This window comes from Stenotrophomonas sp. YJH_SMC_82 (assembly GCF_059368875.1).
The window spans coordinates 221,575-279,052 of sequence record NZ_JCAFSE010000005.1 but is presented as its reverse complement, the minus strand read 5'-3'; the positions used below and the strand labels follow the sequence as shown (position 1 = coordinate 279,052).

Below are 57,478 nucleotides of genomic sequence, written 5' to 3'. Positions count from 1 at the left end.
ACCAGTTCCAGCAGGTCACGCAGTGCCGAGGGCGGGCGCGCATGCACCGCATCGCAGTACTGCTGCCAGGCACGCGGATCGCCGCTGCGCGCCGCGCGCTGCAGGGTGGTGACCACGTCCGGGTTGTACATGTGGTACTCGCCGCCGTGCACGTACTTCAGCAGGCCGCCGACATCCACGTCCTGCTGCGCGTCCCACGCCTGCGCGCACAGCTCGCGCGCGTCGGCATCCAGGCGCGCGAAACCCGCGCCACCGATGCGCGAAGCGGTATCCGGGAAGCACAGATCGACGACCTCCGGTTCCAGGCCGATGATCTCGAACAGCTGCGCGCCGCGGTAGCTGGCCACGGTACAGATGCCCATCTTCGAGATGATCTTCGACAGCCCCTTGTAGACGCCCTTGCGGTAGCGGCGGCCGATCTGCGACTGCTCACCGCCCTTGCTGAGCTTGAGGATGCCGCGGCGGCCCAGGTCGAACAGGGTCTGGTAGGCCAGGTACGGATACACCGCCGTGGCGCCGAAGCCGAGCAGGCAGGCCATGTGGTGCGGGTCGCGCGCGGTGCCGGTCTCGACGATGAGATTCACGTCGCAGCGCAGGCCCAGCCGCGAGAGGTGGTGGTGGATGGCGCTGGTGGCCAGCAGCGCATGCACCATCGGCCGCCCGGCCACCGGGTAGCGGTCGGACAGCAGCAGCATCACCATGCCTTCGCGCGCGGCCTGTTCGGCCTCGGCGCAGATGCGCTCGATGCCGGCACGCAGGCCCTCGTCTTCGCTGTAGGACAGGTCGAGCAGACGGTTGGCCTGCGCGTACTGGTCCATCTTCAGCAGCTGGCGCAGCTTGCGCTGGCTGAGCACCGGCGAATTGAGGATGACGTGGTTCACCGTCTCCGGACCGGCATGGAAGATGTTGGTCTCCTTGCCGAGCTGGGTGGACAGGGACATCGCGCAGTCTTCGCGCAGCGGATCGATCGGCGGGTTGGTGACCTGCGCGAAGGCCTGGCGGAAATAGTCGTACAGCGGGCGGCTGCGCTGGCTCAGCACCGCCATCGGCGTGTCGTCGCCCATCGAGCCGGTGGCTTCCTGCTCGGTCTCGGCCAGCGGCCGCAGCACCTGCTCCACTTCCTCGCTGCTGAGCTGGTACAGCTTGTGGTAGCTGCGCAGGGTGGCTTCGTCGAACGGCTCTTCCACCAGCGACGGGTCGATCAGTTCGGTCTGCAGGTAGGTCACGCCCTGCTGCAGCCACTGCTTGTAGGGCGCGCGGCCGCGGTTGATGCGGTCGACCGCATCGGAGTCGAGCAGGTCGCCGCGCTTGAGGTCGATCGCGATCATTTCGCCGGGGCCGAGCTTGCCCTTGCGCACCACCCGCTCGGTGGGCACTTCCCACACGCCCGCTTCAGAGGCAACCAGGAAGTGGCGGTCGGCGGTCAGCATCCAGCGTGCCGGGCGCAGGCCGTTGCGGTCGAGGGTGCAGACGGCGTAGCGGCTGTCGCAGGCAACGATGCCGGCCGGGCCATCCCACGGCTCGCTGTTCAGGCCGTGGAACTCGTAGAACGCGGCCAGGTCCGGGTCCTTGAACTCCAGCGACTGGGTGGCCGGCGGCACCAGGATGCGCAGCGCCTGGATCAGCTCCATGCCACCGGCGACCATCAGTTCCAGCATGTTGTCCAGGCTCTGCGAGTCCGAGCCGTGCATGGAGATCACCGGGTCGAATTCGGCGATGTCGAAGCGCGGCGTCTTCCACACCTTGCTGCGCGCCTGGGCCCAGCGGCGGTTGCCTTCGATGGTGTTGATCTCGCCATTGTGGGCGAGCATCCGGAACGGGTGGGCAAGCGGCCAGCGCGGCAGCGTGTTGGTCGAGAAGCGCTGGTGGAACACGATCGCGCTGGAGGCCAGTTCGCGCCGCTGCAGGTCGGGATAGAAGCGGCTGAGCTTGTCCGGCAGCACCATGCCCTTGTAGCTGATCGCATCGGGGGTGAGGGTGGTGACGTAGAAATCAGCGTGATCGCGCAGCTGCTGCTCGCTGCGGCGACGGGCCAGGAACAGCGCCAGCGCGAAGCCGGCATCGTCCTGGCCGACACCGGCATCGACGAACACCTGTTCGATGCGCGGCAGGGTATCGCGCGCCAGCTGGCCGCAGACGCTGTCATCGGTGGGTACCTCGCGCCAGCCGGCGACCTTGCAGCCGACCGCTTCCACCTGCGCCTGCAGCTGGGTACGGCAGGCGTCGGCGGCCTCGGTGTCGTGCGGCAGGAACACCAGGCCGGCAGCGAAGCGCGCGGCGGTGGTGATGCCGGCTTCGCTGGCCAGCAGTTTCAGGAATGCATCGGGGCGGCGCAGCAGCAGGCCACAGCCATCGCCGGTCAGGCCATCGGCGGCGACGCCGCCACGGTGGGTCATGCGCGAAAGCGCGGCGATGGCGGTATCAACCAACAGGCGCGAAGGTTGATCGTCGAGCTGGGCGACCATGCCAAATCCACAGGCATCGCGCTCGGAGCGCGGGTCGTAAAGCCCTTGGCGGTTGCGGGGGGCCATCTCTACCTCGATGCGTATAGGGTTGGCGGCGACACTCGTCCCCGCTCATTCCCTGGAGCGCATCGTGAGGCCACCGGATGCCTCGACTAGATCACAGGTTGCTGCAGCGCCGCAATACACGGTTGCAGGTGCAACAGAACGCGCCGGCAACCCCGTGCCGGCGCGGGGTCGGCCTCAGCCGCAGCGCACGCCGCTGACCAGGCCCTTGTCGTCCACTTCGATGTTCAGGCGGTCGCCGAGGAATTCCATCGTGGCCACGTCGTTGGGCTTCATGACGCGCAGCTGGTGGGCACCGGCATCTTCCTGCGCCTGCTTGCCCAGCGCGTCGGCGTAGGCCTGGCCGACCAGGCTCTGCACCTGGCTGGCATCGCAGGTGCCGACCGGCGGTGCCTCGGTGGCCTTGCCGGCTTCGTCGGCCGGTGCCTTGGCGGCTTCGGCAGCCTGCTGGGCATGGGCCGTGGCCGAATCCTGTTCATCCAGCGCCGGTGCCTGGCAGGCGGTCAGGGCCAGCACGGCCGGCAGCAGCAGGGCGGAGAGCGAACGGGCGCGAATCGGGAACGACATCATGACTCCGGAAGGGATTGTGAAAGCCCGAGCATAGCGGCGAACCGATCCTCACGTGTTTGTCTTGTGTTATCGACAGGATCGCGGCAGCGCGGCAGCGACACTGCGCGCATGCCGACCCCCTCTACCCCCGAACGACAGGCCGCGCGCGCTGCGGGCCTGCGCTATGTCGATGACACCCAGCCGGGCATCAGCCGGCGCCGCGCCGGCAAGGGCTTCAGCTACCGCGATGCCGATGGCCACGCGGTGCGCGATGCCGCCACCCTGCAGCGCATCCGCGCGCTGGCGATCCCACCGGCCTATACCGCCGTATGGATCTGCGCCCACGCCAATGGCCATCTGCAGGCCACCGGCCGCGATGCCCGCGGGCGCAAGCAGTATCGCTACCACGCCGATTGGGCCGCAGTGCGCGACGCCGGCAAGTTCGACCGGGTGATCGCCTTTGGTGAAGCACTGCCCGCGCTGCGGCGCCGGCTCAGCCGCGATCTCAAGCACAGCGGCTTCCCCCGCGAAAAGGTGCTGGCGGTCGTGGTCGCGCTGCTGGCCGACACCCTGGTGCGGGTAGGCAATGAGTCCTATGCCAAGGAAAACAGATCCTTTGGCCTGACCACGCTGCGCAACCGGCACCTCGACCTGCTGCGCGGCGGGCGCGTACGGATGCGCTTCCGCGGCAAATCCGGGCAGCTGCACGAAGTGACGGTAGGTGACCGCCGGCTGGGCACGCTGGTGCGCGGCGTGCAGCAGTTGCCGGGCCAGGCGTTGTTCCAGTATCGCGACGACGACGGTGCCATCCAGCCGGTCGACTCCGGTGCGGTCAACGATTACCTGCGCGAGGTGATGGGCGAGGAATTCACCGCCAAGGATTTCCGCACCTGGGGCGGCACCCTGGCCGCGGTGCAAGCATTCGCGGCCACCGAGTTGCCCGAACCGGCCAGCCAGCGTGCGCTGGCCAAGGTACAGCGTGAGGTGGTGTGCAAGGTGGCGACCCAGTTGGGCAATACGCCTGCGGTGTGCCGCAAGGCCTACATCGACCCCTGCGTGTTCGCCGGCTGGGAGCGCGGCGAACTGGCGGAACTGGCCGGCCTGCGTGGGCCGCGCCAGTGGGAACAGGCCACCCTGCGCGTGCTGCGCAGGGCGCGCCGGCTCAGCCGCAGGCGTCAGCCGCAATAGATCGCGGTGATGTTGTTGGTGCGGCCCTTCTCGATGGTCAGGCGGTCACCGCCTTCGTGTGCCGGCGGCACGCGCGGGCCGTCATGGCGCAGCACCTGCACGTGCAGGCTGTCGCTGTCCACGCGCGCGCGCTCGACGGTTGCGGCGGAGGCGGCCAGGCCGAGCGCACCACGCACCCTGTCGCTGTGGCACTGGCCGGAAATCACGCCGTCGATCGGCTGCACCTGGGCCACCGGCGTGCTGCTGCAGGCGGCGAGGGCGAGACAGACGGTGGCGGTGGCGATGGCATGCTTCATGGAAGGGTTCCTTGGTGTGGTTGCGTGCAGCGTGCGACGGCGCACGTGGTGGCGGAATGAACACCGTGCACATCGTGGATACGGTGCGCTCACCCCCGCCAACAGCCTGGGTGGAGACACTGCAGTCGCGGCGGATGCCGCCCCCGGTACTGCGGCGCATGCGCCCGGTAGTGCCGGCCGCTGGCCGCCGATCCCATTCCCCCCCGAGGAGACCTGCATGGCCACCACCCGAAAGACCCCCGCCCGCCGCAAAGCCTCACCCAAGGTGCGCAAAGGCAGCACCGCGACCCAGACCGCTGCCGACCCCGCTCGCCCGCGGGTGGTGAAGACCGCAACCCGCAAGGCGGCGGCTGGTGATCCCCGCGCCGCCCGCGTTGCCGCCCGGCAGCGGCGCCTGCAGGATCAGGAAAAGGCCAAGGACGCCCGCGCGGCCAAGAAGGCCACGAAAAAGACCGCGACCCAGGCCGGCGCACGCCGCCAGCCGGAGGCCATGCCGGCCCAGCAGCTGGCAAAGCCGGGGCACGAACACGAACTGGAGCTGGCGCCGCGCTTCCTCGCGCCGGACTACACCGGCAGCGGCAAGCTGCAGGGCATGCGGGCGATCGTCACTGGCGGTGATTCCGGCATCGGCCGTGCTGTGGCCGTGCTGTTCGCACGCGAAGGCGCCGATGTGGCGGTCCTGCACCTGGACGAGGCCGAAGATGCCGACATCACCCGCCAGCACGTGGAGCGCGAAGGTGGCCGCTGTGTGGTGATCGCCGGTGACGTGCGCGACCCGCGCTTCTGCAACAAGGCGGTCAAGCAGGTGGCCAAGGCCTTCGGTGGCATCGACATCCTGGTCAACAACGCCGCGTTCCAGCTGCACTGCGAGCGGCTGGAGGATCTGGAAGACGCGCACCTGCAGGAGACGCTGCAGACCAACATCGGCGGCTACATCCAGATGGCGCGTGCGGTACTGCCGCATCTGGGCGAGGGCGCCAGCATCATCAACACCGGCTCGGAAACCGGACTCTTCGGCAGCAAGGCGCTGATCGACTACTCGGCCACCAAGGGCGCGATCCATGCGTTCACCAAGGCCCTGGCCAGCCAGCTGCTGCCGCGCGGCATCCGGGTCAACTGCGTGGCGCCGGGGCCGGTATGGACGCCGCTGAACCCGGCCGACAAGCAGGCCGGGGATGTCGCCGAGTTCGGAAAGGACAGCGACATGGGCCGGCCTGCACAGCCTGAAGAGCTGTCACCGGCGTATGTGTTCCTGGCCTCGCCGGTCTGTGCAAGCTACATCAGCGGGGCGATCCTGCCGGTGATGGGTGGGCCGCGCGGCTGAGTCGTGTCGGTTCCCGCCTGGATCCGGCGGGGCAGCGAAGGTGTGCGGCCTGTCAAAGGCCCCACCGTGCGATTGGGGTAGGCTGATCCTGTACCGACCATGTTCAAGGACCGACCATGCCCGAAATGGATATCAATGCCGCAGCCAACGAGGTCGTCGCCCTGCTGCGGCGGAACGATGCGCGTGCTGCCGCCACCCGCCTCCAGGCCCTGCACGACGGACAGAGCGCAGTGGTGCAGGAATCGCTGGATCGCTATATCTCGGCGCGTGCGGCCGCCGAGCTTGAGGGCTTGCGCCGGAACGGGGGCGTGGCCGCAGCGGATGCAGCTACGGTGAATCCGATGCTGGATCGCTTGGGCGAGGCGACGCGCCCGCCGCGGATGCCCGATGCTGCCGAGACAGCGGGATTGAGCCAGGCCCAGCAGTACGACGTTTATGGCAGCATCGTGGCCCAGCGCGGCAACATCGCAGCGAACGATGCAATGGCGACCCAGGACCGCGTGGTGCTGGGGTTGCGCGATGAGAACCGCACGACCGAGGCGCGCGGACGTGGGGTCTACGATGACCGCATCGTGGTGCTGTGGAAGGATGCGCAGGGCCGCGGCCACGTGCGCGAGTTCAACCAGGCCACGACCGAGCCGACCGCCCAGTACGACGGCCATGCCAAGACCGCGCCGCGCAGCCCGGGCTTTGGGAATGTGGCGACGCGTGCCAAGACCGAGGGTGAGGACGTCAACGGCGACCGGGTCAAGGATCTGGGGCGCCTGGGCGAGGGCACCATCGAGATGCGCGTGACCACCCATCCGCGCAATGGGCATCCCGATGAGTTCGCGCTGCGTCCTTCGCAGGACGCGATCACTGCGGGCGCCGGACGGGTGGAGCGCGACAGCAATGGCGATGGCTGGTTCGATGCGCGTGATACCCAGGGCGTGCAGGACCTCAACGACACCTTCAAGATCCATCGTGGCAGCCGTTCCAACACCGATTCGGCCGGTTGCCAGACCATCGGTGGCGGCGAGTATGACGACTTCGTGTCGACGGTGCGCGGCACGCCTGGGCAGAACCGCTGGCAGTACGTGCTGACCTCGGTTGCACCCGGCCAGACGCGCGAATTGGGGCAGGACGTGCCGCTCGCGGCCAACGATGACCCCCGTCAGCCGCAGCATCGCGATCATGCCCTGCAGCAGCAGATCAGTACGCGCCTGCAGGCCCTGGGCGGACGCTACGCCGAGCATGCCGAGGACTACAGCCTGGTGATGCTGCGCGAAGCGAAGGCCGCGGGCATCACCCGGGTCGACCAGATCGTGGCCAGCAATCCCAGCGCCGGCCGTGCGGCTGGCGAGACACTGTTCCTGGTGCAGGGCAGCCCGGGCGATCCTGCGGCGCTGCGCGCAGGGGTCAATGCGGCCGAGGTGCGCGAGACCGCGGTGGAATCCAGCCTGCGCCAGCTGCAGCAGCAATCGCGCGAACAGGCTGCACCTGCGCCCGCGCCGGCACAGCAGCAGGACGCGCCGGCGATGGGAGGGCGTTGATCGATGATCCGATCGCAGTTGACGCCGAGCGTTCCATTGATGCTGCTGCTGGCCTGCAGTGCCTGCGCGCCCGCTGGAGAGCGCGTCGCGCCGGTGGCGCCCACTGCCAGCTCGGCCGCGAAACCGGAGGCCCTGCCTGCGCAGACCCTTCCCACGGATCGCGGACTGCCCGCATTGCCGAAGGCTTCCGGCAGCGGCCATCCCGGCGGCCGCTACGCTACGCTGCCCGAACCTGCCAGGCAGGTGCTGGCGCAGTTGAAGTGCAACGTGGAGAGCGCCAGCAAGGTGCAGGTGCTCTCCATTCCCGCGCAGGATGGCCAGCAGGATTTGATGGTTACTGATCGCAGCGGGCCGCGTTTCCGCTATTGGATGCGGTCGTTCTCCGGCAGTGGCGGTACCACCGGCTATCTGGTGCAGCTGCAGGGCTGCCCGGCAACCACCACGGGCATGCGCGCCTACATCGCACAGGGAGCCGCACCGCTGCAGGATGTCACCGCATCCATCCTGGCGCAGGCCGGATTGCCCGATGCGGCGACCATGACGGCCTACCAGGAAAAGGGCGCGGGCGATCTGTTCGCCTTCATCGGCGTGCTGGACAAAGTGCCAGTGCTGCGCTGGGTGGCCGAAGCCGACCCCGAACAGCCACTGGCCGCCGATGCACGCAGCTTCGACCATGGCAATGCCATCCACGGCGGTTTCCTGCACTGGAACCAGGATCACTTCGAAGTGGCCAGGGCCGTTCCCGCCGCGCTATGGCCCTGCGATGACAGCCCGTTGCTGCCGTGCAAGGCCGACCCGTTCGTGACGGGGCGTTGAGGCATCGCGCACATAGAAGTCGGCAATGCGCGGAATGAACTGCTGCGGATTGGCACCGACCAGGTTGGTCAGCACCACTACCGCCACGCCGCGCTCGGGATAGACCACGAAGGCTGAGCGTGCCCCGCCGATGCCGGCCACCTGCAGGTCGGGTGAGGCGTTCAGCACCGGCCAGCCGCCGGCCCAGGCACCGGCGCGACCGTCGGCCAGGCGCTCGACGGTCCACATGCGCTGCCGGGCCGGGTCCTGCAGCAGGCGGCCTTCGGTCAGTGCGACGAGCCAGCGCGCGGTGTCGTCGGCGGTGGTGAGGATGCCGCCACCGGCCCAGAGCGAAGGCGGTATGTCGTAGAACCAGTGCGACAGGCGGGACGGTGCATCCACAGCATCGGTGGCACGCGGGGCCAGGCTGTACATCGTCGCCGCATCCGGAATCAGGTCGTAGCTGTCGCCGAAGGTGGTGCGGGCCATGCGCGCGCTGCTGAACTGGCGTGTGGCCAGGAAACGTTCGTAGGACATACCGGATTGCTGCGCGATGATCCGTGCCAGCAGGACATAGTTGGTCTGGTTGTAGGCGAAGCGCTGCCCGGGGGCCGCTTCGACAGGGCGCGCGGTGACTGCCGCCCATGCCTGTGCCTCGGAACCACCGCCAAGCAGTCCGTTCGCATCGAGGATGTCCGGAAGGCCTGAGGTATGCGCCAGCAACTGGCGCACGCGTACGTCTTTCCACGCAGGTGGAAGATCATCCAGGTAGCGCGACGCCGGCGCGTCCAGATCCAGCTGCCCCCGCTGTGCCAACTGTGCGGCGGCCACGCCGGTGAACGCCTTGGTGGCCGAATTGAGCGGGAAGCGGGTGTCGCGCGTGGCAGGCACGCCATTCTCGACGTTGGCCAGGCCATAGGCCTCTGACAGCACGATCTGTCCCTGCTTGACCACGGCGACCTGCAAGCCGGGGATGCGCTGTTCCAGCATGACCTGGCGGATCAGGCGGCGGGTCTGGTCGTTGGCCGGGTCGTGGCTGGCAGAGATGGCAGCGAAGGGCAGTGCACTGATGAGCATGAGCAGCACTCGGAGCGTGGGACGGAACATGCGGCATTCCACTGGGACGTTGCGGATCGGATGCAGACGGCGCGTCAAAGGTTTAAGGGCGCGGTGGTGCCTACCGTTCGTCGGCCCATGACTTCCGGGGGGTTGACTACAGTTGTCGTCACGCAGACAGTGGCGACACGTGTAGTCAAGGGAGTGGTGTCATGCGTGGCAAGACGATCGGGGACCAGGAGCTGGCCCTGCTGCAGTACATCGATGAACATGCGCCGGCCACGGTCGGCGAGGTCGCCAGTGGCTATGGGGAGGCCCGTGGGCTGGCCCGCTCCACCGTGCTGACGATGATGGAGCGACTGCGGGCGAAGGGGTATCTTCAGCGCCAGCAGCAGGACGGTGTCTACCGCTACCAGGCCACGCGTGGCCCGCAGAGCGTGCTGCAGGGCGCGGTGGCGCAGTTCGTCGACAACACCCTGCAGGGCTCGGTGTCGCCGTTCGTGGCCTACCTGTCGCAGCGCCAGGAGGTCAGCGACAACGAGCTGGCCGAGCTGGAAGCGCTGGTTGCCCAACTCCAATCGCGCCGCCACGAGGGCTGAGCCATGGACACCACGATGCTGATCCCGATGTTGGAACGGCTGGGCTGGACCAGCCTGCAGACCGTACTGCTGGTGGCCCTGGTGTATGGCGTATGCCGCGCGCTGCCGTCGCTGTCGGCGGCGACCCGCTGCCGCCTGTGGTGGCTGGTCTCGCTGCAGGCTGTGCTCGGCCTGTTCTGGAGCCAGCCGTTGCAGCTGGCCTGGCTGCCGGCGCCGCAGGCGGTGGCGATGAGCGCGACCGATGTGGCCGCCGACATGGTCTACCCGCTGGCCCCGGAGGCCTCGGCACAGCTGTTGGCCGCAATGCCGATGCCCGCCGCGGACGTGCCGGCGGTGGCATGGTGGGCCGTCGCACTGGCCACGCTGTGGATGTCCGGCGTGCTGCTGATGGCCCTGCGTACCTTCGGTGAGTGGCGTCGCTGCCGCGCGCTGCTGGCAGCGGCCTATCCCTGCGAGGACGAGGCGCTGGTGCAGGCCCTGCAGCTGGCCTCCGATGCGCACGGCGTGCGTCCTGCGCCGCGGTTGTGGATGAGCACGCAGGTGGACGCACCGCAGCTGGTCGGGCCGTTCCGCCCGGTGCTGCTGCTGCCGGCGGGCGACAACGCCCTGCAGGGCGACGCGCTGGACCTGGCCCTGACCCACGAACTGCAGCACCTGCAGCGGCGTGACCTGCAATGGGGCCTGCTGCCTGCACTGGCCCAGCACCTGTTCTTCTTCCACCCGCTGCTGCGCCTGTCGGTGCGTGAATATGCACAGGCGCGCGAGGAAGCGGTGGATGCAGCGGTGGTTGGCCAGCACGGTGCCAGCCGCCAGGCCTATGGCCGTCTGCTGCTGCAGCTGGGCGTGGCACCGCAGCCGCATCTGGGCGTGGCCAGTGCCGCACCGGATACCACCAGCCTCAAGCGCCGCCTGCTCTCGCTGCAGTCGCGCCGGTCCTGCCCGCGCATCCTGGCGATGGCGTTGACTGCGGTGGTGCTGGTGGTGGGCGTGGCGCCGATGCGGCTGGTCGCAGCGCCGGTGCCGCCGGCACCGCCCGCGCCTCCTGCGGCGCCGAAGGTCGTGCCGCCGCCGCCGCCGAAGGCTCCGAAAGCGCCGCCCGCACCGCCTTCGTCCGCGCGCGTTCCGGCCGTGCCGGTGGCGCCCGCGCCGCCCGCCGAGCCGGCTGATGTCGAGGCGTTGTCAGGTCCGGACGATGCGGATGTGGCGGTCGACGTGGATGCGGATGTCGATGTCGATACCGGCATGCGCAGTGAACACACGACCTCCCGCACCACTTCCATCACCACCTACGGCCGCCTGGACCTGGGCAAATCGCCGCCGGAGGCCTTCGTGCTGGTAGATGGCGATTCGACCTTCGCCAACGGCGGCATGGACGACGTGACGGTGGCCCGCAGACAGCTCGGCAAGGGCCCGGCGCTGTGGTTCCGCAAGGGCGACAAGCGCTACGTGGTGCGAGACCCGATGATGATCCAGAGCCTGCAGCGTGCCTACAGCGGCGCGGCGGATCTGGGCCGCCAGCAGAGCGAACTGGGCCGGCAACAGAGTGCGCTGGGTCGCCAGCAGGGCGAACTCGGCAGGCAGATGGGCGAGATGGGCCGCCTGCAGGGCGAGGAGGCGCGCCGCATGGCACTGGCCGCTGCCGAGGCTGCGCGCAGCGCGGTGGCCGCGCATGACATCAACCGCGAAGCGGCGGCAGAAGCGGCGAAGGCGGCGCGGGGCGCGACCAACGATGCGGCCATTGCACGTGAGGCTGCACGTGAGGCTGCTGCAGAGGCACGTCGTGCGATGCAGGAAGTGGACAACGAAACCGCGCGGGCCACCCACACCCGCGGCATGCAGCGCCTGGCCAGCCAGCAGTCTGAACTGGCCAGCCGCCAGGCGGCGCTGGGCAGCCGGCAGGCTGCGTTGGGTGAGCGTCAGGCACGCGTGCATGAGCAGGCGTCGCGGCAGGCGCAGCAGGTGATCGCGCGCGCACTGGCCAGCGGCAAGGCCGAGCGACTCTGACTGGTAGTGCCGGCCGCTGGCCGGCAATGTGGGGTGCCGGCCAGTGGCCGGCACCCACTGGGTTGATCAACCGCAGCTGGCGCGCTCGATCCGGTTCTGACCGTCCACCTGCACCGTCACGCGGTCCTGGCGGAAGTCCATGGTTACCGCCATGCCCGGCTTGACCACGCGCGCGTTGCGGGCACCGCTATCGGCGACCAGTTTCTTGATGGTGGCCTCGTCGGCGGTCTTGCCGGTGAAGGCTTCCAGCGCTTCCGGCCTGCATTCGTGGGCGGCATCGGCCACCGGTGCCGGTGCGGCATCGTGGGTGGTGCTGCTGCCGGCGTGGCTGCAGGCGGCCAGCGGCAGGATGGCGAGCAGGGCAAGCGGATTGAGGCGCATCGTCGGGCTCCAGGCGTGGATGGTGGCGGCAGTGTCACCGCTGCCACCGTCAGGGCATGTCAACGCGGCCCTTGGCCATTACTGCCCGACCAGCGCCAGTGTTTCGCGCTCGCGCTGCTCCTCGCGCACCAGTCGCTGCAGCAGCAGGGCCAGGGTGACCACGTCCTGATGGTTGTGGTCGGCCACCCGACGCAGGTTCACCGCATCGCCGCCGCGCAGGAAACGCAGCCATGCGCCCGGGGCTTCGGAGCCAGGCAGGTCATCCTCGCGCACCACGCGCAGCAGCTGGCGCTCAATGGTGGACAGCTTGCAGTTCTCCCACGTGCCGCGATAGCGGCGGCGGGTCGGGTAGAGCAGGTCGACGTGATCCAGCGCGCTGATCGGGCAACGCTGGCGGGCCAGCCGGTAGCGCGTCTTCAGCAGCGGCGCATCGTAGCTGCGCCCGTTGTAGCTGCAGAACACGGTGGACGGCTGCAGCCAGCGGGCGAAGGTGGCCAGCATCGCGTCCTCGGCGGCCATCGTCGACATCAGCAACTGGCGGATGCGCAGGCCTTCGCCACGCTGCGGGCACACGTGCCAGTCGGCGGCGCCGATCATGAAGGCGCGGGTGCCAGTGCCGCCGGCCAGGCCGGTGGTCTCGGTATCGAAGAACAGCAGGTCGCGCGCGGCGACGTGCTCGTGCTCGCGCCTGGCGAAAGCCAGGGAAAGCGGTTCTGCGGGAATCGGTTGCGGCTGCAGCGACTCGATCAGGAACAGCCCCGGCGCGATTTCCTCGCCGGGGAGCTGGCGATCCTGGGCACTGGCGCGTGCCGGTGCGGCTCCACCACGCGAGCGCAGGCCGAGCAGGCGGTGCAGGCTGCCCACTTCCGGTCGACGCAACGGTGCGGCGGCCGTCACAGGCGCGGCAGCGCCGGTCGGCTTGTGGCGGATTTCCTGTTCGACCCAGGCGAACACCGAGCGCTCTGCCGGTGGCTGCCGTGCATCGTTGGCGGCTACCGGGGCCGGCGCCGGGGGGGGCGGCTCGGGTGCCACCGGCGTGACTGCTTTCGGGTCGCCGGCCTGCTTCCGCAGCAGGCGCAGCTTGTCCAGGCTCAGGCTCACGGTGCCAGCAGCTCCATCGGCTCGCGCGTGGTCACCACCAGGTCGCGCACGTGCTGGCAGGCTTCTGCGTCGAACAGGTCGAGCACGCGCAGCGCCAGCGCGCGCGGCGAGGTTTCATCTTCCTCCTGTGCAGCCAGCACCGGGCCGACACAGGCCGGGCAACCGGCCTTGCAGTCGCAACGCTGCACCAGTTCGCGCGCGCGCTGCACCAACTCGGCCTGGCGCTGCCACAGCGGCTCGCTCAGGCCAACGCCGCCAGGAAAGTTGTCGTACAGATAAACGGTCGGCACGAACTCCTGCAGCAGCTCCACCGCGCCAGGGTCGCCTTCGCTGCCGCGCAGCTGGCCACGGCCGCTCTGGTCGGCGATCGCGAACCAGGCACCATCGCCGTTGCCGACTGACTTCTGCAGATCGCGCGCATCGGCCATCACCGCCACGGTGGCGACGATGTGCAGGGCATACGCGGCGCCAAGGAAGCCATCCAGCGCATCCTGCTTGCTGGCGAACGCGCGCAGCAGCAGCGCCTGCGGCAGCTGCCACCACACCGCAGTGGTGTGCAGTTCCTGGTCGGGCAGGTTCACCGGCCCATAGCCGATGTTCTCGTGGGTGTAATAGCGGATCTTCTTGTAGCCGGCCACGCGACGCACCACGTGCACTTCGCCATGGTGCGAATCGCCACGGCCGGCCACGCCACCGTCGAAACGGTCCAGCACCTTGAGCTTGGTGAAGTCGATGCTGTCGGTGTAGTAATCCACATGCGTGCGGGTGACATAGGCCTTGCGGCCGTCCCAGTCCAGCGTCTCCACCTGGTAGGGCGTGGACTGCACCATGTGGATGGCGCCTTCGTACAGGGTGAGTGCGGCGGCGGAATAATCGACCTCGGCGATGATCTGCTGGCGGCCGTCGCTGCGGTCGACCACCACGAAGTTGCCGTCGGCCACCGCGCGCAGGCTCACCGCGTTGGCCGGATAGCTGTCGGCGATCCATTCCCAGCGCTCGCCTTCGCGGTGGATGACTTCGGTTTCGGCCAGCGCTTCCAGGAACACTTCCGGATCGATCGGGCCGAAGCCATCGCCAACCCGGAACGGCAGTTCGAAGGCTGCGCAGCGGATGTGGTCGAACAGGATCAGCGGCTGGTCAGGTGCAATGCGTGCATGTTCGGGCGAGGCCTCGGCGAAGAAGTCCGGATGCCGCACCACGTACTGGTCCAGCGGCTGCGAGCTGGCCACCATCACCCCCAGCGCCGGCTGCTGGCGGCGACCGGCGCGGCCGAAGCGCTGCCAGGTGGCGGCCACGCTGCCGGGATAGCCGTTGAGAATGACCACGTCCAGGCTGCCGATATCCACGCCCAGTTCCAGCGCCGACGTGCTGACGATGCCGTCGATGTTGCCGGCGCGCATCGCACGCTCGGTCTCGCGGCGCTCGGTGGGCAGGTAGCCGCCACGGTAGGCGCGGATGCGCGGCGGCTTGCGCGGGTCGTGGTCGAAGATGTCCTTCAGGTACTTGGTCAGCACTTCGACCATCAACCGGGTCTGCGCGAACACCAGGGTCTTCAGCCCGGACTTGATCGCGATGCGCGCGATGCGGTTGCTCTGCGAGCGTGCCGAGGCGCGCAGGCCCAGGTCCGGATTGATCACCGGCGGGTTCCACAGCAGTACCTGTTTCGGTCCGCTGGGCGCACCGGATTCGGTGATCGCGGTGACCGGTGCCTCGATCAACGCCTCGGCATGCGCCTGCGGATTGCCGATGGTGGCCGAGCACAGGATGAACTGCGGTTGCACGCCGTAGAACGCGCAGATGCGCTTGAGCCGGCGCAGCACGTTGGTGACGTGGCTGCCGAACACGCCGCGGTAGGTGTGTACTTCGTCGATGACGATGTAGCGCAGGTTCTCGAAGAACTGCGCCCACTTGGTGTGATGCGGCAGGATCGCCTGGTGCAGCATGTCCGGGTTGGACACCACGATGTCGCCATGCAGGCGGATCGCCTGGCGCGCATCACCCGGGGTATCGCCATCGAAGGTGAAGGCCTTGACGCCCAGATCGCCGGCACGGTTGAGTTCCAGCAGCTCGGCCACCTGGTCCTGTGCCAGCGCCTTGGTCGGGAACAGGTACAGCGCCTTGGCCTTGTCCTGCATCGCCGCGCTGACCACGGGCAGGGTGTAGCACAGCGACTTGCCGCTGGCGGTGGGGGTGACGATGGCCACGTGCTCACCACGCTGGCTGGCGTCCCAGGCCTCGGCCTGGTGGCTGTAGAGCTGCTCGATGCCGCGTGCCTTCAGGGCCGCGGCCAGGGCCGGCGGTACCGCATCGGGAATGGGGGCATAGCGGCCCTCGCGGCCGGGAATGGCAAAGCTGCCGGTGATGCGGTCCTGGTAGCGGCGCTGCAGGCGCGCGCTGAGCAGGGCGCCGTCACGGGCGGGCAGGCCATCGCGGGTGGCGAGCTTCTGCTCGGCATCGGCGGTGCGCTTGGCGAGTTCGTAAGCCATGGAAAGTGGAGCCGGGACGGATTGCGAGGGGTCACATGGCACCACATCCACGTCTCAGGATGTGAGACATCGCACACGGAGGGCGTGAACCGTTCAGTGCTCGCGTCCCGTGGCGCCGCCGCATCTCCCCTGGCTGAACAGCTGCCAGTGCAGCAACGAAATCTGAAGCCGGCATCCGTATCCTTGGGCGCTGGACGCAACCAACAGGGCGGATGGCTGTGGCACGACGTGGAACGCAGGGAGCACTCCTGGCCGGCATGCTGCTGGCCGGCATCGCGCAGGCGCAGCAGGCCGCGCCGGTATCGGTGCCCGATCCTGCACCCGTTCCCCCTGCTGATGCCCCGGCAGCAGCCACCGCGCCGATCTCCACCGCCCTGCCGCAGGACAACGTCACCACCCTCGGCGAGGTGCGTGCACTCAAGCCCGACGACGAGCCGCTGGACCTGTACCGCTTCAAGAACCCGGTGAAGTTCGGCGACAACCGCTTCAGCCGCGACTGGAGCGAGCCACCGTCACCGGAGCAGGTCAGCATGGGCGGCGGCTACATCATGATGGGCGTGGTCAAGGGCGTGCTGGCGGCGGGCCGGGGCCTGAACAAGCTCACCGGTGGCCCCGACCAGATCCAGTCCGCCATCGCCCGGCCACCGCCTGAGCTCAGTGCCGAACAGCGGCAGCGTGCGCTGCGGTTCTCCCAGCAGCAGGATGCCGGTGATGCACCGCCGGTGAAGTAGGCCGGTATATCCTGCCGGTTCCTCAACCGATAGCGCTGCCATGTTCCTGCGTTCGTTCTGCCTGCTGGCTGCATTGCTGCCCGCGTCTGCCTTTGCTGCCGGCATCGCCGGTGATGGCGCGTGCCGCAATGGCGCGTTCCCCTCCGAACAGAGCCGGTTCGCGCTGGCGCGGGTGGTCGACGCACCGCGCCTGTATCTGCTCGGCGACATGGACGGGTGCCCCGCCAAGGGCGAACCGGCCTGCCGCCAGCGCAGCTATGTGGTCAACGGCGATACGGTGGTGACCGGTCGCGACCTTGGCCGCTACCGCTGTGCGTTCTTCCCGAACAAGGTGGGTGGCAGCGCCGGCTGGGTGGACCGCAGCAAGCTGCAGCCGTTGCCGGTGGCCGTGCCAACGCTGCAGGACTGGGTGGGCCACTGGAAAGACGGCGACAACGGCCTGCGCATCACCGTGCAGGGTGGACGACTGCATGTGGATGGCGACGCCTACTGGCCTTCTGCCAACCCCACGCCGGAACAGCGCCCGTATGGCCCGAACATGGGCCAGGTGGAAGCGCGCGCGACGCCGCGTGGTGCTGATGTCGAGTTCGTCGAGGACACGTGCCGGGTGCGCGTGCACTCGCTGGGCGAGGTGCTGATCGTGGCCGACAACAGCGAATGCGGTGGCATGAACGTGCGCTTCAACGGCGTGTACCGGCGCGCGGGGAAACGCTGAAGGACGCATGACGGAGGGGGTCAGAGCCCTGTCGTGGGCGAAAGGGATCCGACCCCGGGTCAGCGCCGCCGCTCCAGCCACCACAGCAGCGAAGCGCACACCGTGAACGCCAGCCACCAGGGCCAGCGCGAGCCCGGCACGGGCTGCATCATCGCCGTGTTCGTCGGCCCGCTGACGGCCAACGCCCGCGTGGTTGCATCGATCATCGCCTGCTGGTGCAGTGCAGGTGCGGCCTTCGGGTCGAACACATAGCGCCAGACCGTGGTGTCGCCGTGCTGCAGGCGCTGCCAACCCGCCTCGCGCGGCCACCAGCCGGCGCAGCGCAGGGTCGACGTTGCGCCGTCAACGATCAGGGGCACGCTGTCTCCGCGCGCGTTGAAGACCTGCAGTGGCGCCTGCACGCCGCACAGCGCCTGCCGTTCGCCCGCCCAGCCGAGCGTCTGCGGCGACCACAGCGCATCACCGCTGCCCTGCGCACGCCCCAGCGTGGCGACGACGCTGCTCCAGAGTTCACCGTGGCGATCATCGCGTCCGGCCAGCACCCAGCGCCAGCTGTCGGTGATCGGCAGCAGGCCGATGCGACCCTTGCCGGCAGCGCGCCAGCCGCCGACGGCCTTGCCCGACCCATCCCGCAGCAGGGCGTTGCTGCCTGGCGCCTGCAGCGCCAGTGCTTCCAGCGCGGGCAGGGGCGCACTGTGCGAGCTGCGGTCAGCCTCCTCGCCGTAGCCGGTCGGCAGCGTTCCGGCGGCGAGCGGGCCGCGTCGTGCGGCGAGGACCGCGCTGTCGCCATCGCCGGGAAGTTCGAGGGCGTGGCTGCTGCCATCGCCCTGCACTGGCAGGCCCAGATCGCGGAGGCGCTGGCGCGCGCCGGCTGCAGGTGCGCCTGCACTGCGCAACAGAACGCCAAGGCCGTCACGCAACGCCTGCCGCACGGCAGCCAGCTGGCCGGCACTCAATGCGGTCAGGCTGCGCTCGTCCAGCAGCAACAGATCGCTGCGCGCGAGTGACGCTGCATCCAGCGCGACCGCGCCATCCCCCACGCTGACACCTGCCCCGGTATCGGCCTGTACCTGCACGCGGATGCCGGTATCGGCGGCCCAGCGGCGCAGGTACTTCAGCTCCGGGCCCGGCGCACTGGCACGCACCAGCATGCGCAGCGGTGCCGCCGGCAGGGTCTGCTGCGGTACCGGCGCGCTGTCCACCACATGACCGCCGGCATCGAGCAGGCGCAGCTGGAACACGCTGCGGCCCTCGGCGCGGGCGATGCCGCTGAGCTGCACGTGACCGTCCTCGGCAACGTCCACGCGATCGACCACGCTGTCGGCGGGGTCAAGCAGTTCCGCCTTGGCCTTGGCGACGCCGCGCGCCTGTGCATGCACGTCGAAGCGTGCGCCGGGCGCGGTGTCGGCGGGTGGCTGCAGCGCGATCCACCCGCGCGTCGGAGCTACCGGCTGCCAGCGCACGTCGCGTGGCAGTACCGCGTCGCGGTCACGCGCGACCAGGCCGGCACCGACCAGCGTCAGCGTGGAAGCCGGATGCTGGCGCAGCGCCGTGGCCAGGTCCGGCACGCGCTGGCCCCCAGGCACATCGGCAGCCTCAGGCAACAGCAGCCGCGGGCCTGCGCTGGCCGGCAGCGCGCCGGCCTTGTCGGCATCGATTCCCAGCACGACCAGGCCGACCGCGGGTTGCTGGCCGGTGGGCGGGACCAGGCAGAAGTACAGCAGCGTGGCAGCGATCAGCTGCAGCGCAATCACGATCCACTGGCGGCCACGACGCGCGGCATTGCCACGCAGCTGGCGCACGCTGGCGATGACCACGATCAGGGCGAGTGCCAGCGCAATCCACAGGTTCACAGCGGAGGCGTTCATGGCTGTGCCTCCAGCGCATCAAGGTACCGCTGCCCCATCGCATCGGCGGCGTTGCGCCGCATTGCCTGCGGCAGGGGTCGCTGCAGCGCGCGCCATACCTGTGCGCGCAGGCGCTGGCGGCAGTCGCGGCAGCCGGGTTCGATGCGCAGCTGCTCGATGGCCGCGGCCAGGTCCAGCGCATCGGGCAGGTAGGCGGCATTGCGCTGCTGCCAGCTGGCGAGTGCGTCGAGGTCGGGCACGCTGGTGTCATCGCCGAGGCGCTGCCACGCTTCGACGATGGCCGGATCGGGCGGGGTGCGGGCGGCCAACGGCAGTTCACGGCTGGCCAGCCCAGCGCGATCGCCACCCAGCCGGCGGCCTTCATCGATCGGCGGCAGCTCCGGCCCCACCCGTGCCAGGTAGATGCGCTCGGCCTGCTGCACCTGCTTGATGAACCCCAGTGCCTTGTAGGCGAACGGCAGTGCCTGCTCCGGACGGCCCTGGCGCAGCTCGCCTTCGGCCGACCACATCTGGTCCAGCGCGGCCTTCAGCGTGGCGCGGGTCTGTGGGTCGAGCAGGGTCGCGGCCTCGGCATGGTCGTGGGTGTGGCCGTACTCCGACAGCACATCGGTGGCGCTGCCGAACACCGGTGGCGTATCGGCACTGGCCGCCTTGCCGCCGTGATCGTGGCCATGCGCGTCGTGCGCACCGGCCTCGGCGCCATGGTCGTGATCGTGATCGTGTTCGTCGTCGTGGCTGTCTGCGGTCGGCGCATCGCTGGTGGGCAGGTCGCTGGTCGGCGGTGGCTTCGGTGCACCTTCGCTTTCTTCGCCCAGGAACTGGCCATAGCGCAGGCGCAGGATGCGCTGGTCGACACCGATCGCATCGCTGCGTTTCACGAAGTCCTCGGCGGCGAGGCTGCGTCGCTGCCGGATCAGCGCTTCGGCATCGATGATGATCTGCCGCTGGCTGCGGAAATAGGCCGGCAGGGTCTTCTTGATGCGGCCTTCCAGTTCGGCACCGAGTGCAACCTCGGCGCTGGGCAGGCGCAGGATCACGCTGCTGCTGCGCCCGGTCTGCGGTGTTGGCGCGTGGTTGTCGCGCACTTCCAGCTGGGCGATGACATCGTTGCCCGGTTGCGCGCCCAGCGCAGCCAGATCAAGCGTGTGGGCGAAACGCCGCGCGGTGGCTTCGCCGCTGCCGGCAAGCGTCACGCTGCGTTTCACGAAGGTGATGTTCTCACCGCTGCCCTGGGTGGTGGTGATCGACAGCGTTGCCTGCGCGGCTACGCCATAGTCGTCGGTGGCCTCGAAGCGCAACGACCACTGGCGTTGCCCGGGCGTGCCCAGCACCAGGCTGGCGGCCGGCTCCAGCACGTGTACGCCGGGCGCGCGGTCGGCGACCACGTCCAGACGATGCAGGTCGGTTCCGGCCAACGCCGGCTCGCTCACCACGCGGTACAGCACCGGCGTGCGCGCCACATCCTGTGCCTGCCACTGGCCATCGTGTTCGTTCAGCGGCAACCGGCGACCATCGTGGAACTGCAGCCATGCCTTGTCCGGTGCGCGATCGAAGCGCAACGACCACGACAGCCGGCTGTCGGCGGCGACCTTGGCATCCAGTGCGTTCTGGGTGAGCGTGGCTTGGCCGGTATAGGCCGGCGCGTCGATGCGCATGCGGGTGGACTGCAGGTGCAGTGGGCCCGCGGCAGCCGTGCTGCCAGGCGCCGACGCACGGGCCGGCGCGGAGCCGGGGCTGGAACGTGGCCAGCCGAATGCCAGCGCAACGATGGCCAGGCCTGCGATCCAGCACAGCGCCAATGCTCCACGCGGCCAGCGCGGACGCAGTTCCGGCATCGCGCGTTCCAGCGTGGCCAGCACATGCGCGCGCTGGCGCTGCTGCAGCGGATTGAGGGTAAGCGCATCGGCAAACAGCAGGTCGGCACTGTCCTCACTGGCGCCGCTGCCATCGAGCTGGCGCTGCAACCACTGCGGGTCCAGCTGGCGGGAGCGTGCCGTGGCGAGCGCTGCGCAGGCAAGCAGGCCGATGGTGCCGATCACGCAGGCCATATCGAAGCCCGCCAGGCGCAGCGCCAGCACCGTTGCGGCCAGCGCCCACGGCAGGCCCAGCAGCAGGGTGACGAGCGCACGGCGGCGGCGCGCGTGCTGCCAGGCGAGCTGCAGGGTGTTCATGCGGGCCCCCTGCGTCGATGACTGCTGGCCATCCAGCGTTCCAGCGCGAACAGCAGCACGATGGCCAGCAGCAACCACGGGGTGAGCTTGCGCAGCGGCGGCGTTGCCGCAGGCAGTGCTGCCTGGCGGGGGGCCTGGTCCCGGGCATCGCCGAGGCGTGGCAGCGGAGGCGGCTGCAGAGCCAGCAGCAGCGCGCGTGGCAACTGCGGATCGCGCAGCGCAGCGTTGCCTGAGGCATCCCAGTCGCCGGGCAGAGACAGCAGGACACCGTGGCCGATGCGTTGCTGCCACAGCAGCGGGGAGCCCTCGGTGTTGCGCAGCAGGATGCTGGCCTCGGCGGCAGGCTTGCCGGCAGTCACTACACGTCCGCCGTCCTGCAGCCACGCCTGCCAGTTCGCCGGCAGTGCGCCAGTGCGGCTCCACACGCCGATCTCGCCGCGCTCGGGCAGCGCATCCGCCACCAGAGGCGCGAGCGGCGCCTGCCTGCCCCACGCGCGCTGCAGTGCATTCAACCAGTGCTGGACGGCGGCCGAAGCATCGCTGTGCACGCGCAGGCGCGGCAACGTTGCGGCACTCGGTTGCTCACTCACCGGTATCGGCTGCGGACGCCACTGCACCTCGCGCGACAGCTGCAGGCGTGCGCCGTCCAGGCCGGGCAGGGGATCGGGAACGTGCACGGTCAATGCGGTGCCCGCAGGCAGCTGTGCGTCCAGTTCGCGCAGCAGGCTGGGCAGGGAAGCCGTGGACGCGGGTGGCACTTGATCAATGGCCGGGAAGCCGGGCGCCAGCCAATGCCAGTTGCCCGCTTCGGCGGTGCCGCGTAGTGCGGTCGCGTCCAGCCCTGGGGCTACGACCGTCCACGCAGTGGGGGCTGGCGCAGGCCCGGTCAATGCAGGTCGTGCCAGCAGCAAGGCCAACGCGGCAAGCAACAGCAGGCGCACCAGCAGCAACGGCCAGTCATCGAAGCGGATGCGCTGGCGCGGCCGGATCTGTGCACGCAGCCAGCGCAGCGCGGCGAAATCCAGCGGTGTGTACGGATGGCGGCGGGCGAGGTGGATCAGCAGCGGCAGCAACCCTGCAGCGAGCGCGGCCAGGCCCAACGGGAACAGCAGGGTCATGCGCCGCCCCTGCGGCCAAACAGTGCCTGCAGTGGTTGGTCCAGCGGCTGGTCGAGCCAGCCAGTGGCACTGGCGATGCCGCTGGCCTGCAGGCGCGACTGCAATGCGTTGCGTGCGTCAGCGAAGCGTTGCAGGTAGTCGGTGCGGATCGCCGCGCCATCGCCCAGCAGTTCCTCGCCGGTCTCCGGATCGCGGAAGCGATGGCCTGCGCCGAACGGGAAGTCACGCTCGTCGGCGGTGAGGATCTGCAGCAGTGCCACTTCGCGGCGTGCGCTGGCCAGTTGTTCCAGCAGCACAATGCCGGCCTCGTCAAAACCGTCGCCGATCGCCAGCAGCAGGTCGCCCGGGCGCACGCGCTCCCACAGCGGGCGCAGGCGATCGGCCACAGGCCAGCCGCCACGCGCCTGCAGCGCATGCAGTTGCAGGTGCACGCGATCACGCTGGCGTGCGCCGTTAGCTGCGGGCACCAACTGCAGTCCATCGCCATTGATCGCCAGCAGGCCGAAACGGTCGCCCTGCTGCAGGGCCAGTTCCACCACGCAGGCGGCCACACCGCGCATGTGGTCCAGGCGGATGCGCTGCGGTGCCGCGCGATCGGCCTGGCCGGCCGAGGCGGTGGCATCAAGCAGCAGCCAGACCGTGATCGGGCTTTCGCGTTCGGATTCGCGCACGAAGAAGCGGTCCGAGCGTGCATACAGCTTCCAGTCGATCTGGCGCAGCTCATCGCCTGGTTCGTAGGCACGGTACTGGGCGAATTCGAGGCCGGCACCGCGGCTGCGGCTGGCGTGCTGGCCGATGCCACTGGCGCCACTGGCCAGGCGTGGCCGCACGCGGAGCGTGCGCAGGCGCGCACGCAGTTCCGGTGGCAAGGTCAGCGGGGTACCGGCGTTCACGGGTGGCTCAACCCGGGAACGGCACGGCCTGCAGCAGGGCGGCGACCACGTCGTCGGCACGCTTCTGCTCGGCCTCGGCGGCGAACGACAGCAGCAGGCGATGGCGCATCACCGGCGCGGCCAGCGCCTGCACATCCTCGCGGGTGGCGGCAAAGCGGCCCTGCAGCAATGCGCGCGCTTTTGCCGCCAGCACCAGCGACTGTCCGGCGCGCGGGCCCGCGCCCCACTTCACCCACTGGTTGATCGCGGCGGGTGCGCCTTCGCCTGGGCGGCTGGCGCGCACCAGGCGGGTGATCCAGGCCAGCACATCCGGGCTGACGTGCACCTGGCGTACGGCGGCCTGCAGCGCGATCACCGCCTCTGCATCCATCACCTTCGGCACCGCGTCGGTGGCGCCGCCGGTGGTCTGTTCCAGGATCTGCCGCTCCTCGTCCTCGCTGGGGTAATCCACCAGCACGTGCAGCAGGAAGCGGTCCAGCTGCGCTTCCGGCAGTGGGTAAGTGCCCGCCTGCTCGATCGGGTTCTGTGTGGCCAGCACGAAGAACGGCGCCGGCAGTGCGTAGGTGGTGCCGGCGTAGCTGACCGTGCGTTCCTGCATCGCTTCCAGCAGTGCGGCCTGGGTCTTGGGCGGGGTGCGGTTGAGTTCGTCTGCCAACAGCAGGTGGGTGAAGATCGGGCCCTGCTGGAAACGGAAATGGCGATGGCCGGTGCCGTGGTCTTCCTCCAGCAGTTCGGTGCCGAGGATGTCGCTGGGCATCAGGTCGGGGGTGAACTGCACGCGCCGGAACTGCAGTTCCAGCGCCTGCCCGAGCGAGCGCACCAGCAGGGTCTTGCCGAGCCCGGGCGCGCCTTCCAGCAGGCAGTGGCCGCCGGCCAGCAGGCCGATCAGCAGCTGCTCGACCACGGTGTGCTGACCCACCACGGCGCGTGCAAGCGCGGCGCGCAGCGCATCCAGGCGTGGCAACAGGGAATCGAGGTCGGGGGAAGTCATGGGCGTGCAGGTCCTATCAATTGTTCAACGCGTACATCACGATGTTGACGCCGAAGCGGGTGTTGTCTTCGGCCAGGAAACGCTTGTTGCGCCAGTCGTAGTCCCACTCGCAGCCGTAGTCCTTGTTGCTGTAGAGCAGCCCCAGGCGGCCATCGACCTCGATGCCCTTCAGGTAGTCGTGCACCAGGTCGTCGCCCCAGCCATTGAGTTCGAAGCTGGTGGCCGGCGGGCCATCGGGGAAACGGAAGAAGCTGCGGTACAGCGGGTGGCTGTTGGGCAGCTTCTGCAGTGCCCTGGGACCAAACAGGCGGCCCATCTGTGCCTCGAACGAGGTGGCGAACAGCCCATCGATATCGTGGTTGCAGTCGTCGACGAAGACGAAGCCGCCATTGCGCACATAGCGCACGAAGTTCTGCCGCTCGGCGGCATTGAACTCCACCAGCGTGTGGCCGGCCAGGTAGCAGAACGGCGCTTCCAGCATGCGCGGGTCGGCCAGTGCCACCACGTGCTCCTGCGGGTCCACGCGCAGCGAGGTGTAGTCGATCAGCGAGGTGATCAGGTTGGACGGCATGCGCGCGTCCACGTCCCAGTCACCGGAGTCGTACTGCAGGCGGGTGAACCAGAAGTCGTAGCGCGAACTGCGCGGGCCTGCCTGTGCCCAGGCCGGCAGCGCCGCCGCCGAAGCGGCAGCGGCCAACCAGCGCAGGCAGGCCCGGCGATCCATCAGACGGCGTCGGACAGCGAGGTGAAGGTGAAATCGCGCAGCTTCATCGGCGGGATCATCATCACGTAGCTGGACTCATCACCGGCCACACGCACCGGCTTGCCCAGCTCTTCGATGTTGTTGAGCATGATCACCGGCGACTCGTTGAAGCGGAAGTTCTTCACCGGGTGCTTGATCTGGCCGTTCTCGATGTAGAAGGTGCCGTCGCGGGTGAGGCCGGTCAGCAGCACCGTCTGCGGATCGACCATGCGGATGTACCAGGTACGCGTGACCAGGATGCCCTTCTGGGTGCCACGCACCAGCTCGGCGGTGCTTTTGTCGCCACCGCTCATCAGCAGGTTGCCCGGCGAGGCCTTGGCGGTCTTGCCCTGCTTCTGCGCCCAGAAGCGCGAGTAGTCCAGGTTGGCGATCTTGCCGTTCTCGATGATGGCCATGCGCTCGCGCGGCAGGCCTTCGTTGTCCCACGGCAGCACCGGTGCGTCCGGATGCCACGGATCGGCGATCATGGTCACGCGCGGGTCGTAGACCTGCTCGCCCAGCTTGTTGCCACCACCCTTCTTCGACAGGAAGCTGCGGCCTTCATCGGCCGAGCGCGCACTGAAGAAGTTCATCATGAAGCTGATCAGGCCTGCCGCTGCGGCCGGCTCCAGGATCACCGTGTACTTGCCCGGTTCCAGCGCCTTGGCTTCGGCCGACTCGGTGGCCTTGCGCATGGCGATGCGGATGTCCTGGTCGGCCTTGAAGTCGGCCGCATCCTTCAGGTTGCGGCCGACCCAGCCCGAGCCGCGGCCATCTTCAGTGCGCACGGTGCAGGTGTAATCGAAGTTGGTGGTGCGCTGGTAGGCGAAGTTGCCGTTGCTGTTGGCGGTGGCCTGGAAGCCCTGGCCGTCCTCGAGGAAGCCGGCGGCGATCAGGCCGTGACCACGGCACGGGGCGATCGAATCGGCGGCGACCTTGGCACGGAACGCCGGATCGATGGCAGCAGTGGATTCGCTGAAGGTGGGGCTGGCGCGGTAGCTCTGCTTGCCGATGGCCGGCATGAACTCCGGGTTCTCCGGGGCCAGGCGGGCCAGGTCTTCGGCACGGCGCACCACGCGTTCCAGCGCGGCATCGTCGAACTCGTTGATCGAGGCGGTGCCGACGCGCTTGCCGAAGGCGACGGTGACTGCCAGTTCGGTGTTGTCGACGATGCCACTGGTGGAGACATTGTTCAGCGCGAAGCGGATGTTGCCGCTGATCGCGCCGGCCAGCACGGCGGTGCACTCGTCGGCCTTGGACAGGGCGATGACCTTGTCGAGGATGGCCTTGGCCTGGGCTTCGGTGAAGATACTCATGGTGTAAGGGCTCCTGACCGGTCAGCCGAGGCTGCGTGCGGTGTTGATGACGTTGATGCCGTTGAAGCGCGCGGTGGACGAGCCGTGCGAGACCGCCGAGACCTGTCCCGGCTGGCCCTTGCCGTCGAAGAACGAACCGCCCAGGCGGTAGTCGCGTTCGTCGGCCACGGCGGTGCAGGCGTTCCAGAACTCCGGCGTGCGGATCTGGTAAGCCACGTCTTCCAGCATGCGGGTGATCTGGCCGTTCTTGATCTCGTAGAACAGCTGGCCGCCGAACTGCGCGTTGTAGCGCTGCTGGTCGATCGAGAACGAGCCATCACCGATGATGTAGATGCCGTTCTCCACGTCCTTGATCAGGTCCGGCACGCTCAGCGGCGTCTTGCCCGGTGCCATCGACACGTTGGCCATGCGCTGGAACTGTACGCTGGACCACGAGTCGGCATAGCAGCAGCCGTCGGACTCGGTCTTGCCGAGGATGTGGGCCTGGTCGCGGATGGTCTGGTAGTCCACCAGCTTGCCGTTGCTGATCAGGTCCCAGCGCTTGCACTTCACGCCTTCATCGTCGTATGCCACCGCGCCGAGGCTGCCGGGCTGGGTCTTGTCGGCGAAGATGTTGACCAGCTCGCTGCCGTACTGGAAATGCTGTTCGCGCTTGTCCAGGGTGGCGAAGCTGGTGCCGGCGTAGTTGGCTTCGTAGCCGAGCACGCGGTCCAGTTCCAGCGGGTGGCCGATCGACTCGTGGATGGTCAGCCAGGTATGCGACGGATCGAGCACCAGATCGTACTTGCCAGGCTTCACCGACGGGGCCTTCAGCTTTTCCTGCGCCTGCCGGGCGGCGGCGATGGCGTCTTCCTTCATGTCGTAGGAAGAACTGTAGTTGACCACGCCATTCGGGCTGACCACCTTGCCGGCGGCGGCGCCGTCCAGGTACTCGTAGCCCAGGCCCATCGGCGAGGACAGGCCCGAACGGGTGCGGAACTTGCCGCTGCTCTTGTCGATGGCGGTGACCGTCATCGGCGCCCAGATGCGGTGCACGTCCTGGTCGATATAGGAACCATCGGTGGAAGCAAAGTACTTCTGCTCGTTGACCAGGAACAGCATCGAGTTGACGAAGCTGGCACCAGCGCCCATTGCGGCAGCGTTGACGTCCAGCAGCAGGCCGACCTTGTCCTTGATCGGCACCTCCATCGCATTCTTGCGGATCGGCGTGCGCCAGCTCACCTCACCCACGCCCGGCGCCTTGGCCAGCTGCACCGGTGCGGTCTGCACGCCGGCATTGGCCTTGGCGATGGCCGCCGCCTGCTGCGCGGCCCTGGCCACGTCGGCGGTACCCAGTGCGTTGGTGGCGGCAAAGCCCCAGGCGCCGTTGACGATCACGCGGATGCCCACGCCGGTGGACTCGGTGTTCACCACGTTCTGCACCTTGTCCTCGCGGGTGATCACGAACTGCCGCAGGTAGCGGCCGATGCGCACGTCGCAGTAGGTGGCACCGGCGCTGCGCGCCGCCTGCAGCGCCGCGTCGGCCAGGCGCTTCTTCAATGCCGGGTCGAGGCTGGACTGCAGCTGCTCGGCGGCGATCACCTTGCCGAAGAAGGAGGGCACGATCAGCCCGCCCGCGGTAAGCCCGGTCAGGGCCAGGAAGTCACGTCTTTGCAAGGCTGCTCTCCATGTCGAAGGATGGGTGGCTCAAGCGCCGAGACTGCGCGCGGTGTTGATGATGTTGATGCCGTTGAAGCGGGTGGTGGACGAACCGTGCGAGACCGCCGAGACCTGGCCGGGCTGGCCCTTGCCGTCGAAGAACGAACCGCCCAGGCGGAAATCGCGTTCATCGCAGATGGCCGTGCAGGCATTCCAGAATTCCGGCGTGCGGATCTGGTAGGCCGCATCCTCGATCATGCCGGCGATCTTTCCGTCCTTGATCTGGTAGTACAGCTGGCCACCGAACTGCGCGTTGTAGCGCTGCTGGTCGATCGAGTACGACCCCCGGCCGTGGATGTAGATACCGTTCTCCACGTCCTTGATCATGTCCTCGACGCTGAGCGGCTGCTTGCCCGGCGCCAGCGAGACATTGGCCATGCGCTGGAACTGCACGCTGGACCAGGAATCGGCGTAGCTGCAGCCATGCGATGCATCGCGGCCGAGGATATGGGCTTCATCGCGGGTGGCCTGGTAATCGACCAGGATGCCGTCGCGCACCAGGTCCCAGCGCTGGGTCTTGACGCCCTCGTCGTCGTAGCCGACCGCACCGAGGCTGCCCGGCTGGGTCTTGTCGGCGAAGAAGGTGACGATGTCGCTGCCCCAGCGGAAACCCGCATCGCGCTTGTCCAGCGTGGCGAAGCTGGTGCCGGCGTAGTTGGCTTCGTAGCCGAGCACGCGGTCCAGCTCCAGCGGGTGGCCGACGTTCTCGTGGATGGTCAGGAACAGGTTGGACGGGTCCAGCACCAGGTCGTACTTGCCGGGCTTCACCGACGGCGCCTTCAGTTTCTCGCGCGCGTGGCGGGCGGCCGCAATGGCGTCCTCGACCGGGTCGTAGGAATCGCGGTAAGCGGTGATGCCACCGGGCAGGTGCACCTTGCCGCGCGCATCGCCATCGAGGAACTCATAGCCCATGCCCATCGGCGAGGACAGGCCGGCGCGGGTGCGGAACCTGCCGCTGGCCTTGTCGATGGCGGTGGCGGTGAACGGCAGCCAGATGCGATGGATGTCCTGGTCGATGAACGAGCCATCGCTGGAGGCGAAGTACTTCTGTTCGTTGACCAGGAACAGGGTGGAATTGATGTAGTCGGCGCCCGCATCCAGCGCGGCGGCATTGAGGGCCAGCAGCAGTTCGACCTTGTCCTGGATCGGCACCGCCATCGCGTTCCTGCGGACGGGGGTCTGCCAGCGCACCTCCCCGACCGGCGGCGTCGGCGCCAGCTGCACCGGCCGGGTCTGGATGCTGGCGTTGGCGCGGGCGATCGCGGCCGCCTGCTCGACCGCAGCGCGTACGGCGGCCTCGGTCTGCTGGTGGGTGGCAGCGAAGCCCCAGGCCCCGTTGACGATCACCCGCACGCCCACGCCGGACGATTCGCGGTTGGTCACGTTGCCGACCTGATGCTCGCGGGTGATGACCGACTGGTTGAGGTAGCGGCCGATGCGCACATCGCAGTAGCTGGCCTTGGCCGTGCGTGCGGTGGCCAGCGCCACGTCCGCCAGGCGCCTGCGCTGGAGGGTGTCGACCGGGGCGAGCAGTTGCTCGGCGGCGATGGCACGGGAATGCGGCAGCAGCAGGCCCGCCAGGCCCAGACCGGAAAAAGCCAGGAACTCACGTCGTTGCACAGCGTTTCTCTCTCTCGCTTGCGTGCGGCCGGCAACGGGCCGAGCCGATCACGTCAACCACTCGACTTTCGCCAGCGCGGGGCATCCGGGCAAGTGACTGCAGTCATGGTTGGGGGTGTTTCGGCAGGGCTTGCAGCCCTGCACCTGCTCAGAGCCGGAGCAACAGCCACAGCAACAGCGGGCTTGCTGAGGGATGGCGGCGCGGTGTGGGTGGGCAGGACACGCCGTTAACCCCCCTCCGGGGTCCGGCCCAGCCGCTGGCGGCTGTGCGTTCGGGCGCTTGCGAAGCAGTGCTTCGCAAGCAAAGCGCCCTCACCCATGGGGGCTCGATGGCGCCATCCATGGCGCCAACGGTCCTGCCCACCCACACCGCCCCGCCTCTGACAGATTCCGTGCGCTGCTGGTAGGTGTCGACCTTGGTCGACACATCTGTCAGATATCGAATGAAATTCGGGGTCAGATCCGTTTTCCTGCGGAAAACGGATCTGACCCCAAGATGTTTCCGACAGATCGCGGCCAACTGTCGAAGGCGGGGTGGGTCCGGTGGCAGGGGCGTGAGCGCCATGGATGGCGCGACCGAGCCTCCATGGACGGATTTACGGCGTCCCCTGCCACCGGATCCACACCGCCATCCCTCAGGAAGCCCGCTGTTGCTGTTGCTTTGGCTGTTGCCGTTGCTGTGGCTTGAAGCAGGTGCAGGGCGCAGCCCTGCTCGGAACACCCCCCTCGTGCACAATGGGGCCGACCCCGCCCGGACACCGTCCTGATGTCGAGCAAGCCGCATTCAGAAGCCTGCGAGCGCAACCGCGAACCGATCGCCGCCGCACTCGACCCGTGGATGGGCGACCGCCATCGGGTGCTGGAAATCGGCAGCGGCACCGGCCAGCACGCGGCCTTCTTCGCCGAGCGTTGGCCCTGGCTGCGCTGGCAGCCCAGCGACCATCCGGACCATCTGCCCGGCATCGAGGCCTGGCGCGCGGAAGCGGCGCTTCTGAACCTGCTGCCGCCGGTGGCGCTGCAGGTGGAACTGCCACCGGCGCCTGGGCTCAGCCTGCCACAGAGCAGCACGTTCGACGCCGCGTTCAGCGCCAACACGCTGCACATCATGAGTTGGGCGCACGTGCAGGCGTTGTTCGCCGCGCTGCCATCGGTGCTGCGTCGCGGCGCGCTGCTGGCGGCGTACGGCCCGTTCAACTACGGCGGCCGCTACAGCAGCGACAGCAACGCGCAGTTCGATGCCTGGCTGAAGGCGCGCGACCCGCGCAGCGGCATCCGCGATAGCGAAGCGGTGCAGGCGCTGGCCGCCGACCACGGATTCACCCGCCTGGGGGATGTGGCGATGCCGGCCAACAACCGCCTGCTGCTGTGGCGGTTGGGGTAAACCATCGGTAGTGCCGGCCGCTGGCCGGCAACCGATTGCCGGGATGAATGCCGGCCAGCGGCCGGCACTCCCTTCAGGCCACCTGCACGATATGCAGCGCCTTCGGATTGCGCCACTGCGCCAGCAGGGCCGCTTCGCGCGCCTTGGCCTGCTCGAAATGCGCTTCCTTGACGTGGCCGAAGCCGCGGATGTGCTCGGGGATGCTGGCAATCTCCACCGCCAGGGCCAGGCGGTCGTCATCCAGGCCGTCCAGCAATACCTGCACGGTGGCCTCGTAATCGCCGATCAGCTTGCGCTCCATGCGGCGTTCCGCGGTGCGCCCGAATACGTCGAAGCGGCCGCCACGCAGGAACTTCAGCCTGGCCAACAGGCCGAAGGCCTTGAACATCCACGGGCCGTATTCCTTCTTCAGCAACCGGCCCTGCTCATCCTTCCTGGCGAACAGCGGCGGCGCCAGGTGGAAGCGCAGCTGGTAGTCGCCCTCGAACTGCTGCTGCAGGCGGCGCTGGAAGTCGCCACTGGTGTACAGGCGGGCCACTTCGTACTCGTCCTTGTAGGCCATCAGCTTGAACAGGTAGCGGGCCACGGTCTCGGTCAGCGCCGTGGAGCCGCCGATGCGGTCGGCTTCGGCGGTGCGCACGCGCTCGACCAGGCGGCGGTAGCGGTTGGCGTAGGCCGCATCCTGGTACTCGACCAGGAACGCGGCGCGGCGCTCGATCATTTCATCCAGCGAGCGCGACAGGCGGGCGTCATCCAGCGGCAGGAACGCCACGTCGCCACCGCGCGAGGGCAGGCCGCGCAGTTCGCGTTCGTCGCCGGTGTTGCGCGGTGCCGCAGTGGCACCCCATTCATTGCCCTCCCACTCGCCTGGCGGCAGCGGATGCAGCGGGCCCGGGGTGGATTCGGCATCGGTGTGGCGGTTGCGCACCAGGCCGGCCGCCTGCTGCACGGCCTGCGGATCGACCACGGCCAGGCGGCCCCACGCAAAGGCCTGCTGGTTCATCGCCACGGCGGCGCCATTGAGCTCGATGGCGCGCATCAGGGAGTCGAACGACAGCGGCACCAGGCCCTGCTGCCAAGCGTAGCCGAGGATGAACAGGTTGGCGGCGATGGCATCGCCCAGCAGCGCGGTGGCCAGCTGGGTGGCATCGAGCAGCAGTGGTTCCTGGCCGCCCAGTGCCACGCGCACGCCGGCGATGATGTCGGCGGCGGGGAACTGCATGTCCGGGCGCGTGGTGAACGTGCCCGGCATCGCTTCGTAGGTGTTCAGCACCACCTGCGAACGGCCGGCGCGCACCTTCGACAGCGCCCAGTAATCGTTGACCACCACCATGTCGCAGCCCAGCACCAGGTCGGCTTCACCGGCGGCGATACGCACGGCGTGGATGTCTTCAGGGCGACGGGCAATGCGGATATGCGTGGTCACCGCGCCGCCCTTCTGCGCCAGGCCGGTCTGGTCGAGCACGGTCGCGCCCTTGCCTTCCAGGTGGCCGGCCATGCCCAGCAGCGCGCCGATGGTCACCACGCCGGTACCGCCGACGCCGGTGATCAGGATGTTCCAGGGCTGTTCCAGGCTGTCGCGAAGGGTCGGTGCCGGCAGGTTGTCCAGCAGCGTGGACGCATCGCGCTTGCTGCCCTTGCGCGGCTGGCCACCGTGCACGGTGACGAAGCTCGGGCAGAAGCCGTTCACGCAGGAATAGTCCTTGTTGCAGTTGGACTGGTCGATCTCGCGCTTGCGCCCGAACTCGGTTTCCTTCGGCAGCACCGACACGCAGAAGCTCTTCTTGCCGCAGTCGCCGCAGCCTTCGCAGACCAGCGAATTGATCAGCACCCGCTTCTGCGGGTCTTCCAGCTTGCCGCGCTTGCGGCGGCGGCGCTTCTCGGTGGCGCAGGTCTGTTCGTAGATCAGGATCGAAACACCCTTCACTTCGCGCAGGCGCTTCTGCACTTCGTCCAGCTCGCTGCGGTCATGGAACTCGACGTCGCTGGGGAAGTGCTCGCGCTGGCCGGTCCACTTGCCGATGTTGTCCGACAGCACCACGATGGTGTGGATGCCTTCGGCGCGCATCTGCTTTGCGATGTCCGGCACGCTCAGCGGACCGTCCACCGGCTGGCCGCCGGTCATCGCCACCGCATCGTTGTAGAGGATCTTGTAGGTGATGTTGACGCCGGCAGCGACCGCCTGGCGGATCGCCAGCGAACCGCTGTGGAAGTAGGTGCCGTCGCCGAGGTTCTGAAACACGTGCGGGGTATCGGTGAACGGCGCCTGCCCGGCCCAGGTCACGCCTTCGCCGCCCATGTGGGTGAAGGTATCGGTGCTGCGGTCCATCCAGGTCACCATGTAATGGCAACCGATGCCGGCCAGCGCACGCGAGCCTTCCGGCACGTTGGTGGACGTGTTGTGCGGGCAGCCGGAGCAGTAGTGCGGCACGCGCGGAAAACTGGCGCGCGGCAACGCAAGTTCGGCTTCCTTCTCCTGCATCCACTGCAGGCGCTGCTCGATCGATGCGTTGTTGAAGAACTTCTGGATGCGGCGACCGATCACGCCGGCGATGGTGGCCGGGGTCAGTTCACCGGTGGACGGCAGGATCCACTCGCCGCTCTCGTCGTACTTGCCGACGATGGACGGGCGCTGGCCCCAGCTGGCCGGCCAGTTGAAGAACTGTTCCTTCATCTGGCGCTCGATGAAGGCACGCTTCTCCTCCACCACGATGATGTCTTCCAGGCCCTGCGCGAAGCGCGCGATGCCCTGCGGCTCCAGCGGCCAGGTCATGCCGACCTTGTACACGCGGATGCCGATGTCGGCGCAGGCGGCTTCGTCCAGGCCCAGGTATTCCAGCGCCTGCAGCACGTCCAGGTAGCTCTTGCCGGTGGTGACGATGCCCAGCCGCGCGCGCGGCGCATCCATCACCACCTTGTCGATGCCATTGGCGCGGGCGAACGCCTGTGCAGCCTTCACCGCATAGCGGTGCAGGCGCATTTCCTGGTCCAGCGGCGGGTCCGGCCAGCGGATGTTGAGGCCGCCGGTCGGCATCTCGAAGTCTTCCGGCAGCACGATGCGGCGCGCCATCGGATCGACCTCGACCGAGGCCGACGATTCCACCGTCTCGGCGATCGTCTTGAAGCCGACCCAGCGGCCGGTGTAGCGGCTCATCGCCCAGCCCAGCAGGCCCATGTCCAGGATGTCCTGCACGCCGGCCGGATTCAGCACCGGCATCATGGCGCTGACGAACTCGTCCTCGCTGCCATGCGGCAGGGTTGAACTGCGGCAGGCGTGGTCATCGGCGGCCAGCGCCAGCACGCCGCCATGGCGCGAGGTGCCGGCGGCATTGGCGTGCTTGAACACGTCGCCGCAGCGGTCCACGCCCGGGCCCTTGCCGTACCACATGCCGAACACGCCCTGCACGTTGGCGCCGGGGAAAAGGTTGGTCTGCTGGGTGCCCCACACCATGGTGGCGCCCAGGTCCTCGTTCAGGCCGGGGGTGAACTTCACCTTGGCCGCGTCCAGGTGCTTGCGCGCGCGCCACAGCTCCAGGTCAAAGCCGCCCAGCGGGCTGCCACGGTAGCCACTGACGAAACCGGCGCTGTCGATGCCTTCGTGCGCGTCGCGCAGCCGCTGCATCAACGGCAGTTTCACCAGCGCCTGCACGCCACTCAGGTAGATCCGCCCCTCGTTGCGGGTGTACTTGTGGTCGAGCGTGTAGTCACGGTCGATCAGGTCGGCGGAAGAGGGCGAAGTGAGTTGCGCGGTACTGGTCATGGCTGGCCCGGTCAGGATCGGCTGGCACCGGCCGCGTGCAGGCACGCGGCGGGAAAGGCGCGAATTGTAGCAGCGAGGCCCGACCGCCCCGGCACTCGCGCCGGCGGCCATGCTGGGGTTAGGATCGGGGAGAGAGAGAGGGAGGCTGCGGTTGCGGCCTGGGGAGAAGGGATGTCAGTTGCAGCAAAGATCCTGGGCAGCATGTTGCTGGTCTCGGGAACGGCCCCCGTGTGGGCCGCGCCGGCGGTGCCGGCACCACAGGAGTTCTACTTCGACAGCGATGCGGCCGCCGTGCCCATGATCGTGGTCCAGTCCGACGGGGATGCGCTGGTGGCGCAGCTGCTCAAACAGCGCGAGCGCGGCCGGCGTACCGTGGAGGCCACCGTGCAGCTGGCGTCGGTGGCCATTGCGCAGGGCCGCACCGAGCTGGGTGAACAGCTGTATCGCGAAGCACTGAAGGATGCGCCGGTGCAGGGCAGCCTGGGCCGTAGCGTGCGCTGGAATTACGGCTGGGACCTGCTGCGTCAGGGCCAGCCCGAAGCCGCCCTGGAGCAATGGCAGGCCGCTGCCGGTGGTTCGCTGAGCAAGCCGGGCTGGCTGCCACCCACCTATGCGCTGGCGCTGTGGCGGGCCGGGCAGAAGCAGGAGGCGGTGCAGTGGTATGCCGCAGCGGTGCGTACCGAGCCGACGCAATGGAGCGACAGCAGCCGCTTTGCGCAGTTGTTGCCGTTGTGGCGTGACGACGAGCGCGCCTCGCTGGCGGAAGTGCAGCAGGCCTGGGCGGCCGCGCCGCCGGCCTGGCCCTGAGGGAAGGGGGGGCCGGGTTGCACCCGGCACCCGCAGAGGCAACGGCTGGAGCAACTGCAGCAGCCGAAGCAACAGCGGGCTTCCTGCGGGATGGCGGGGCACTGTGGGTTTGCGGGGCCGCCGTAAACCCATCCATGGGGGCTTGGTCGCCGCATCCATGCGGCTCACACCCCGCAAACCCACAGTGCCCCGCCTTCGACAGGTTCCGGCGGCTGTTGGTAGGTGTCGACCTTGGTCGACACGGTAGGTCCACGCCATGCGTGGATGAAATCTGCCAGGGATATAAATCGAGCCGGGGTCAGATCCGTTTTCCTCTGGAAAACGGATCTGACCCCAGGGCCTCAAGAGCAGCCAGCCAACCGCTTTTGCTTTTGCTTCTGCTCTTTTTCTTTCTTCCACGTGGCTGATCGCCAACCGCAGCTGTTGCTTTCAGCAACCAGCCACGAGGGGCTGCGCCGTTCGCCGGAACCCCTCAATCGTCCGCGGAAACCGTCCGCCCCGACGCCCATGCCCGCAATGCCTCTACCTGCTCGGCCATCAGCACCGACAGCGGCCGCGTCGCACGGATCTCGTTCATCAGCAGCTCGGTATCCAACGGCCGGCCTTCGGCGTGCGCCGCATACAGCCCGGCCACGATCGCCTGCTCGATCTCGGCGCCGGAGAAGCCATTGGCCGCGGCCGCCAGCGCCGGCAGCGCGAAGTCGTCGCCGTTGAGCTGGCGTCGCCCCAGGTGCAGCCGCAGCAGCTCCACACGCACCTCAGGCGTGGGCAGGTCGACGAAGAAGATCTCGTCAAAGCGGCCCTTGCGCAGCAGTTCGGCCGGCAACTCGTGTACCTGGTTGGCGGTGGCGACGATGAAGACCGGCGCCTTGCGTTCGGCCATCCAGGTCAGCAGGTAGCCGAGCACGCGGCGCGATACGCCACCGTCCTCGCCACCGCTGGCCAGGCCCTTCTCGATCTCGTCCATCCACAACACGCAGGGCGCCAGCTGCTCGGCCGAGGCCAGCGCCTGGCGCAGGTTGGCCTCGGTCTCGCCGTGGTACTTGTTGTACAGCGCGCCCACGTCCAGGCGCAGCAGCGGTACGCCGAAGCCGGCGGCGGTGGCCTTGGCCAGCATCGATTTGCCGCAGCCCTGCACGCCCAGCAGCAACATGCCGCGCGGCGGATCCAGGCCGGCCGGTGCCGAGCCGGCGATGAAGGCCACCCGGCGCTGGCTGATCCAGCGCTTGAGCCGGTTGGCACCGGCCACGTCGCCGAAGCGCGCGCTGTCATGCTCGAAGAACAGGTGGCCGCTGCGGTTGAGCAGCTCGAACTTCAGCCGTGCCAGCTGCGGCAGGTCGTCGTCGCGCAGCGCGCCATCGGCGTAGATCAGCTGGCGGGCGATGCGGCGGGCATCGACCAGGCTCAGGCCCTGCAGGTTCTTCAGGATCTTCTTCACCGCCTCGCTGTCGACCTCGACACGGCGGCCGCCGTGTTCGCGCGCATAGGCGTCGGCCTCCTCGCGCAGCATCTTCAGCAGGGCGTTGGCATCGGGCAGGCGCGGGTTGAAGCGCACCGCCAGGGCCTCCAGCTCGGCCGGCAGCTCGACCTTGGCGCCGATCAGCACCAGCACATGCGGCTCGCTATGGCGGCGCTGGATCAGGTCGCGCAGCGCGCGCTGGTGGCTGGCATACCCCAGGTAGGGGTGGAAATCGAGCAGCAGGTAGACACCCCGCTGATCGGCCTGGCGGATCATCTGCAGGGCGGCGCTGGCATCGGGCGGGCCGACCGGCGGGTCCTCGCGGTCCAGGTCGATGCGACGCAGGCCCTCGGTGATGGACCAGCGGTGCAGGGCCCGCCACACGTGCATCAGCGTCTGCCGGAACAGCTCGACGATGCGGGCCTCATCCTGGGTCTCGATCACGATCAGGGGGGTATTGGCGCGGATCAGTGCGCTCAGGTCCTGCAGTTCGCTCATGCCGGTTCGATCCTTCGGGGGCGCCACGATAGCAAAGGCGATGGCCACTGGTTCAGCACGGTGCTACCTCCCGTCACCACCGCCGGTGTACGCTCGGGGCACGTACCCGGAAGCGAGGCTGGCATGAAGACGATCCTGGTGGCCGGTTCCAAGGGCGGGGTGGGCAAGACCACCGTCGCCACCCACCTGGCCGCGTACGCGGCATTGCAGGGCAAGGCCACGGTGATCGCCGATGCCGACCCGCAGGGCTCCAGCACCCGCTGGGCACAACGGCGTGCAGGGCTGGAAAGCGCGGTGCTCCCCATCGATGTGTATCGGAAGAAGCAGTGGGCGCAGAAGCTGCCCGACGGTACCGATACCGTCATCATCGATGCACCGGCCGGTGCGCTGGCCGACGATATCCCCCATTTCCTGGACGCGGCCGACGCCGTGGTGGTGCCGGTGCTGCCCTCGGCGCTGGATATCGAAGCCATCGTCGGCTTCCTCAACAGCCTGGCCCAGAACCCGCGCGTGCACAGCCGCAAGCTGCCGGTGGGGCTGGTCCTCAACCGCACCAAACCGTGGACCCAGACCTCGCAGCAGGCGCTGCAGATGCTGGCCGAATGGCCATACCCGGTGGTCGCGCAGCTGCGTGACAGCCAGAGCTACGTGGTCATGACCGGCCTGGGCCGCAGCCTGTTCGACTATCGCTCCGCCCAGGTGCGCGAACACCAGGCCGACTGGGAGCCGCTGCTGTCCTGGCTCAAGCTTTGATGCCTGCCTCACTTCTCCTGCTGCATCCTCTTCTCCATGGAAACCCGCGATGCGTGAACTGATCCTGCTGCGCCATGCCCATGCCGAACCCGCCGTTTCCGGCCAGGCCGACCTCGACCGGCCGCTGTCGCCGGTGGGGCTCGCCGAGGCCGAAGCCGCCGGCAAGTGGTTGAAGGAAAACAACCTGCTGCCCGACTGCGTGCTGTGCTCGCCGTCGCGACGTACCCGCGAGACCCTGGAAGCGGTGATGACGGCCATCGGCTATGTCGAAAAGCGCCTGGAAGACCGGATCTACGAAGCCACCCCGGGCACCCTGGCGGCGCTGGTGGACGAGCGTCGTGACCTGGACCGGGTGCTGATCGTCGGCCACAACCCGGGCCTGGAGCAGCTGGTGGCCCTGATGACCGACGGCACCAGCAGTGACTATCGCGGCATGCCGCCGGGCGGCGTGGCCGTGCTTGGCTTCCCGCGCGAGGCCTCGATCGAACCCGGCGTGGCCAGCCTGAACGCGTTCTGGTGGCCGTGATCCGATGAGCCTGGCGCGGCGCAGCCGCTTCCTGCTGCCCGCGTTGCTGGCGCTCGGCCCGGCCTGGGCCGCGGCGCCCCCACCGACCCCGTTGCCGCCCGTGTCCGCCGAGGCGCCACGGGTATTGCGCCTGGATACCCAGCGCTCGCGGATCGGCTTCGAGGTGCGCACCCGATTCGGCCAGCGCATCGAAGGCGTGTTCCCGCACTTCGAGGGGCGTATCGAGATCCTGTCCGACGGCCGTCACCAGGTGCACCTGAAGATGTTCACCCGCTCGGTGGAGATCCCCGGCAAGGCGCGCTATACCGGCTGGATGCGCGGCGAGGAGTTCTTCGATGCCGGGCGCCATCCGGTGGTCGAGTTCGACTCGCTGCCCTACTGGCCGGAGACCGTGGAGCAGGGCGGCGCCATCAACGGCCGGCTGACCCTGCGCGGCATCAGCCACCCCGAGTCATTGCAGGTCGAGAAGGCGGAGTGCGCCCGACCCGGCTATGATTGCGACGTCGTCAGCCGCGGTACCGTGCAGCGAGGCCGGTACGGAATGGACAGCTGGCAGCTAGCCTTGAGTGACCGAGTGACCTTCGTATTGCGTGCGCGCCTGAGCGAGGCGCCGAAACCGTGAACCTCCTGCTGCGCGTCCTGGCGCTGGCAACCGTGTTGCTGGGCAGCGGTTGTGCATCGCTCTCGCATGCCGAGCGTGACCGTGCCGAAGCGATTGCCGTGCAGGCGCGCTCGACCGACGTCGACTGCCAGCGCGCCGACCGCTGCGCGCAGGACTCGCCGTTGCGTGCGCTGGCGGGCCGGGCGTTCACCGAATCCACCCCGGAACAGCCACGCCACTACGCCACCCTGCTCGACGAGGGCGAGGGCGCCCTGGTCGCGCGCCTGAACCTGCTGCGCAGCGCCACCCGCAGCATCGACCTGCAGACCTACATCTTCGACAAGGACGACAGTGCCCGGCTGGTCATCGACGAGCTGCTGGCCGCGTCGCGGCGCGGGGTGAAGGTGCGGGTGCTGATCGACCAGCTCTCGGCGATCTCCGACCTGCAGATCCTCGGCGCCCTGTCCGGCGCGCACCAGAACTTCCAGCTGCGGGTCTACAACCCGACCTTCGGCAAGGCCCGGCTGAACTACTTCGACTATGCCGGCAGCGTGCTGTGCTGCTTCCGCCGCTTCAACCAGCGCATGCACAACAAGCTGCTGGTGATCGACGATGCGATCGGCGTGGTCGGCGGCCGCAACTACCAGGACGACTATTACGACTGGGACCGCGAGTACAACTTCCGCGACCGCGACGTGCTGATCGCCGGCCCGGAGGCGCGGGCGATGGCGGCCAACTTCGATGCCTTCTGGCGCGCCAGGCGCAGCGTGCCGGCCGAGCGCCTGAACGATGTCGGCCGCACCCTGCTGCGCGAGGGCGTGCCGACCCTGCCGCCGGCCAGCTTCCGCCGCCCCGAGCGGGTGGAGCGGGTCAGTGCCGAAGCCAATGACATGGACTTCGTCAGCCGTTCCTTCGTCGATACCGCGTTGCCGGTGGCCTCGGTGCGCTATGTCGCCGACCTGCCGCGCAAGCACCGGCGCGAGAAGGCCGATGCGCCGCTGGCCGGACAGCACGTGACCGAGCCGCAGCTGGATGCGCTGATCGCCGGCGCGCAGAAGGAAGTGATCCTGCAGACGCCGTACCTGGTGCTGTCCAAACCGGCGCAGAAGCTGTTCCGCGAGCTGCGCAAGCGACCGCAGCCGCCGCGCGTGGTGGTGTCCAGCAACAGCCTGGCGGCGACCGACAACCCGATCGTCTATGCGCTGTCGTACAAGTACAAGCGGCGCAACATGCGTGAACTGGGCTTCAACATCTTCGAATACAAGCCGTTCCCGCTGGATGCACCGGTCGATTACCGCAACCTGCTGCCCGACCCGATCGCCGCGCCGGAAGGCGACGACGACGGCGGGCGCAACCCGCTGATCGGCGGCAGTGCTGCCGGCAGCAATGCCGGCGACCGTCGCGATCGCGATGAGCACCCGGCACCCGCCGGCAAGCAGGGGGCGGTGAACCATCCGCGCACCGGCAGTGCCTACCAGAACGCGCGCGAGCGCCGCCGTGCGGCCGGCAGCGAGGTCGAAACCCGCCTGCTGCGCACCGAGACCCGGCCCTCGTTCCTGGGCAGCAAGGCGGTCAACAAGCCGTTGCCGGTCACCCGCAAGGGCGCGCGCATGGGCCTGCATGCCAAGTCGCTGGTGGTCGATCGCCGCATCGGCGTGGTCGGCACCCACAACTTCGACCCGCGCAGCGAGAACTACAACACCGAAGGCGCGGTGATCATCGATGACCCGGCCTTCGCCGAGCAGCTGGCCGAGAGCATCCTGCGCGACACCCACCCGCAGAACTCGTGGACGGTGGCGCCGCGGGCCAAGCCGCCGGTGCTGTCCGGGCTCAACTACAGCGTCGGCAAGGCCTCCGAAGCACTGCCGATCCTCGACTTCTGGCCGTGGCGCTATGCCACCGACTACGAGTTCAAGCCCGGCCCGGACTGCCCGCAGCCGTTGCCCCGGCAGGACCCGGGCTTCCACCGCTGCTATGTCGCCGTGGGTGATTTCCCCGAGGTCAATGTCGGCCCGAAGTGGCTGCTGGTACGCATGCTGACCGCATTCGGCGCCGGCCTCGTTCCCATCCTCTGAAGGTGCCCGCATGACCCAGGTGTTCCGCGAAGCCGTTTCCCTCGAGCAGCTCAATACGCTCAGCCGCAACACCGCGATCGCGTCGCTGGGCATCATCTTCAGCGCGGCCGGTGACGACTGGCTGCAGGCCACCATGCCGGTGGACGAGCGCACCCGCCAGCCCTACGGCATCCTGCATGGCGGCGCGTCGGTGGTGCTGGCCGAGACCCTGGGCAGCAGCGCCGGCAACCTGTGTGTGGATACGGCCAAGCAGATCTGCGTGGGGCTGGAAATCAACGCCAACCACGTGCGTGCGGTGCGTTCGGGCACGGTCACCGGCACCGCCCGCGCGCTGCACGTGGGCCGCAGCACCCAGCTGTGGGAGATCCGCATCGAGGACGAGCAGGGCCGGCTGGTGTGCATCTCGCGGCTGACCTTGGCGGTGGTGGCGGCCGGCCACGGCTGAGCCCCGGACGGGCGGTGACGGCAGCGGAACCCAGCGTTCCCTGCCGATTGCCCCGGTCGATGGGTGTTATGGCCTAAATCGGCTGGCAGCGATGACGGCCCTCCGGTATCGTGCGCGGATGACTTCCCCCACTCCGGCCCCCCGCGGCGGCGTGGCGCGTGTGTGCCGTTACCTGTACCGCGTACCGCTGCTGTTGGTCCACATCATCGTGTTCCTGCCGCTCATCCTGATCGGCATGCTTCGGCCGTGGGGCGAACTGCGCGTGGGCGAGGCGACCCTGGGGGCCAAAGTGGTCAACTGGTGGCAGGGGGGGCTGATGTGGATCTTCGGCTTCCGCCTGGTGCAGATCGGCAGGCCGCTGCCCGGCGCCGTGCTGTTCGTCGCCAACCACGTCAGCTGGGTCGACATCTGCATCCTGCACAGCCAGCGCATGATGGGCTTCGTCGCCAAGCGCGAGATCGCCAGCTGGCCGCTGGTCGGGTGGCTGGCCGCGCGCGGGCAGACCATCTTCCACCAGCGCGGCAACACCGAATCGCTCGGTGGCGTGATGCAGGTGATGGCCGATCGCCTGCGCGAAGGCAAGGCAGTGGGCGTGTTCCCCGAAGGGCGTACCCGCGGTGGCCACGAAGTGGGCCCGTTCCATGCCCGCATCTTCCAGGCGGCGGTTGAGACCGGCGTGCCGGTGCAGCCGGTGGCTCTGGTGTACGGGCTCAAGGGCGACGCGCAGACCATTGTCGCGTTCGGCCCCGGCGAGAGTTTCTTCGCCAATTTCCTGCGCCTGCTCGGTGAGCCGGCGCGGCGTGCGGAAGTGCATTTCCTGGCACCGATCGGTGCGCAGGACCTGGAAGGCCGTCGGCGCATCGCGGAGACGTCGCGCGCGCGCATCGTGGCGGCCATGAGCACGCAGTGAGGGTGCGGTGGCCCTGATCCCGCCACCCGTCCTGGACGCCGGCACGCCGACGCTGCACGCGGCTGACTACCAGCCACCGCGCTGGCTGCGCAATCCGCACCTGCAGTCGATGCTCAGCTCCAGCCGCATGCGCCTGCAGCGCGGCCTGCTGCTGCTGGCCGCGACCGGCGCGATCAGCGAAGAACTGATCCTCGACGGCGGCGACGGCGTGCGCCTGCAGGGCTGGCACAGCCATGTCGAAGGCCGCGAACCCAAGGGCATGGCCCTGCTGCTGCATGGCTGGGAAGGCAGTGCCGAATCCAGCTACATGCGCATGGCGGCCGCGCGCATGCTCGAACAGGGCTTCGACGTGGTGCGGCTGAATTTCCGCGACCACGGCAATACCCATCACCTCAACCCCGGCATCTTCCACTCCAACCTGATCGACGAAGTGGTGCATGCCGCAGGCGATATCGCCCAGCGCTGGCCGCAGCTGCCGCTGGTGGCCGCTGGCTACTCGCTGGGCGGCAACTTCGTGCTGCGCCTGGCCCTGCGTGCGCCGGCGGCCGGCGTGCCGCTGCTGCGCGTCGCCTCGGTATGCCCGGTGCTGGACCCGGCGCTGACCATGGAGAGCATCGAGAACGGCCCGGCAATGTACGACTGGTACTTCCGGCGCAAGTGGGCCGGTTCGTTGCGGCGCAAGCGCGACCTGTTCCCCGAACTGAGCGACTGCGACGACCGCGTGCTGAAGCTGGACATCCGCGCGTTGACCGCCTGGCTGGTCGAGCGCCACACCAGTTTCGGCTCGTTGCAGGCCTATTTCGACGGCTACTCGATTGCCGGCGATCGCCTGTCCTCGCTGCAGGTGCCGGCCGACATCCTGATGGCACAGGACGACCCGGTGATCCCGTACGCGACCTTCAGCGACTGGCAGCTGCCGCGCAACGCGCACCTGGAAACCGCCTGCTGGGGCGGCCACTGTGGCTTCCTGGAAAACTGGCGCGGTGACGGCTTCTCCGAGCGCTGGGTGGCGCAGCGCCTGCAGCGCGTGCTGCAAGGCTGAACCGGCACGGGCGCGCAGGCCGCTACAATGCGGGTTTGCCCTTGAACCGGACCGCCATGCAAGACCAGATCATCCAAGCGTTGCGCCAGAACGAGGCCGACCAGGCCGTGCAGCTGGCCCAGGCGTGGACCCGTGATGAACCCGGCCAGGCCGAGGCCCACCGCTGGCTGGCGCTTGCGCTGCAGCAGCAGGGCAAGGCCGAGGACGCGATGGAGGCCCTGCAGCAGGCGCTGCAGCTGGCCCCGGACAATGCCCAGCTGCACCTGCAGCACGCCGGCCTGCTGCTGGCCCTGCGCCAGTTCGACGGCGCTGGCGAAGCACTGACGCGCACCACCGGGCTGGACCCGAACGCCTTCGCTGCCTACCTGATGCAGGCCCACCTGGCGATCGGCCGCAACGATTTCGATGAAGCGCAGCGCCTGTCCACCCTGGCCTCGCGTGTCGAACCGGACCACCCGGAACTGCTGACCATCGACGGCATGATCGCGCTGCGCCGCGATGATGCCGATCGCGCGCTGACGCTGCTGTCGGCCGCCAACCAGGCCCAGCCCAACGACATTCGCGTGCTCTACGCACTGGGCTTCGCCTACCTGGGCAAGAACATGCTGGCCTTCGCCGAGCAGGCGTTCCGCCGCGTGCTGGAACTGAACCCGACCATCGCCTCGCTGCATGGCCTGGTGGTGCAGCTGGCCATGCGCCAGGGCAACCTGGACGCTGCCGCCGAAGCGATGCAGATTGCGCTGCAGCAGCAGGGCCTGGATACGCCATCGATGCGCCGCCTGGCCGGCGAACTGGCACTGCGCAGCGGCCAGCCGCTGCAGGCGCTGGAGCACCTGCTGCCGTTGCTGGAATCGCTGCCTGACGACCGCGACGTACTGCAGTTGCTGCTGATGTCCTGGCAGCGCCTGGGCCGCGAAGACGAGGCCCGCGCACGCCTGGATGCCGCCCTGGAGCAGCACCCGCAGCTGCACGACCTGTGGCTGGCACGCCTGGCGGTGGAAGAGGTCGGCAGTGCCACCGCCGCCGCCACGGTCGAGCGCTGGATGGACGCGATGCCGGGCCACCTGCCGGCGCTGGAAGCGCGCCTGCGCCTGCACGACATGGTGGGCGAACACGCCCAGGCCGAAGCGATCGCCGAGCGCATCGTCAACCTCGAACCGGGCCGCGTCAGCGGCGAAACCCGCCTGGTCGAAGGCCTGCTGCAGCGCGATCCGGCCGCCGCGGTCGCCCGCGTGCAGGCGCTGATCGACATGGCACCGGAAGGCCACCGCGCCGACCTGCGCACCTGGCTGGGTGAGATCCAGGATCGCGCCGGGCAGCACGAAGACGCGCTGCAGACCTGGCTGGCACTGCAGGCCGACCAGGCACCGCAGCGCCTGCCGCTGCCGCCGCAGGCCAAGGCGCCGCCGAGCTGGCCGGACAAGGGCGAGATCGACGGTGATGCCACTTCCGCGCCGATCTTCCTGTGGGGCGCGCCGGGTTCGGGCGTGGAGCGCGTGGCGACCGGCCTGGCCGCCGCCAGCCCGGTGCTGCGCAGCGACCGCTATACCTCCAACGCACCCGACGACGCGTTCCAGAACTACCACACGCTGCAGGACCTTGCCTCGGGCGTGCTGACCCCGGAGCGGCTGGTGCAGCGCTGGCGCGAACAGCTGCCGTCGCGCGGCGTGCAGGACGACGCGATCATCGACTGGCTGCTGTGGTGGGACAACGCGCTGCTGTGGGCGCTGCGCCCGCAGCTGCCGCAGGGCCGCCTGCTGGTGGTGCTGCGCGATCCGCGCGACATGCTGCTGGACTGGGTGGCCTACGGTGCCGCCGCACCGCTGGCAATGACCTCGCTGGCCGAAGCCAGCGAATGGCTGGCGCGCGCGCTGGCCCAGGTCGCCGCCCTGCACGAGGACGATCTGTACCCGCAGGTGCTGCTGCGCATCGACCAGATCGGCAACGATGCGCAGGCGATGGCCGAACTGCTGGGCCGCCTGTTCGAGCGGCCGATGCCGCCAGCCGCGCAACTGGGTGCGCCGCGCTTCCCGCCGGGCCACTGGCGCAACTACCGCGACGTGATGAGCGCCGCCTTCGCCAAGCTCACCCCGATCGCGGTGCGCCTGGGTTATCCGGAAGAGTGAGGACACGCCGATGCAACTGAGCAGCCACAGCCTGACCAACGGTGCACCGATCGACCGCGAATTCGCCGCCGGCGATGCCGCGGGCTTCGCACCGGACCGCAATCCGCACCTGGCCTGGAGCGATGTGCCGGAGGGCACCCGTTCGTTCCTGCTGGTGTGTGTCGATCCGGACGTGCCGACCGTGCCGGAGACGGTCGGCCGCACCGACATGAGCGTGCCGCGCGACCAGCCGCGCTGTGATTTCGTGCATTGGGTAATGGCCGACATTCCGGCCTCGGTGCGCGAGATCGCCGCAGGCAGCTGCAGCGACGGCTTCGTGGTGAAGGGCAAGTCCAAACCGGCCGGCCCGGCCGGCAGCCGCCAGGGCCTGAACGACTTCACCGGCTGGTTCGCAGGCAATCCGGACATGGCCGGTGACTACCTGGGCTATGACGGCCCGTACCCGCCGTTCAACGACGAACGCCTGCACCACTACTTCTTCCGCGTGTTCGCGCTGGACGTGGCATCGCTGCAGCTGCCGGCACGCTTCACCGCCGCCGACGCCTACCGCGCCATGCACGGCCACGTGCTCGCCGAAGCGGCACTGCACGGCACCTACACGTTGAACCCGGCGCTGGGCTGAGAGCCCTTGTAGGGCCGGGGCATGCCCGGCTTTGCTTTCTGCAGAGTCGAGCCATGCTCGACTATGCCTTGTAGAGCCGAGCCCATGCTCGGCTGCTTCTGCTACGCAATGGACCTGCAGTAAACAGCAAACCCTGCCAGGAACGCATCCGCTTCGGCGCGATGCACTTCCGACTGAAGCACCTCGAAGATCTCCTCCGGTTCCAGGCCCAGCACCGGTACACGCAGGAACAGCGTTGTACTGAACGCGGCACTGACCGTGGACAGCACCGCGCGAAGTGCCTGCAGCATGTCCTCGCCACGATGGGACGCATGCACTAACGCAATGGGCCGACCGATGATCTGGTCGCCGGATACGAGCCAGTCGATCGCATTCTTCAATCCGCCGGGAATGCCACGCACGTATTCAGGGCTGCACACCAGCACACCGTCGCTGCGGGCGATGGCCGCCTTGAAGCGCGTCACGCTGCAGGGTTCATCGGTGCCTTCCAGATCGGGGGAGAACACCGGAAGTTCGCCGACCCCGGCGTAGACCTCGATCTCCATGCCGGGCGGCGCGATGGCTTTCAGGGCCACCAGCAGAGCGGTGTTGGTCGACTGCCGGCGCGCGCTGCCGGATATGGCGAGAATCTTCATCGTGGCAAGGCTGGCACGTGGGGCTGCGTCGACGCTACAGAACGTAGAAGGGCGACCTCGTGGCCGCCCTTCTGTTTATTTACTTCTTCTCGATGGCCGACTCGACCACCATGTCCAGCACGTACGCCTGCGACGGCGCATCGGCCGGCGGGTTCTTCACTTCGTAGCGCTTCACGCGCACCACGTTGCGCACGCCGTCTTCGTGGGTGTAGCCCTCGATGGTGCCGTAGAAGTTCTCGAACTTGCCCGGCTCACCCTGCTTCAGGCCCTTGTCGTCGAACTTCACTTCGCGCACCTGCAGGCACTGGTAGTCCGGGATCAGCGGGTGCGAGCACTTCTGCGTCTTGGCGGCCACTTCCAGGAACACGGTTTCGCCGGCGCCGCCGTAGCGGGTTTCAGCGGTCGGCTCCGGGTTGAACACCAGCACGTCGCCCTTGGCGTTGGTCAGCGTCAGCTTGCCATCGGCATCCTGCTCGGCCTTCAGCTCGCCCTGCAGGCGGCTCGACACGGCTTCGTCCAGCGCCATCAGCGCCTTGTCGGTGCAGGCCATCATGGTCGAGGCCATCGCGCTGACCGTCAGCTTGCCGTCGGCCAGGGTGTAGCCGCCGCCCATGCGGTTGCAGGTGTTGCTGACCGACAGGCGGCCATCTGCGAAGTCCAGGGTGACCGGCTTGTCTTCGCGGGCGAACAGCGCGTCGATGCGCTTGCCGTCGGCGCCGGTGGCCTGCTGCAGCAGCCAGTGCTGGCTCTGCAGGCGCTGCGCATCCAGGTGCGCCAGCGTCTGCTGGTCTGCTGCCTTGGCCGCGGCCGGGGCCACGTCGTCGCCGCCGGTGCCGGCCGGGGCCGGGTTCTGGCTGCAGGCGGCCATCAGGGCCAGCGGGAGGAGCAGGGTGAGCTTGCGGTTCATGGTGATTCTCCTTGGGGAACCGTGGGGGAAACGGGGTGGGGCCGGCAACGGGGTTACCGCACCTCGGCGCTGTTCAGCTGCCGGAGGGCAACCACAGCAGCAGCGCCGCGCCCAGTGCGATGCGGTAGATCGCGAAGGCGGTGAACCTGTGCGACTTGATGTAGCCCATCAGCCACTTCACTACGACGAAGCCGGTGATGGCCGCGGCAAGGAAGGCCACGCCCACGTCGGCCCAGTCCTCGCTGCCCAGCTGCCCGGCCTTGGCCATTTCCAGGAAGGTGTAGGCGCTGGCGGCGAACATGGTGGGAATGCCGACCAGGAACACGAACTCGGCGGCGGCGGCGCGGCGGCTCAGGCCCAGCAGCATGGCCAGGAAGATCGCCGAGGCCGAGCGCGAGGTGCCGGGGAACACGCCGGCCACGACCTGTGCCAGGCCCACGCCGATCGCCACCGTCCAGGTCACCTGGTCGCGGTCGGGCAGGCGCGCGGTGTAGGCCTCCACCAGCAGCATCCAGACACCACCGATGATCAATGCCCAGGCCACCGGGCTGACCGTCTCCGGCAGCGACCAGCCGGCCTTGCGCACCACCAGGCCGACCACGGCGGTGACCAGGAAGGCGGCGCCCAGCTTGAACACGTACTCACGGTTCTCGCGCTGGTTGAAGCCGGTGGCCAGCTGCAGCAGGCGCTGGCGGAACACCAGCACCACGGCCACGATCGCGCCGGCCTGGATGACGATGTTGAAGAAGTCCGAGCGGGCACCCAGCCAGTGCTGGGCGATGAGCAGGTGGCCGGTGCTGGAGATCGGCAGGAATTCGGTCAAGCCTTCGAGGATGCCCAGCAGCAGGGCGGAGAGCAGGTCGGACATGGACGGTGCGTGACGCGCGGCGGAAGGAAGAAGGTCGAGAGGATAGACGATCCCTGCGCACCAAACGGGTGCGTCTGGTGGCGGGTGCACCCGTTTGGTGCGCACCGTTCTGCACCGCCACGGAGCGCCCTTTTTGAAATCAATGACTTGCGGCCAGCGAAAAGTTGGCACGGTCGTTGCTCTACCTCAGCAGGCATTCATCCCCATCCGAGGTCGTACCGATGTCCGTGGAAAACGTTGAGAAGCTGATCAAGGACAACCAGATCGAGTTCGTCGATCTGCGTTTCGTGGATATGCGTGGCGTCGAGCAGCACGTCACCTTCCCGGTCAGCATTGTCGAACCGTCGCTGTTCGAAGAAGGCAAGATGTTCGACGGCAGCTCGATCGCCGGCTGGAAGGGCATCAACGAATCGGACATGGTCCTGCTGCCCGACACCACCAGCGCCTACGTCGACCCGTTCTACGCAGATCCGACCATCGTGATCAGCTGCGACATCCTCGATCCGGCCACCATGCAGCCGTACGGCCGCTGCCCGCGCGGCATCGCCAAGCGCGCCGAGGCCTACCTGAAGTCCTCCGGCATCGCCGAAACCGCGTTCTTCGGCCCGGAGCCGGAGTTCTTCATCTTCGACTCGGTCCGTTTCGCCAATGAAATGGGCAACACCTTCTTCAAGGTCGATTCCGAAGAAGCCGCTTGGAACAGCGGCGCCAAGTACGACGGCGCCAACAGCGGCTACCGTCCGGGCGTGAAGGGCGGCTACTTCCCCGTGCCGCCGACCGACACCCTGCACGACCTGCGCGCCGAGATGTGCAAGACCCTGGAACAGGTCGGCATCGAAGTGGAAGTGCAGCACCACGAAGTGGCCACCGCCGGCCAGTGCGAGATCGGCACCAAGTTCAGCACCCTGGTGCAGAAGGCCGATGAACTGCTGCGCATGAAGTACGTGATCAAGAACGTCGCGCACCGCAACGGCAAGACCGTCACCTTCATGCCCAAGCCGATCGTGGGCGACAACGGCAGCGGCATGCACGTGCATCAGTCGCTGTCCAAGGGCGGCACCAACCTGTTCTCCGGTGACGGCTACGGTGGCCTGAGCCAGCTGGCGCTGTGGTACATCGGCGGCATCTTCAAGCACGCCAAGGCCATCAATGCCTTCGCCAACTCGGGCACCAACAGCTACAAGCGCCTGGTGCCGGGCTTCGAGGCGCCGGTGATGCTGGCCTACTCGGCCCGCAACCGTTCGGCCTCGTGCCGCATTCCGTGGGTGTCCAACCCGAAGGCGCGCCGCATCGAAATGCGCTTCCCGGACCCGATCCAGTCCGGCTACCTGACCTTCACCGCACTGATGATGGCCGGCCTGGACGGCATCAAGAACCAGATCGACCCGGGTGCACCGAGCGACAAGGACCTGTACGACCTGCCGCCGGAGGAAGAGAAGCTGATCCCGCAGGTCTGCTCCTCGCTGGACCAGGCGCTGGAAGCGCTGGACAAGGACCGCGAGTTCCTGAAGGCCGGCGGCGTGATGAGCGATGACTTCATCGACGGCTACATCGCGCTGAAGATGCAGGAAGTGACCAAGTTCCGCGCGGCCACCCACCCGCTGGAATACCAGCTGTACTACGCCAGCTGACCGGATGCGATGGCGGTGGGTTCCCCCTCCCACCCGCCGCCATCGCTTCCGTTTTCGCGGCTGGGGAGCCGCGGTCAGATCGGGGTCGGATCCCATTCGTTTACGAATGGGCGCTGATCCCTATCCAGGGGCAAGAGAGAGACCGGATACGCGACCAGGGCCGCCCTCCCTCCCGCGTCGGTCGTGCAAGGAGAGAGGCACGGCCGTCCCGGCCCTGTACGTGTCCGGTGCAACAGCCACGGTCATCATCCTGATGACCCGTGGTTGCCTGATGCCAACGCGCGCTGGCGCGCTGGCCCCATCCACCCTCGGGACATGCGCATGAAACTGATCTCCGCCATCATCCGACCGTTCAAGCTCGACGAGGTCCGCGAGGCCCTGTCCGATGCAGGCGTGTCGGGCATCACCGTGACCGAAGTGAAAGGTTTCGGTCGCCAGAAGGGCCACACCGAGCTGTATCGCGGCGCCGAGTACGTCGTCGATTTCCTGCCCAAGATCAAGATCGAAACGGTGGTCACCGACGAGCGTGCCGACGCGGTGATCGAAGCGATCCAGTCGTCGGCAGGCACCGGCAAGATCGGTGACGGCAAGATTTTCGTCACCGCCGTCGAACAGGTCATCCGCATCCGCACCGGCGAAATCGGTGCCGACGCGCTGTAACCCCCTTCCGGAGATTCCCCCCATGAAGATGCGCCTTCTCACCGGGTGGCAAGCCCGGTTCCATCTGGTGTGCCTGTTGATGCTGCTCAGCGCACTGGCCGCCGGTGCCTGGCCGGGCAGCGCCCATGCCCAGGCCCAGGTATCGCCGTTGCCGAGCGAAAGCGTGGCGGTCGAGCCGCTGCACGATGCGGCCGCCACCGCCGCGGCGCCGGCCGTGGCCGAAGCGGCCGCCGCCTATGATCGTGGCGACGTCGCCTGGATGCTCACCTCGACCCTGCTGGTGCTGTTGATGGTGGTACCGGGCCTGGCCCTGTTCTACGGCGGCCTGGTGCGTTCGAAGAATGTGCTGTCGGTGCTCAGCCAGATCCTGGTGGTGTTCTCGCTGGTGCTGCTGCTGTGGGTGGCCTATGGCTACAGCGCGGTGTTCAGCGCCGGCAATCCGTTCTTCGGCTCGTTCACCGAATTCGCCTTCCTCAAGGGCTTCACCCCGGAGTCGGTGGGCAACACGCCGATCAAGGGCCTGCCGGACTATCTGTTCGTCGCGTTCCAGTCGACCTTTGCCGGCATCACCACCGCGCTGATCGTCGGTGCCTTCGCCGAGCGCATCAAGTTCCGCGCGGTGCTGCTGTTCTCGGCGCTGTGGTTCACCCTCAGCTACATCCCGATGGCACATATCGTCTGGGGTGGCGGCTACCTGGGTGAGCTGGGTGCCATCGACTTCGCCGGCGGTACCGTGGTGCACATCAACGCGGGCGTCGCCGGCCTGGTCGGCGCGTGGTTCGTCGGCAAGCGCCTGGGCTATGGCCAGACCGCGCTGAAGCCGCACAGTGTGCCGTTTACCTACATCGGCGCGATGCTGCTGTGGGTGGGCTGGTTCGGCTTCAACGCCGGCTCGGCAGCAGCGGCCGACACCGTGGCCTCGCTGGCCTTCCTCAACACCGTGCTGGCCACCGCCGCTGCCGTGCTTGGCTGGACCCTGGTGGAGGCGATCGGCAAGGGCAAGCCGTCGGCGCTGGGCGCTGCGTCGGGTGCGGTGGCCGGTCTGGTCGGCATCACCCCGGCCTGTGGCACCGTCGGGCCGCTTGGCGCGATCGTGATCGGTTTTGTCGCTGGCGTGGTCTGCGTGTGGGGCGTGACCGGCCTGAAGCGCCTGCTGAAGGTGGACGACACCGCCGACGTGTTCGGTGTGCATGGTGTCGGCGGCATCGTCGGCGCGATCCTCACCGGCGTGTTCAGTGCGCAGTCGCTGGGCGGCACAAAGGCCGATCTGGATATCGCCCATCAGGTCTGGGTGCAGGTGGTCAGCGTCGGCCTGACCGTGGTGTGGTCGGCGGTGATGACCGCGGTCATCCTGCTGGTGGTCAAGGTCGTGGTCGGCCTGCGCGTGACCGAAGAAGCAGAGCGCACCGGCCTGGATGTGACTTCGCACGGCGAGTCCGCCTACGAGGCCTGACGTGGCGGCGCACTGACGTGGTGGGTGCCGACCGTTGGTCGGCACTTCCACTGTCCTTGTTCTGGTAGGTGCCAAGCTTGCTTGGCACGGGGTCTGGGTCTGCTCTGGTGGGTGCCGACCGTTGGTCGGCACAGCGGGTAGCCCATCCACGCATGGCGTGGCTCTACCGTTCCTGCTCCAATGGCTGTCTGCAGGTGGGCGTGTACACGCCTCCAACGACCTCGATGGACTACAGAACGGAGTAGGCGTGATCCAGGCGACTTCCGCAGCAGTGATGGAAGACATCGAATGGTATGTCTACCTGCTGACCTTGGACGACTACAGTCCGCATGCGCTGGTGCGTAGTTTGGCCGGCGCAGGAGATCGAGAACACTGGAGCTTCGCTGTGGAGCTCACCTATCGCTGCCTTTCCTCCGGTCTGTGGCGACTCTCCTACGGCCTGCCTCCGGAGCTGGGGCTTTCCAGCATCGATCGTCGATCCGAGCACCAGCAGTCTGATCAACATCACGGTGCCTGGAGCACATGCATTGGATCCGGGCTTTGTGATCCGACAGGTGCTTCCGGATGGATTCGGTGGATTCTCAGTCTCAACCAGAGGCTGGGGTACGGGTTCGCGTCCAATGTTCAACTCGAATTGGTGGGCCAAGTGTGGAGCTCCAATACGCGCGATACTGGTGGCGAAGTTGGCAAGTTGCGGTGGCCTTGGAGTACTTTTCCCTCAAGGCAGAAATGCATGAGCTACCGGGGCTCTGATGGAAAGATGGTGGAGATCTGCCAGTGAGTGAGCGTGAGTTGGGGGCAAAGATTGTGTCTGTGATTGCCAGCTCCGTGCTTGGAGCGGCTCTATTCATAGGCATTCCGCTGAGTTCTCGGATAGGCAGCTTTTCGCAGGCTGCAATTTTCACATCGCTGGTTTGCGCCATAGCCGCTGTGTTGGGCCTCATCTTCGGTGTGCCCGGGGTTATGCTTGTGGACAAGTTTCTTCCGCGGTTCAAAGCTCGTTATGTTGTAGCTGCACCAATCTGTGCCTTGTTGGCGTGGCTCGCGTTCGAGGGTGCCTTCTCTCCTGGCGCTTGGATAAAGGTCTGGACCAGTCCTTCCTTTTGGTTTGGGTGGGCTCCCAGGCGCGCTGGCATCATGCTTTTCATCGGGTTGGCCGTGGGTGCCTTCTACATGTTGATCTGGCCGCGGATTGGACGAATGATGAAGGTCAACACGGCCTTGTGACTGAGGGCGATGGAATCGGGTGCCTGTGCGCAGCAAGGTGGCGGCGGCAAATAGCCAGGCATACAGCGGCGCGGGGAAGTAGGGGGCATCGATGAGTACAACCGTGCACTGAACGCAGTGACGACGGCGCTGGTGGGCGGTGTGGCGGGACAGGGCGCTGGCCAGGCCGCGTCCAATGCACTGGCGCCCTATGCCGCTCACTTCATCGGCAGCACGCTTGACCCGAACCAAGGCAGCGACCCCAATGCGACTCTGCAACTGCTGTCGCATGCGGTGTTGGGTGCGCTGCTGGCGGAAGCCGATGGTGGCAGTGCGGGAACCGGAGCCGTGTCCGCGGCCGGCGGCGAGTTGGCCGCGAAGGTACTGACTAATACATTGACCGGCGGAGACCCCTCCAAGCTGAGCCCGGAGCAGAAAGAGATGGTGCTGGCGTTGTCGCAGGCAGTTGGCGCACTGGCGGGCGGGCTGTCGGAGCAAAAGAAGGTCACGAAATGAGTGCTAGTGATGTGAAAGATGCTGGAAGAATTTCCGTTCAGGCTGCATATGTATTGATGTGCGTGTTCCTTCAGAAGTATATGGAGAGGGGGGAGGGGCAGGACACTCTTGTTGATCTGTTATCTTCGGGAGGGTCATTTCTATGGGCGAATGGCTTGCCCAACGATCCGGCAATGTGGGATGACTGGTGTGATGCATTTGCAGAGGTTGTCACCGTGGGGAGTGCTCTTAATTCTGAATTTTGTAGCGCACAAATTAATTCGTCGGGCGAGTACTTGTCGTTGCTGGATGCGTTCTCGGTAATGATGGTATTCCTTGAGTCGATTTTTGATCGATCTGGTGAGGATCTTCCGCTGTTCGAAGTTGTTGTTCGCCTTATGTCGCCTCTAGGTGATTCCGGTTGTCTTGATGATTCCTCTGTCTGGGCTGAGTGGGTGGAGTCGGTTAGGAAGGTGAGGGCATAGGGTTCTGGGCGGTTGCTTGTTCAATGGAAGTTGGGGTTAACGGCCGCCTCGATGAAGTTGCTCGGCTTGACGGTGTTGCCAGTCTGTATGTCACCGGTCGAAGCAGTGGTGACGCGCCAAGGTAGATTTCTTCGCAATGCGGGCGCGGAGGGATTGACCAAATCGGCCACTGGCGGGATCTGAGGGGCCGTTGATGAATCATTTTGTTTAAGTTGTTATGACGGTTGTTCCCTGGGTTCACGTGTCCACGGTGTTGGAATCGATTCGGCGGCATGGCTGGGTCCGTTTCGAGGATTGAAGGTAGGTGATGAGGAACTTGGGCGTTTGGCTATTCGAATTGGAGTTTGAGATTTGGGCATGAGGTGGGGGCGTTATTGAGTTTTTTGCATGACAGCTCCCCAGTTCTCCAGCGATCCGGACGAAGCGAAGAACCACGGCTGCAGTCATGGTTACAATTCGTCCATGATCAGCCCCCGCCTTCTGGCTTCCACACTGCTGGCCCTGGCCCTTTCGGCCTGCACCGCCACCGCGCCTGTGCAGCACAACCCGCTCGCCACCTGGGTCCCATCACCCAACCAGAACGCGCGCACCCCGGTCATCATCGTCATCCACCACACCGAGCAGAAATCGGTGCAGCAGAGCCTGCATACGTTGCGCACGGCCAACAGCGGTGGGCCGGTCAGTGCGCACTACCTGATCGGCGCCGATGGCCATCGTTACCAGCTGGTCGCTGATGAGCGCCGTGCCTGGCACGCCGGCGCCGGGCGCTGGGGCACCATCACCGATCTCAATTCGGCTTCGATCGGTATCGAGCTCGACAACGATGGCCGCAGCCCGTTCAGTGCGGCACAGATCGAATCGCTGATCGTGCTGCTGCGCGATCTCACCACGCGCCTGAACATCCCGCCGCGCCAGGTGATCGGCCATGCCGACCTGGCGCCGACGCGCAAGCAGGATCCGAGCCGCTTCTTCCCATGGCAGCAGTTGGCCGAGGCCGGCTTCGGCGTGTGGCCGCGCGCGGCCGACGGCGCGGCACCGGAAGGATTCGACGCGTGGAATGCGCTGGCCCGCTTCGGCTATCCGCTCGACAACCGCGACGCCACCGTCGCTGCGTTCCACCGCCGCTTCCGTGGCCGCGACGACCTGCCGAAGACGCTGGATGCCGAGGACGCCCGCATCCTGCACTCGCTGCTGCTGCAGACGCCGTGACTCCGCGCATGAACGCTTGGCCCCGCGCTGGGTTGCCGCCCAGCGGCCGGCCCGCCACCATGGCGGCATGATCGATTCCGCCACCTTCTTCAAGCGCAAGCACTGGACCCTGCTGGCAGCGGCCGTGCTCGCCGGTTGCGCCACCACCGCTCCCCGCACGGGCTCCGAAGCGCCCACGCCGACCTCGCCGCCGGCGGCCACCTACGCCAAGGTCGGCTGGAAAGCCCTGCCAGCGGTCTCGGACAGCGATCTGCAGGCCGGCTTCGTGGCTTGGCGCAGCAGCTGCGCCCGCCTGAAAAACGACGCTGTCTGGGCCAAGCCCTGCGCCACCGCCGCAGCGGTGTCAGACAAGAACCCGGCCGCGATCCGCCAGTTCCTGCAGCGCGACCTCGATGCCTATGCGCTGCGTGCCGGTGGCCATCAGGCCGACGGATTGATCACCGGCTACTACGAGCCGATCTACCCCGGCAGCCTGACCCGCACCGACAAGGCGACGGTGCCGGTCTACGGCACGCCGGATGATCTGGTGGTGGTGCAGCTGGACAGCCTCTACCCGGAACTGAAGGGCAAGCGCCTGCGCGGGCGCGTCGAAGGCAAGGTGCTCAAGCCCTATGACGACGCCGGTACCATCGCGGCCAAGGGCGCCAAGGCGCCGGTGCTGGCCTGGCTGACCGATCCGATGGACCTGCAGCTGCTGCAGATCCAGGGGTCCGGCCGCGTGCGCCTGGCCGATGGCAAGCAGGTACGGCTGGCCTATGCGGAACAGAACGGCCACCCCTACCGCGCCATCGGTCGCTGGCTGGTGGACCAGGGCCAGCTGAAGAAGGAAGACGTCACCATGGATGCGATCCGCGCCTGGGCCCGGGCCAATCCCGCGCGCGTGCCGGAACTGCTGCGCAGCAACCCCAGCTATGTGTTCTTCGTGCGCAATCCGGACAGCCCGGAAGGCCCGCGTGGTTCACTGAACGTGCCGCTCACCGCGGGCTACAGCGTGGCGGTAGACCGTACCGTGGTGCCGCTGGGCAGCCTGCTGTGGCTGTCGACCACGCGCCCCGATGGCACGCCCGTGGTACGCCCGGTGGCTGCGCAGGACACCGGCGGCGCCATCGCCGGCGAGGTGCGCGCGGACCTGTACTGGGGCAGTGGCGATGCCGCCGGCAAGCTGGCCGGCGACATGAAGCAGAAGGGCAACATCTGGATGCTGTGGCCGAAGGGCGTGCCC

General features: G+C 67.9%; 48 protein-coding genes (2 of these 48 running past the window's edge). 27 read left to right on the top strand and 21 right to left on the bottom strand.

Translation table 11 applies throughout. From position 1 onward, the window contains the following. Together gltB and AC5P53_RS18800 are read right to left on the bottom strand one after the other, a co-directional pair. A protein-coding gene (gltB, locus tag AC5P53_RS18805) for a glutamate synthase large subunit (RefSeq protein WP_049442525.1) crosses the window boundary here: on the bottom strand, positions 1-2,531 show its 5' portion. Its footprint begins 1,924 nt before the window's first position; the window shows 2,531 of its 4,455 coding nt (coding positions 1-2,531); it begins with the start codon at positions 2,529-2,531; its stop codon lies beyond the left edge, outside the window. A gap of 174 nt (positions 2,532-2,705) precedes the next feature. Continuing rightward, positions 2,706-3,095, bottom strand: a complete 390-nt coding sequence (locus tag AC5P53_RS18800) for an I78 family peptidase inhibitor (protein ID WP_014035471.1) — start codon at positions 3,093-3,095, stop codon at positions 2,706-2,708. A gap of 111 nt (positions 3,096-3,206) precedes the next feature. Here AC5P53_RS18800 and AC5P53_RS18795 point away from each other — a divergent pair, with 111 nt between their 5' ends. Continuing rightward, positions 3,207-4,265 carry a DNA topoisomerase IB gene (locus tag AC5P53_RS18795; RefSeq protein ID WP_014645460.1) on the top strand — a complete coding sequence of 353 codons (1,059 nt, stop codon included), beginning with the start codon at positions 3,207-3,209 and terminating at the stop codon, positions 4,263-4,265. On the opposite strand, the gene AC5P53_RS18790 is transcribed toward AC5P53_RS18795, so the two are convergent. Continuing rightward, on the bottom strand, positions 4,253-4,561 hold the full coding sequence (locus AC5P53_RS18790; RefSeq protein WP_049442524.1) for a putative periplasmic lipoprotein: 309 nt from the start codon (positions 4,559-4,561) through the stop codon (positions 4,253-4,255). The genes AC5P53_RS18795 and AC5P53_RS18790 overlap by 13 nt on opposite strands. 217 nt (positions 4,562-4,778) lie before the next feature. Between AC5P53_RS18790 and AC5P53_RS18785 the strand changes: the two genes are divergently transcribed. From AC5P53_RS18785 to AC5P53_RS18775, 3 genes are all read left to right on the top strand, one after another. Continuing rightward, positions 4,779-5,885 carry an SDR family oxidoreductase gene (locus tag AC5P53_RS18785; RefSeq protein ID WP_014645462.1) on the top strand — a complete coding sequence of 369 codons (1,107 nt, stop codon included), beginning with the start codon at positions 4,779-4,781 and terminating at the stop codon, positions 5,883-5,885. Between the two features lie 116 nt (positions 5,886-6,001). After that, a complete protein-coding gene (locus AC5P53_RS18780) occupies positions 6,002-7,417 on the top strand; it encodes an XVIPCD domain-containing protein (protein WP_241887667.1) in 1,416 nt (471 codons plus the stop codon). A 3-nt stretch (positions 7,418-7,420) separates the two neighbouring features. Then, on the top strand, positions 7,421-8,233 hold the full coding sequence (locus AC5P53_RS18775) for a hypothetical protein (protein ID WP_075075917.1): 813 nt from the start codon (positions 7,421-7,423) through the stop codon (positions 8,231-8,233). Here AC5P53_RS18775 and AC5P53_RS18770 read toward each other — a convergent pair. Next, positions 8,168-9,289 (bottom strand): serine hydrolase domain-containing protein, encoded by a 1,122-nt coding sequence (locus AC5P53_RS18770; RefSeq protein WP_241887666.1) that lies wholly within the window; start codon positions 9,287-9,289, stop codon positions 8,168-8,170. The two genes, AC5P53_RS18775 and AC5P53_RS18770, sit on opposite strands and share 66 nt — an antisense overlap. A gap of 191 nt (positions 9,290-9,480) precedes the next feature. On the opposite strand from AC5P53_RS18770, the gene AC5P53_RS18765 reads away from it, so the two are divergent. Further along, a complete protein-coding gene (locus tag AC5P53_RS18765) occupies positions 9,481-9,867 on the top strand; it encodes a BlaI/MecI/CopY family transcriptional regulator (RefSeq protein WP_142235502.1) in 387 nt (128 codons plus the stop codon). A gap of 3 nt (positions 9,868-9,870) precedes the next feature. Then, the gene (locus tag AC5P53_RS18760) at positions 9,871-11,871 is read left to right on the top strand and encodes a M56 family metallopeptidase (protein WP_241887665.1); all 2,001 of its coding nucleotides are present in this window, start codon (positions 9,871-9,873) and stop codon (positions 11,869-11,871) included. 66 nt (positions 11,872-11,937) lie between these two features. Here the strand turns inward: AC5P53_RS18760 and AC5P53_RS18755 are convergent, their stop codons facing one another. The 3 genes from AC5P53_RS18755 to AC5P53_RS18745 form a co-directional block, all read right to left on the bottom strand. Next, positions 11,938-12,252 carry an I78 family peptidase inhibitor gene (locus AC5P53_RS18755; RefSeq protein ID WP_014645466.1) on the bottom strand — a complete coding sequence of 105 codons (315 nt, stop codon included), beginning with the start codon at positions 12,250-12,252 and terminating at the stop codon, positions 11,938-11,940. 78 nt (positions 12,253-12,330) lie between these two features. Further along, positions 12,331-13,353, bottom strand: a complete 1,023-nt coding sequence (locus AC5P53_RS18750; RefSeq protein WP_241887664.1) for a ribonuclease H-like domain-containing protein — start codon at positions 13,351-13,353, stop codon at positions 12,331-12,333. Beyond that, a complete protein-coding gene (locus AC5P53_RS18745; protein ID WP_241887663.1) occupies positions 13,350-15,839 on the bottom strand; it encodes a DEAD/DEAH box helicase in 2,490 nt (829 codons plus the stop codon). Before AC5P53_RS18745 ends, AC5P53_RS18750 begins: the two co-directional genes overlap by 4 nt. 212 nt (positions 15,840-16,051) lie before the next feature. On the opposite strand from AC5P53_RS18745, the gene AC5P53_RS18740 reads away from it, so the two are divergent. Both AC5P53_RS18740 and AC5P53_RS18735 read left to right on the top strand, forming a co-directional pair. Further along, positions 16,052-16,570, top strand: coding sequence for a hypothetical protein (locus AC5P53_RS18740; RefSeq protein WP_032957598.1), 519 nt, complete (start codon positions 16,052-16,054; stop codon positions 16,568-16,570). Positions 16,571-16,610: 40 nt separating this feature from the next. Beyond that, positions 16,611-17,285 (top strand): hypothetical protein, encoded by a 675-nt coding sequence (locus tag AC5P53_RS18735; RefSeq protein ID WP_049442519.1) that lies wholly within the window; start codon positions 16,611-16,613, stop codon positions 17,283-17,285. A gap of 59 nt (positions 17,286-17,344) precedes the next feature. Here AC5P53_RS18735 and AC5P53_RS18730 read toward each other — a convergent pair whose 3' ends face one another. From AC5P53_RS18730 to AC5P53_RS18690, 9 genes are read right to left on the bottom strand one after another with little or no spacing between them, the layout of a single operon-like run. Next, entirely contained in the window at positions 17,345-19,153 is a 1,809-nt protein-coding gene (locus AC5P53_RS18730; RefSeq protein ID WP_049442518.1) for a hypothetical protein, read from the bottom strand. After that, the gene (locus AC5P53_RS18725) at positions 19,150-21,324 is read right to left on the bottom strand and encodes a DUF4175 domain-containing protein (protein ID WP_241887662.1); all 2,175 of its coding nucleotides are present in this window, start codon (positions 21,322-21,324) and stop codon (positions 19,150-19,152) included. Before AC5P53_RS18725 ends, AC5P53_RS18730 begins: the two co-directional genes overlap by 4 nt. Further along, positions 21,321-22,442 carry a BatA domain-containing protein gene (locus tag AC5P53_RS18720; RefSeq protein WP_075075909.1) on the bottom strand — a complete coding sequence of 374 codons (1,122 nt, stop codon included), beginning with the start codon at positions 22,440-22,442 and terminating at the stop codon, positions 21,321-21,323. Before AC5P53_RS18720 ends, AC5P53_RS18725 begins: the two co-directional genes overlap by 4 nt. After that, on the bottom strand, positions 22,439-23,335 hold the full coding sequence (locus AC5P53_RS18715; RefSeq protein WP_241887661.1) for a DUF58 domain-containing protein: 897 nt from the start codon (positions 23,333-23,335) through the stop codon (positions 22,439-22,441). Before AC5P53_RS18715 ends, AC5P53_RS18720 begins: the two co-directional genes overlap by 4 nt. A 7-nt stretch (positions 23,336-23,342) precedes the next feature. Then, the gene (locus tag AC5P53_RS18710) at positions 23,343-24,326 is read right to left on the bottom strand and encodes an AAA family ATPase (RefSeq protein WP_014645475.1); all 984 of its coding nucleotides are present in this window, start codon (positions 24,324-24,326) and stop codon (positions 23,343-23,345) included. Between the two features lie 16 nt (positions 24,327-24,342). Further along, positions 24,343-25,050, bottom strand: coding sequence for a DUF4159 domain-containing protein (locus AC5P53_RS18705; RefSeq protein ID WP_005411842.1), 708 nt, complete (start codon positions 25,048-25,050; stop codon positions 24,343-24,345). Next, a complete protein-coding gene (locus AC5P53_RS18700) occupies positions 25,050-26,384 on the bottom strand; it encodes a TldD/PmbA family protein (RefSeq protein ID WP_014645476.1) in 1,335 nt (444 codons plus the stop codon). The genes AC5P53_RS18705 and AC5P53_RS18700 overlap by 1 nt, the downstream gene beginning before the upstream one ends. Positions 26,385-26,405: 21 nt before the next feature. Beyond that, positions 26,406-28,040, bottom strand: coding sequence for a TldD/PmbA family protein (locus AC5P53_RS18695; RefSeq protein WP_014645477.1), 1,635 nt, complete (start codon positions 28,038-28,040; stop codon positions 26,406-26,408). A 30-nt stretch (positions 28,041-28,070) separates the two neighbouring features. Continuing rightward, a complete protein-coding gene (locus AC5P53_RS18690) occupies positions 28,071-29,702 on the bottom strand; it encodes a TldD/PmbA family protein (RefSeq protein ID WP_049419130.1) in 1,632 nt (543 codons plus the stop codon). Positions 29,703-30,468: 766 nt separating this feature from the next. On the opposite strand from AC5P53_RS18690, the gene AC5P53_RS18685 reads away from it, so the two are divergent. Next, on the top strand, positions 30,469-31,083 hold the full coding sequence (locus tag AC5P53_RS18685; RefSeq protein WP_169412530.1) for a DUF938 domain-containing protein: 615 nt from the start codon (positions 30,469-30,471) through the stop codon (positions 31,081-31,083). Positions 31,084-31,156: 73 nt separating this feature from the next. Here AC5P53_RS18685 and AC5P53_RS18680 read toward each other — a convergent pair whose 3' ends face one another. Next, on the bottom strand, positions 31,157-34,843 hold the full coding sequence (locus tag AC5P53_RS18680) for an indolepyruvate ferredoxin oxidoreductase family protein (RefSeq protein WP_241887660.1): 3,687 nt from the start codon (positions 34,841-34,843) through the stop codon (positions 31,157-31,159). A 171-nt stretch (positions 34,844-35,014) separates the two neighbouring features. Between AC5P53_RS18680 and AC5P53_RS18675 the strand changes: the two genes are divergently transcribed. Next, positions 35,015-35,650, top strand: coding sequence for a tetratricopeptide repeat protein (locus AC5P53_RS18675; protein ID WP_046427754.1), 636 nt, complete (start codon positions 35,015-35,017; stop codon positions 35,648-35,650). A 472-nt stretch (positions 35,651-36,122) separates the two neighbouring features. On the opposite strand, the gene AC5P53_RS18670 is transcribed toward AC5P53_RS18675, so the two are convergent. Then, on the bottom strand, positions 36,123-37,607 hold the full coding sequence (locus AC5P53_RS18670) for an AAA family ATPase (RefSeq protein WP_014645482.1): 1,485 nt from the start codon (positions 37,605-37,607) through the stop codon (positions 36,123-36,125). Between the two features lie 123 nt (positions 37,608-37,730). On the opposite strand from AC5P53_RS18670, the gene AC5P53_RS18665 reads away from it, so the two are divergent. From AC5P53_RS18665 to AC5P53_RS18625, 9 genes are all read left to right on the top strand, one after another. Beyond that, on the top strand, positions 37,731-38,360 hold the full coding sequence (locus AC5P53_RS18665; RefSeq protein WP_005420986.1) for a nucleotide-binding protein: 630 nt from the start codon (positions 37,731-37,733) through the stop codon (positions 38,358-38,360). Positions 38,361-38,409: 49 nt separating this feature from the next. Continuing rightward, complete coding sequence (locus AC5P53_RS18660) at positions 38,410-38,886, top strand: SixA phosphatase family protein (RefSeq protein WP_014035499.1); 477 nt, start codon at positions 38,410-38,412, stop codon at positions 38,884-38,886. Positions 38,887-38,890: 4 nt separating this feature from the next. Further along, the gene (locus tag AC5P53_RS18655) at positions 38,891-39,508 is read left to right on the top strand and encodes a YceI family protein (protein WP_014645483.1); all 618 of its coding nucleotides are present in this window, start codon (positions 38,891-38,893) and stop codon (positions 39,506-39,508) included. Then, entirely contained in the window at positions 39,505-41,562 is a 2,058-nt protein-coding gene (locus AC5P53_RS18650) for a phospholipase D family protein (RefSeq protein ID WP_075075903.1), read from the top strand. Before AC5P53_RS18655 ends, AC5P53_RS18650 begins: the two co-directional genes overlap by 4 nt. Positions 41,563-41,572: 10 nt before the next feature. Next, positions 41,573-42,007, top strand: a complete 435-nt coding sequence (locus tag AC5P53_RS18645; protein ID WP_075075902.1) for a hotdog fold thioesterase — start codon at positions 41,573-41,575, stop codon at positions 42,005-42,007. Between the two features lie 118 nt (positions 42,008-42,125). Then, entirely contained in the window at positions 42,126-42,917 is a 792-nt protein-coding gene (locus tag AC5P53_RS18640) for a lysophospholipid acyltransferase family protein (RefSeq protein ID WP_032961622.1), read from the top strand. 52 nt (positions 42,918-42,969) lie between these two features. After that, entirely contained in the window at positions 42,970-43,959 is a 990-nt protein-coding gene (locus AC5P53_RS18635) for a YheT family hydrolase (RefSeq protein WP_046427777.1), read from the top strand. Positions 43,960-44,015: 56 nt separating this feature from the next. Further along, positions 44,016-46,085 carry a tetratricopeptide repeat protein gene (locus tag AC5P53_RS18630; RefSeq protein ID WP_241887659.1) on the top strand — a complete coding sequence of 690 codons (2,070 nt, stop codon included), beginning with the start codon at positions 44,016-44,018 and terminating at the stop codon, positions 46,083-46,085. Positions 46,086-46,095: 10 nt separating this feature from the next. Then, complete coding sequence (locus tag AC5P53_RS18625) at positions 46,096-46,707, top strand: YbhB/YbcL family Raf kinase inhibitor-like protein (RefSeq protein ID WP_032961630.1); 612 nt, start codon at positions 46,096-46,098, stop codon at positions 46,705-46,707. Between the two features lie 101 nt (positions 46,708-46,808). Here AC5P53_RS18625 and AC5P53_RS18620 read toward each other — a convergent pair whose 3' ends face one another. The 3 genes from AC5P53_RS18620 to AC5P53_RS18610 all read right to left on the bottom strand — a co-directional run bounded on the left by AC5P53_RS18620 (position 46,809) and on the right by AC5P53_RS18610 (position 49,117). Then, on the bottom strand, positions 46,809-47,342 hold the full coding sequence (locus tag AC5P53_RS18620; RefSeq protein WP_164077972.1) for an NAD(P)H-dependent oxidoreductase: 534 nt from the start codon (positions 47,340-47,342) through the stop codon (positions 46,809-46,811). A 79-nt stretch (positions 47,343-47,421) separates the two neighbouring features. Next, entirely contained in the window at positions 47,422-48,249 is an 828-nt protein-coding gene (locus tag AC5P53_RS18615; RefSeq protein WP_049441703.1) for an META and DUF4377 domain-containing protein, read from the bottom strand. Positions 48,250-48,322: 73 nt separating this feature from the next. After that, positions 48,323-49,117 (bottom strand): undecaprenyl-diphosphate phosphatase, encoded by a 795-nt coding sequence (locus AC5P53_RS18610; protein ID WP_014645490.1) that lies wholly within the window; start codon positions 49,115-49,117, stop codon positions 48,323-48,325. 221 nt (positions 49,118-49,338) lie between these two features. Here AC5P53_RS18610 and glnA point away from each other — a divergent pair, with 221 nt between their 5' ends. The 8 genes from glnA to mltA all read left to right on the top strand — a co-directional run. Next, positions 49,339-50,748, top strand: a complete 1,410-nt coding sequence (gene glnA / locus AC5P53_RS18605; RefSeq protein WP_014645491.1) for a type I glutamate--ammonia ligase — start codon at positions 49,339-49,341, stop codon at positions 50,746-50,748. Positions 50,749-51,069: 321 nt separating this feature from the next. After that, a complete protein-coding gene (locus AC5P53_RS18600; protein ID WP_004134334.1) occupies positions 51,070-51,408 on the top strand; it encodes a P-II family nitrogen regulator in 339 nt (112 codons plus the stop codon). A gap of 22 nt (positions 51,409-51,430) precedes the next feature. After that, positions 51,431-52,861 carry an ammonium transporter gene (gene amt / locus AC5P53_RS18595; protein ID WP_241887658.1) on the top strand — a complete coding sequence of 477 codons (1,431 nt, stop codon included), beginning with the start codon at positions 51,431-51,433 and terminating at the stop codon, positions 52,859-52,861. A gap of 247 nt (positions 52,862-53,108) precedes the next feature. Further along, the gene (locus AC5P53_RS18590; protein ID WP_241887657.1) at positions 53,109-53,642 is read left to right on the top strand and encodes a hypothetical protein; all 534 of its coding nucleotides are present in this window, start codon (positions 53,109-53,111) and stop codon (positions 53,640-53,642) included. Positions 53,643-54,205: 563 nt separating this feature from the next. Next, positions 54,206-54,583: a VENN motif pre-toxin domain-containing protein gene (locus AC5P53_RS18585; RefSeq protein ID WP_053495712.1), complete on the top strand. Its 378-nt coding sequence runs from the start codon at positions 54,206-54,208 to the stop codon at positions 54,581-54,583. Further along, a complete protein-coding gene (locus tag AC5P53_RS18580) occupies positions 54,580-55,047 on the top strand; it encodes a hypothetical protein (protein ID WP_241887656.1) in 468 nt (155 codons plus the stop codon). Before AC5P53_RS18585 ends, AC5P53_RS18580 begins: the two co-directional genes overlap by 4 nt. A gap of 462 nt (positions 55,048-55,509) precedes the next feature. After that, positions 55,510-56,256 (top strand): N-acetylmuramoyl-L-alanine amidase, encoded by a 747-nt coding sequence (locus AC5P53_RS18575; protein WP_032959392.1) that lies wholly within the window; start codon positions 55,510-55,512, stop codon positions 56,254-56,256. A gap of 67 nt (positions 56,257-56,323) precedes the next feature. Next, a protein-coding gene (gene mltA / locus AC5P53_RS18570; RefSeq protein ID WP_032959393.1) for a murein transglycosylase A crosses the window boundary here: on the top strand, positions 56,324-57,478 show its 5' portion. It continues 12 nt past the right edge of the window; only the first 1,155 of its 1,167 coding nucleotides appear in the window; the start codon lies at positions 56,324-56,326; its stop codon lies beyond the right edge, outside the window.

Excerpts from the sequence above, each read along its gene's own strand:
- AC5P53_RS18725 (WP_241887662.1), bottom strand. The coding sequence starts at position 21,324 with ATGAACACCCTGCAGCTCGCCTGGCAGCACGCGCGCCGCCGCCGTGCG.
- AC5P53_RS18665 (WP_005420986.1), top strand. The coding sequence starts at position 37,731 with ATGAAGACGATCCTGGTGGCCGGTTCCAAGGGCGGGGTGGGCAAGACC.
- AC5P53_RS18760 (WP_241887665.1), top strand. The coding sequence starts at position 9,871 with ATGGACACCACGATGCTGATCCCGATGTTGGAACGGCTGGGCTGGACC.
- AC5P53_RS18740 (WP_032957598.1), top strand. The coding sequence starts at position 16,052 with ATGGCTGTGGCACGACGTGGAACGCAGGGAGCACTCCTGGCCGGCATG.
- AC5P53_RS18700 (WP_014645476.1), bottom strand. The coding sequence starts at position 26,384 with ATGAGTATCTTCACCGAAGCCCAGGCCAAGGCCATCCTCGACAAGGTC.
- AC5P53_RS18710 (WP_014645475.1), bottom strand. The coding sequence starts at position 24,326 with ATGACTTCCCCCGACCTCGATTCCCTGTTGCCACGCCTGGATGCGCTG.
- AC5P53_RS18770 (WP_241887666.1), bottom strand. The coding sequence starts at position 9,289 with ATGCTCATCAGTGCACTGCCCTTCGCTGCCATCTCTGCCAGCCACGAC.
- AC5P53_RS18640 (WP_032961622.1), top strand. The coding sequence starts at position 42,126 with ATGACTTCCCCCACTCCGGCCCCCCGCGGCGGCGTGGCGCGTGTGTGC.
- AC5P53_RS18600 (WP_004134334.1), top strand. The coding sequence starts at position 51,070 with ATGAAACTGATCTCCGCCATCATCCGACCGTTCAAGCTCGACGAGGTC.
- AC5P53_RS18745 (WP_241887663.1), bottom strand. The coding sequence starts at position 15,839 with ATGGCTTACGAACTCGCCAAGCGCACCGCCGATGCCGAGCAGAAGCTC.
- AC5P53_RS18610 (WP_014645490.1), bottom strand. The coding sequence starts at position 49,117 with ATGTCCGACCTGCTCTCCGCCCTGCTGCTGGGCATCCTCGAAGGCTTG.
- AC5P53_RS18705 (WP_005411842.1), bottom strand. The coding sequence starts at position 25,050 with ATGGATCGCCGGGCCTGCCTGCGCTGGTTGGCCGCTGCCGCTTCGGCG.
- AC5P53_RS18765 (WP_142235502.1), top strand. The coding sequence starts at position 9,481 with ATGCGTGGCAAGACGATCGGGGACCAGGAGCTGGCCCTGCTGCAGTAC.
- AC5P53_RS18730 (WP_049442518.1), bottom strand. The coding sequence starts at position 19,153 with ATGAACGCCTCCGCTGTGAACCTGTGGATTGCGCTGGCACTCGCCCTG.
- AC5P53_RS18620 (WP_164077972.1), bottom strand. The coding sequence starts at position 47,342 with ATGAAGATTCTCGCCATATCCGGCAGCGCGCGCCGGCAGTCGACCAAC.
- AC5P53_RS18630 (WP_241887659.1), top strand. The coding sequence starts at position 44,016 with ATGCAAGACCAGATCATCCAAGCGTTGCGCCAGAACGAGGCCGACCAG.
- AC5P53_RS18800 (WP_014035471.1), bottom strand. The coding sequence starts at position 3,095 with ATGTCGTTCCCGATTCGCGCCCGTTCGCTCTCCGCCCTGCTGCTGCCG.
- AC5P53_RS18735 (WP_049442519.1), top strand. The coding sequence starts at position 16,611 with ATGTTCCTGCGTTCGTTCTGCCTGCTGGCTGCATTGCTGCCCGCGTCT.
- AC5P53_RS18670 (WP_014645482.1), bottom strand. The coding sequence starts at position 37,607 with ATGAGCGAACTGCAGGACCTGAGCGCACTGATCCGCGCCAATACCCCC.
- AC5P53_RS18615 (WP_049441703.1), bottom strand. The coding sequence starts at position 48,249 with ATGAACCGCAAGCTCACCCTGCTCCTCCCGCTGGCCCTGATGGCCGCC.
- AC5P53_RS18660 (WP_014035499.1), top strand. The coding sequence starts at position 38,410 with ATGCGTGAACTGATCCTGCTGCGCCATGCCCATGCCGAACCCGCCGTT.
- AC5P53_RS18720 (WP_075075909.1), bottom strand. The coding sequence starts at position 22,442 with ATGACCCTGCTGTTCCCGTTGGGCCTGGCCGCGCTCGCTGCAGGGTTG.
- AC5P53_RS18575 (WP_032959392.1), top strand. The coding sequence starts at position 55,510 with ATGATCAGCCCCCGCCTTCTGGCTTCCACACTGCTGGCCCTGGCCCTT.
- AC5P53_RS18790 (WP_049442524.1), bottom strand. The coding sequence starts at position 4,561 with ATGAAGCATGCCATCGCCACCGCCACCGTCTGTCTCGCCCTCGCCGCC.
- AC5P53_RS18785 (WP_014645462.1), top strand. The coding sequence starts at position 4,779 with ATGGCCACCACCCGAAAGACCCCCGCCCGCCGCAAAGCCTCACCCAAG.
- AC5P53_RS18625 (WP_032961630.1), top strand. The coding sequence starts at position 46,096 with ATGCAACTGAGCAGCCACAGCCTGACCAACGGTGCACCGATCGACCGC.
- AC5P53_RS18655 (WP_014645483.1), top strand. The coding sequence starts at position 38,891 with ATGAGCCTGGCGCGGCGCAGCCGCTTCCTGCTGCCCGCGTTGCTGGCG.
- glnA (WP_014645491.1), top strand. The coding sequence starts at position 49,339 with ATGTCCGTGGAAAACGTTGAGAAGCTGATCAAGGACAACCAGATCGAG.
- AC5P53_RS18795 (WP_014645460.1), top strand. The coding sequence starts at position 3,207 with ATGCCGACCCCCTCTACCCCCGAACGACAGGCCGCGCGCGCTGCGGGC.
- AC5P53_RS18755 (WP_014645466.1), bottom strand. The coding sequence starts at position 12,252 with ATGCGCCTCAATCCGCTTGCCCTGCTCGCCATCCTGCCGCTGGCCGCC.
- amt (WP_241887658.1), top strand. The coding sequence starts at position 51,431 with ATGAAGATGCGCCTTCTCACCGGGTGGCAAGCCCGGTTCCATCTGGTG.
- AC5P53_RS18675 (WP_046427754.1), top strand. The coding sequence starts at position 35,015 with ATGTCAGTTGCAGCAAAGATCCTGGGCAGCATGTTGCTGGTCTCGGGA.
- AC5P53_RS18775 (WP_075075917.1), top strand. The coding sequence starts at position 7,421 with ATGATCCGATCGCAGTTGACGCCGAGCGTTCCATTGATGCTGCTGCTG.
- AC5P53_RS18780 (WP_241887667.1), top strand. The coding sequence starts at position 6,002 with ATGCCCGAAATGGATATCAATGCCGCAGCCAACGAGGTCGTCGCCCTG.
- AC5P53_RS18680 (WP_241887660.1), bottom strand. The coding sequence starts at position 34,843 with ATGACCAGTACCGCGCAACTCACTTCGCCCTCTTCCGCCGACCTGATC.
- AC5P53_RS18685 (WP_169412530.1), top strand. The coding sequence starts at position 30,469 with ATGTCGAGCAAGCCGCATTCAGAAGCCTGCGAGCGCAACCGCGAACCG.
- AC5P53_RS18580 (WP_241887656.1), top strand. The coding sequence starts at position 54,580 with ATGAGTGCTAGTGATGTGAAAGATGCTGGAAGAATTTCCGTTCAGGCT.
- AC5P53_RS18645 (WP_075075902.1), top strand. The coding sequence starts at position 41,573 with ATGACCCAGGTGTTCCGCGAAGCCGTTTCCCTCGAGCAGCTCAATACG.